Genomic DNA, 57671 nt, shown 5'->3' with positions numbered 1-57671 from the left:
CTGCAATGGCAGCAGCTTGAGATTGACGCCTACCGACAAGCCTTAATGCAGCAGTCGGTGTCAATTATGCGCAAGCGAATTGAGTCTTTAGGTATTACTGAAGCGGCTATACAGCGGCAGGGCAAAGATCATATTCGCATAGAGCTTCCTGGCATTAAAGACCCCGAGCAAGCCAAAGAAATAATAGGCACAACGGCTACTTTGGATATTTACGCAAAGGCTAGCCCTGGGGTACCCCAAAAGGTATTTACCGACCAACAAGGTAATGCTATTTCGGTACAAGCCCCTAGTGTGTTTGGCGGTAACAACATTAAAAGTGCGTCTGCGGGTACCGACGAAATGGGGATGCCATTGGTCAACCTTATATTAGATCAGCAAGGCGGCGACAAAATGTCTCGTTTTTCTAAAGCGAATATTGGGCATGCCATGGTCACGGTGTTTTCGCAGTACAGCAAAGACAAAACCGGACAGCTAAATAAGCAAAGTGAAGTGATTAACGTGGCCACCGTTTTATCACAGTTAGGTAATAGGTTTAGCATTACAAATATGAGCAGCCCACAAGCCGCGCAGCAATTAGCCACGCTGATTAGAGCCGGTTCACTTAATGCACCTTTAAGCATTGTTCAGCAGCGCACTATTAACCCTACCTTAGGCGAAGAAAACGTTGCCAACGGTTTTGCCGCTTTAGCCCTTGGCGTAAGCCTTACCATGCTATTTATGGCAATGTGGTATCGCACATTAGGCATGCTGGCGAATGTGTCTTTGCTGATTAATTTGGTGTGTTTACTGGGCTTAATGGCATGGTTGCCGGGCATAGTATTAACCCTACCCGGTATAGCCGGTTTAGTGCTTACCGTAGGCATGGCAGTAGACACTAACGTGCTGATATTTGAACGTATAAAAGAGGAGGTGAATAAAAATAGGCAAGCCCTACACGCTATTGAAGCCGGCTATAAACGCGCGTTTACCACCATTTTAGACGCTAACCTAACCACCATGATTTGCGCCGTAATATTAATGAGCATGGGCAACGGACCTGTGCGCGGTTTTGCCATGACCCTATGTTTAGGGCTTATTACTAGTTTATTTTCAGGGGTATTTGTGGCGCGCTTACTCACCCAATTATTGCCAGCTCGCGTTCTTGTTAAACATAAGGAGATAGCACAATGAGTACACTTACTTCACTTAGAATCAAAGGCTGTTATTTTGCCGCGTTGGTGGTGTGTTTTGCAATTATTGGTTTGTTCGCAAAAGGGCTAAATTTAGGGCTCGATTTCACTGGTGGCTACCTAACTGAATTTACAACATCTGCGCCCATATCGCAGCAAAGCATGCAGCAAAACTTAGTGGCAATGGGATTTGTAGATGCTAAAATTAACAGTGCCGACAACCAGCAACGCTGGACCTTGCGTTTACAAGACAAACCCGACCAAGCAATGGGGGCAGAGCAGCTAAATACATTGGCACACGGACTACAAACAGATGTTGATTTACTCGACTCGGTATATATAGGCAGCCAGGTAGGTACGAACTTGCTAGAGCAAGGCGGTTTAGCCTTGTTGGTGGCGGCAATTGCGATTTTACTATATGTGTCTATGCGTTTTGAGTGGCGTCTTGCCTTAGGGGCACTGTGCGCTTTGGTGCACGACGTGTTAATTGTGCTTGGGATCTTTGCTTGGCTAGGTTTGTCTTTTGACTTAGCGGTAATGGCGGCTATTTTAGCCATTATAGGGTATTCCTTAAACGACTCCATTGTTATTGGCGATCGTATCCGCGAACTGCTTAATATGCGACAACATACGTCCTTAAACGACACCATAAACCTAGCGGTAAAATCGACATTTACGCGCACACTTATTACCTCAGGCACTACGCTGGTGACAATAAGTGCCATTTGGATATTGGCGGGTAAACCTTTGGCTGGCTTTTCTATTGCGCTATTTATTGGCGTGGTGGTGGGGTCATTATCGTCTATTACCCTAAGCGCTACGTTGCCAACTATTTTCGGCTTAGATGCTTACTATTATCAGCGCCAAAAGGAGGTTTTAGAGCAACATCAGTAGGGTCGGCATGGGCTTAACAAGTATCCCAATTAGCAGTATTGGTTGGGATACTGTTTTATTGCGCCGCTGGTACTTTAAAATCGTCCATTACTCAATATGAAACAATCGAGTTACATCAATCTCAAATGGGGTTTAACTTGATTGAGATTTCATGTTGAACGTCCGTTATGGAAGTCGAGGAGACAGCAACCTGAAGGGTCATTGCGCAAAAAATGAAATTAAATAACCCTTTATTTAGGGAATCGCGATAATGTCAAAGGCTCTTTATTTGGCGATGTCTTACGATAGTGTCACTCATTTTGCAGCAATGCTTTAAAACCATAATACCAACTTTGAAGTGCTACTGTTCCGTGAGATTCATCATCAAAGTATTTTTTATATATTTTGAAATTATTAGATTCGATGTTTTTGATGTTTTCAAAAAACTGATAACCCATATGATAATGAAGGGTTTCGGAAAGTTATCATTACTGAAGAGTGAAAAGTTATTAAAACAACAGTCGTAGCGATTAGCGGTGCATCGGGAGCAGGTAAAACAGCAATTACTGAAAAACTCGCTAGTAATTTTAATTGCCCATATTTGATTTTTGATGATTACATTGATAAAAATTCATATCCTAGAGATATGAAATCATGGTTTGACCGCGGATGCGATGTCTCAAAGATTCAAACACCAAAATTCGTTAGTCAATTAGTGAAACTAATCTCAAATAGCGATGTACCTTACATCTTTGTTGAAGAACCGTTTGGCAGAGAGCGCAATTCTATTAGCCCATTGATTGACTGCGTCGTTGTTTTAGATACTCCCTTAGACATATGCCTTGCAAGGATAATAAAACGACATCTGACCTGTGCGTCGGACGATGTAGTGCTCACTATAAAAAATTATTTGGGTAAATACGAAGACCATATGAGACAAATCTATATAGCTACTGTGAAGCAAGTTAAGAATAACGCAGATTTTATAATTCATGATGTTGCCTCAATAAATGAAGTAGCATATCAAATAGCGAGTTGGCTAGAAGCTAACGTTAATAAGACTTAGTGGCTGCACTCTAAGCCCGTTTTGGCATGGCAAATGCAATAAGCTTGAAGTCTTTTTTAAATGTCATCCGCCTAGAACGAGAACGAAACATAAATAGGAAAATATTCTGGGTTTTATTGAGCTTTTCGGGTATGTTCCCGCTATTATTTTTCCGGCTGCAACAATTATTCAGTTAGTTCACCTTTTTAAAACTAAAACATTCGAAGGTGTCTCAATCTATGTATGGGCTGCTTTTGCCATAGGAAATATATCTCTATATATTTACACCGAAAAGTATTCAGAGATACAGTCTATTGTCGGGTTACTTTTCACTTCAATTTTGCAGGTAGGTATTATTGCTTTAGCTATCAAATATAAAGTAGAAGATTCAAACAAGATAAGTTAACTTTGATTTGACTGGCCACTTACCAAGTACTTAACATACTGGGGTTCAGAGGGAGGTTTTAAAACGTTAATAAAAGGCTTCTCATATAAGTTTAATTGACTAGATTGTGCTTTTCTCGACAGCCCGCAATGGAAGTTTACCAGTAGCCAAGGCGTCAACAAAGTCGGCGTTATACAAGTTGTATAACGCCGACTTTGTATAACGAACTAAAATAACGGTGAACGCTCAGCCTCAGCATACTTAGATATCAATATTTTCAGACAATTCCAGCGCATCATCCACTTCAACCCCAAGATACCTTACTGTGCTCTCAATCTTTGAATGCCCTAGCAATAACTGGCAGGCTCGTAAGTTTTTAGTCTTTTTATAAATCAACGATGGTTTGGTTCTTCGAATTGTATGAGTGCCGTATTGAGTTGGATCTAAACCAATTGACGTTATCCATTCATCCACTATTCGGCTATATTGCCGTGTGGTTAAGTGGTCAGTTGTTGATACTCGGGATTTGAAAAGAAAATCTTCACTACTAAATTGGTGCTCTGCGATAAGGTTCTCAAGTGACTCCCTAGTATTTTTGGTGATTTCAAACTGCACTGGGCGCTGTGTCTTCTTTTGAATAACCATGGCCCTTGATTGAACAGGCTTACCATAAGCAACATCTCGCACTTTCAGTGAAAGTAAATCAGACCCACGTAACTTGCTGTCTATACCCAAATTAAACATGGCCAAATTGCGAGGATTGTTGGCAAGTTCAAGTCTGATTCTGATCGCCCATATTTGCTGCAGTGTGAGTGGTCTCTTTTGGCCTACTAACTTATTTTTGTTCCAAGGTTCTTTCTTTTTAACAACAGTTAATGCGTACATATTTGTTTGCCTCTGCTCGGTAGTTTGAGCTGAACAGACGCAATAATCATTCCACTCAATTACTAATTTTGAGACTAAAAGTAACAAACACAACAAATGATAAGCTATAATGTTTGAAGTAGACGTTTATCGCGATCAGAATGAGGTTCTATAAATGGTATATCAAGAGCATATCGAAGTTGTGGCAGGCAAAAGAAGTGGAAAAGCTTGTATTAAAAATACACGTATTACTGTTTACGATGTATTGGGTTGGCTTGCAACCGGCATGTCGCCCCAAGAGATAGTTGAAGACTACCCTGAACTCACACTTGAGAATATCAAGGCTTGCTTGGCGTATGCTGCCCATCGGGAGCACCATGTAGTCACCGTTGCTGCATGAAATTACTTTTAGACCAAAACCTTTCGCATCGTCTTGTAAAGCAACTCGAAGAGCACTTTCCTGATAGCAATCAAGTTAGTTTGCTTGATATGGGACAATCCGATGACAAAGCTATATGGAACTATGCCAAAGCAAATGGATACAGCATAGTTATCCTTGATGCAGACTTTAATGAATACAGCCTTATTCTAGGTGGGCCACCTTTGATCATATGGTTAAGGTGTGGAAATCAGCCCAAGAGAATCATTCTTGAAAAACTACTTCAAAACAAAACGGTGATAGAAAATGCGCTAGCAACCGGTGACGTTTGGTGTATAGAAATTTACTAATTCCAGCTCCAATCATTGTGCCTATTATCATGCTTGCCGACCGTCCGCAATGGAAGTAGAGCCGACCATCAAAACTAAGCATACGAAAGTCATGTAATGGCACAAAGAAGTAATACGAATTGCCTAAATCCAACCATCTCCATTCATTTTGAATGTAGAAAAAATAAGCCTTTTCCAACCTTAAAATGCAAATAACCGTATTATTTTGCCTTTTACTCTTAGAGTGTATTGATGACGCTCATTTATTATTAAGCTGCACTAATACTTGTTCTCGAAACTCCCGAGCCAGTTTAACATTACTCACCGCGATCAGGCTTGCCACTTGCAAAGGTGATTGAAGGCTGAGAGCTCATCTTATGCATTTGGCTTTTGTTGCTTTAACATTGAAACAATCAAATAAAGCCACCATCTGCCCCAAAAGTGTTGCGTTTATACCCATATTATAATTGTCCTTCCATTAACCATATGTTCTTTGTTACTGACTAACCAAGTCTTCTTCAACTGCTGAAACCGCTTTTTTAGCAATTGGATAAAGTCGAATATATTGATCAAAGGCAAAAGCATTCTGCCCAATCCAATAGCGTAATTGTTCGTTTATTCCTGGTGCATTTCTAATTCCCTCTAGCATGCTTGCAGTATCGAATTCGGCTAATTTTTCTACGCAATCACGTTTTTGTATTTCTAGGGTACCGCCAACTAATTTATGGCACTTATTCCACATTAAACGGGCGGCATCAGGTGAAAAATAACCTCGCACAGTTTCTCGATATTTAGGGGGTGTTAAGGTCACAATATCATAACCACTCATCTGGACATAAAAATCGCTCACATGCCCCCGAGTAGTCTCATTACTGGGCAACCCTAGGCGTTCCATCTCTTGGTACATTGATACTTTCAGAGGGGTTCCCCAAACTTGCGACGCATGGAAAAAATCTACCAATAAGTCAGCACAAAGTTCAATACATGGTTTATCAGCCTCTAAAAATGCCAAAGCCCGCTTTCAGCTTTGTTTCTAAAAAAATCTCACAACTGATATATCCCCAAAAGACGTATCAATATGCCGACCTTTTTGTTGCCAGGCTCTTATTAATACTAATGTCTTTTGGTTGCTAGATGTCCAGGAGAAACCAGCGCCAGCGGCCTGTTGTTTGTCATCACCCGATTGCTTTAAGCCTTTGTTGCCACTGAGATTTCGGATGTATCCTTCGCCAACTCTATATTCTGCAAAAAAATTAAAATTGTTAGGTAAATTCACCGATAAAAATGGGCCTATATTTAACGAGGCTGAGAAGGAGTTAAGTTCAGTGACTGGCGTTAGCTGTTGGCTTAAATATTCAGGCTGAAAAATGATAGATTCATCGTTTTCTAACGATAGATGTTTTAACGACCAGCCACCTAAAATACTCAACGACCAATCAAAGTTTTGGCTGAGCCGCGGACGATTTAAAAAGAAATGCTCAAACAGCGATTCAGCCTCACCAAATGTGTATAAATTATGTAATCCAAAAAGCTCTATCTTGGTAGACTTCGTAAACTGGGAAAATTGCCTGTCAAAGCCGGTACCCGATAGGTTTTCAGCGTCTATTTGTAGGCCCTCTAAGGTTTGATAGTTGAAGGTAATTCTTGAGTGCTTCCATTTTCGGTAAGAAACCAAAAAATTTTGAGTTTTTGTCTCAAGCTCGTTGTCAAAAACGTCAAGCGCGTAGCCTATCTCAATGTCATTAATATCAACAAATACGCCGAGGCGTTCGTTGTTCACCGGTCTTAAGTTGAAAACGCTTTTTTGTTTGAGTCCATTACTGTCATTTAAGGTTAAAGAATGACTAGTATCAGGTTTGGACAGTGTCACTCGAATAGACCTAAGGTCTAACTCGAAGGAAAAGGACTTTGCTGAGTAAGAGAGCAGCAGAGCAATGAATACCATTTTGATAGGCATAAAAGTAATTCAGTGACTAAAACAGGTCACAACGATATATGGACTTGTAGTTTTAAACATCACGATTTGATAACGTTTTAAAAAAATTTGTGATACTTGACACTTAAATTAGCTACCTAACGCTTAGCATTTATTGTTGTGTAAGTTTTCGCTATTACTAGTGCTTGAATGCAGAGCACGGTAATTACCTACCTAAATATGTTGAGCGTGACTTTAAAGAGTTTCAGACAAACATAGCTCACCTATCACCGACAACAATACCAGGGTACCGCCACTTGAGGCTGCAGGCTACTCGATAGTGTTAATTAACCTTATGCTCCTAACTTTAAATTTTTTACTGTTTGCCTTTAATGTTTAATGCGCATAATCTAACTTTTCAGATAATTACCTGTGAGGACTATATGCATTCGACCATCCTCTCTTTTACCTGCGTCTTAGCGCTATTGTCATTATCACTTATCGCACCTTTACTGAAGGCAAATGAGCGTATGCGTTTTTCTGACGCTATAACACCTGTGCCTTATCAAATAGACAACGATGGGTACACGCTTTATGCAGCGCCATTAGGTGACGAAGGCATGATTAATATCATACTCACGCCTACGATGACAGCTTGGGACCCTAAAGTTGTCAGCGATCCCGAGCTAATCAGACAATTGAGTATCATTGTAAAGCCTACCCTTTTTTTTAGGGGCGAATGCGCACCCGCAGGTACAATTCATGTGGGTTTAACTCAAATTGACACAACAGAGTTACAGCGATTTGAAGCAAGCTCAGCTATTGCCGATTTTCCCTATCAGGCTCCGCTTACTATCGTCCGTGAGGAGATAGAATACCAATGCCCCGACATGCAAAATATTACCGTGAAAACGATTGGTGATAACCTCAGAGATAATATTCAGGGATGGCAGGCATCGTTAAGATCAGATAACAACTGGCAATTGCAAGCTTATAACCCTTCTATTAGCGCATCAGGCTCAGTATCCGTATCGTTTCGATCACATCAAACTGGCATTCGAGTTCAACCCATTGAGTACAACATAGGAGCTGACTACGCAGGGCTGTGCGTTGATGAAGTATCGGTGACATTATCAGTATTCCCCAGTGCTGATAATGGCAACAGCACACCTAGCTTAGCGAACTACGAATGGGTAAGCGGTAATTTCACGTCCAAGCTAATGCAACACTGCCCTGATTTGAAAAAAATCAACTACAGCTTAGAGCCCATGCCGGATGAATATAATTGTGCAGAAAATTGCGATATTTACGCCTCGATAGACTCACGCTGGTCTCTTGAAACAGGCCAAACCATAAACTACAGCAGCCCAAGCGGCTTAAAATATGACACCTTAGAAAGCTATACAAAAATCATTGAAGCGCTGCAAGTTGATGAGCCTAAAGTCATAATTGGTAGAGTGCTCTTCAAATCGTTTTATTATCGATATCTCAGTCATTATTCAAGTTCTTGCCGCCTTTATATTGAAGACCCAGTGCCCTTTCAATATGTAACCACCACTACCACATCTGATGGCTATGGCAACGAAATCGGCAGCAATACAGAAGTCTCAGATAACGTCACCTATGTTGAACGCGCCTATGCTGAAAAATATGACCAATACTACGGGGCATCTAACGCCAAAGGATTAATGGATATTTTTGGATCTGTTATGTCGGGTAAATCGCCAAATGCCAGCAATATGGCATACGCGGTTATGCGAGAAGATGAAGAGATTATTCGGCATTTAAGAGAAGGCTGCACCTCAGAGCCTGTGCAAAAGGTCTATGCGAATCTTTATAAGCTTGCTCATCGATAATATGCCCCACTGTATCTATTCTCCAATTAAAAGATGCATGGCATATAGGTGAATATCGATTCGACCCAACGGTCAACAATCCGGCTATGTTGTCGAGTTGATAAATGATCACATGCTTTCACTCTCGATTTTAACAAATGATCACTTAACTTCAATTGGTAGTGTTGGATTAACTGAGAGACAGATCCACGTGTGTTTTTCGTAATTTCAAACAGTATCGGTTACCCGGCCTTTTGTTGAACTGCCATCGGTTTGGATTGCAGACTTAGTCCATGGGCAATGTCGCGCAGCCTCACAGAGACATGATCGCAAACTCTTAACTTACTGTCGATCGCCAGGTTAAATAGCGCTAAATTTCTTATATTACCCGTTATTAAATCAAGCATAACAATTGCCGCCGCTACGAGCGACACCCGATAAGCATTACGGCGAAGACTTTAGCGTTCAACGCGACTTCGATTTTGCGGGTATAAGCTCAATTTATTGCAAGAGTAATGAGCGCTATTACTGTATAGTAATTAAACATACCAACGTTCCATAGCGCACGTATGCTTGCTTTATTCACTTAGCGCTTAACCGGTTTTTAGGAAAGATAATTACGCTTAAGTCAATTACCTTAAAGCCGATAACTTAGAAGCGACAAACGGTATTATATTTGAGCAGGAGCCTTATAAAGTCATGGCTGATCCCAACAAAGACGAAAACTCGTCTAGTCAATTTGATGATAGTAAGCATAGTATAGAAAGGTTTCTAAGTGCGATTTTCGATAATGCTGGAGACCCGTTATTTATCAAGGATGACAAGCTTAGACTTCTGCTAGTCAATAACGCTTTTTGTACTATGTTTGGCTTACCCAGAAGCGAAATCATTGGCCAAACCCTTGCGACGCACGTTGAGCCAAGTGAAATGGCGCATTTTATGGCTAATGATATACAGGTCCTTGAAGACGGTATAGAAAGCATAAGCGAAGAGTCACTTACCACGGCTGACATGCAAACTAAAATGATTCTGACAAAGAAGAATCGATTTATAGACCCCACAGGCAAACGCTTTTTAGTGGGGGTTGTACATGATATCACCCAACGTAAATACACTGAAATGCGTGAAAAGTCGCGCTCCCAAGTACTAGAAAAAATTACCAGCGGCGAACCATTGAAAGCGATACTAAATGCCATTGTTAGCGGGGTGGAGCACGAGAACCCAGCTATGCTATGCAGCATTTTATTGCTAGACGAAGCGGGTAAAACCTTGTCGCTTGGCACAGCATCGAGTCTTCCTGATTTTTATAACGAAGCGATTGACGGAGTCAAAATTGGGCCTGAGATAGGCTCATGTGGAACCGCCGCGTTCATTAATGAGCGGGTTATCGTAGAAGATATTCAAACACACCCATATTGGGCGGCTTATACAGAACTCGCAAAAGAAGCAAACATAGGCTCTTGCTGGTCGCAACCTATACGCTCTTCAGAAGGCGTGGTACTTGGTACATTTGCTATCTACCACCACGACAAACACTCTCCAACACAAACAGATCTGACGCTGATTGAACAAACGGCTAGTTTGGCCAGTATTGCCATTGAAAAAAAACGAGCCGAAGAGAAACTGACCCGCGCAGCCAGTGTGTTCACACATGCCAATGAAGGCATTATGATCACCGATGCCTCAGCTAAAATCATTGAAGTTAACGACAGTTTCTGTCGCGTTACCGGATATAGTCCTGAAGAGGTGCTGGGACAAAATCCAAGTATGCTGCAATCTGGAAAAGAGTCGCCAGAATTTTTTACTAAAATGTGGCAGACAATACTTAAGAAAGGTCACTGGCATGGCGAGATATGGAACCGTCGAAAAAATGGTGAGGTTTATCCCGAGATGCTCACTATTAGCGCGGTAAAAAATGCGGCAGGTGATACCGAGCACTATGTTTCGTTGTCAACTGATATAACCGCAAACAAAGCAAATTTAAAACAACTAGAACGTATTGCCCATTACGATTTATTGACTAATTTACCCAATCGAGTTTTGTTAGCAGAACGCTTAAACCAAGCCATAGAGCACTGTAAAATAAACAAACGCTCGCTAGCTGTTGCGTTTATGGATCTAGATGGCTTTAAGATAGTGAATGATTCTTACGGCCATAGCGTAGGAGACGATTTGCTCATTGCAGTATCAAAACGCATGAAACGAGCCCTACGCAAAGGCGATACATTGGCACGTATTGGCGGTGATGAATTTATAGCCATAATGGTCGATTTGGATGAATTTGATGAAAGTGAATTTGTGTTTGAGCGCTTACTGAAAGCCGCTGCAGATCCGGTTGTCGTCAAAGAAGCTTCAATGCAGGTTTCAGCCAGTATCGGTGTTACACGGTACCCGCAAGACAGTGCAGATGCCGAGCAACTTATTCGTCATGCCGACCAAGCTATGTATATGGCCAAGCAAGCGGGTAAAAACCGTTACCATTTATTTGATACCGCGCAAAATAAGGCGATTAATACTCAGCATAAAAGCATTGAGAATATTCGCACAGCCTTAGAGCGAGATGAGTTTGTACTGCATTATCAACCCAAAGTGAATATGCGCACCGGTGAAGTAATTGGTACAGAGGCCTTAATTCGTTGGCAGCATCCAAGCGGTACTTTAGTGCCACCGCTAGAGTTTTTGCCTGTGATAGAGGGCCATTCGATTAGTTTGGAGCTAGGAGAATGGGTCATAGATACAGCGTTGAGCCAAATTGCAAACTGGCAGAGCATGGGGGTTAGTTTACCCACAAGTGTTAATATTAGCGCCTACCAAATACAACAAGACAACTTTACGAATCGCTTGGCGACCTTATTGGCTGCTCACCCTGATGTAAGCCCAAGCAGTTTAGAGTTAGAAATACTCGAAACCAGTGCTTTACACGACATCGGTCAAGTGTCTGCAACCATGAGTGCATGCCACAAGCTTGGAGTGTTATTCGCATTAGATGACTTTGGCACGGGTTATTCATCATTAACCTACCTTAAGCGACTGCCGGCACACTTAATTAAAATTGATCAAAGTTTTGTGCGTGACATGTTAGAAGACACCGACGATTTAGCAATAGTTGAAGGCGTAGTGGGTTTGGCAAGAGCATTTCAACGTGAAGTGATCGCGGAGGGAGTAGAAACAAGCGCGCACGGTTTGGCATTATTAAAATTGGGTTGTGAGTTGGCGCAAGGGTATGGGATCGCAAAACCAATGTTAGCAAATGATATCCCAGACTGGATAGCTAACTGGAAGGCCGACGATTCTTGGCAAGTATAAGGGCAAGTATTTGAAAACTTAAAAACGACTGCTAAAGACTTTTCGTTTTTCGCAATTCAAGCCCTAATGTTTTCGCATTTTTGAGAATTACGCCAGAAGGCGAAGACGCGCACAGAGTCCTATCTAAATTAGGCTTTAGATTACCCCACGCTTCAGATTTTTGCTGCTAGCGTATACTAAAAGTAACAATGACATAGTAGCGCTTAAAAGTAGAGGTATGATGCACAATTAGCCCCACCTCTGTTTTGCTTGTAAGTTTGTATCAGTAAACGTGATGGTTCTTCGCTTTTTTTTAAGTATCCTATATATCGTAATCTTTTTTTCCGGAAGCCCAAGTTTATGCTCTCTATCTCCTCTCGTTATTCTCTTACCCGCTTAGAGCGCAAAATGCGCAATGCCAATAGTTTTGCTGAATGGAAAGAAGCTGCACTTGAGCATGACGTAAAGTCAGGTTTCGACGCGTGGAAACATAAAGAAGAATCGAAAAGCTATGATTACGTCAATATTCGCAACAGAATCTCAGCAATTAGAGAACTCAGACGTAAACAGGATGACATTGGTCTATTGTTTGCGCTTAATGAGGGGATCCACGGCAATCAAGGTGGTATGGGTAAGTCAATTCTGTACGAACGAGCGAAATTTGGCACCAAACATTTAATCGAAGAGTACGTTGATGAAATAGTTGATGCGCTTGAACACATATCCACCATTCCCGAGTCGGATGGAATTACCAAAGAAGACAAAATCGATTTTTTTGAACGTGCTAGTCACTGTTTTGGGCGTTCAGCTTTAATGTTAAGTGGTGCAGGCTCTCTAGGGCATTTTCACCGAGGCGTAATTAAAACCTTATTTGAACACGACCTTTTACCAACCGTGATATCTGGTTCGAGCGCTGGTGCAGTTTCGGCCGCTATTCTTGGAACCTACACTGACGACGAGTTGCCCACGGTATTGTTGAGCGACAAGGCGCTAGACCCATTACAAGAGAAGATTGACAATCGTCCTAAAAGACTTATCCGCAAACAAGTTGACCCGGCATCCTTAGAAATATTGTTAGAGGAACTTATTCCCAATATCACATTTCAGGAAGCGTACGAAAAGACAGGGCGAATGATTAGCATCACCATTGCGCCCTTTGAAGAGCACCAAACCTCAAGGTTAATGAATGCGGTAACATCCCCCAATGTTTTTGTGCGAACAGCGGTAATGGCCTCCTGTGCGGTGCCTGGCGTTTATCCACCGGTGATGTTGATGGCCAAAAATGTATATGGTGAGGCGCAGCCGTATTTACCTGAACGGCGTTGGGTAGACGGTGCAGTTACAGACGATTTGCCGGCGAAAAGACTCGCCAGACTCTACGGCGTAAATCATTACATTGTTAGTCAGGCTAATCCCCTCTCACTCGCTATGATGAAAGGCGAGCAGTACATGCCAGTTACCAACGGGGTGAAAAAGGTGTTGCGAGTATCTACCCATGAAATGTTAAAAAGTGGTGAGAACTTCAGCCGGCGCTATCTTCGTAAAATCCCAGATGCAGGTAAAACGATGAAAATATTTTATTCGGTGATGGCTCAAGAATACAAAGGCGATATAAATATCGCTCCCAGTTTTAGTTTTGTGGACCCTCAAAAGCTTCTTGGGCAACTCACTTCTGCTGAAATTAAAGAATTGATTATTGAAGGTGAACGGTCAACTTGGCCAAAATTGGAGCAAATAAGAACATGTTCTAAAATTGGACATAAACTAGATCAAATACTCGATCATCATAGCGATCATAATATTAAACGTTTATATAAAAAGCGCCGTTGAGTAAAACTAAGCACTAAAGCGAGGTTAACACCCGACTTTTCCTAAGGAAATTAAGTTAAAATAACCATCACGTTTTATGCCGGCAATTTCGGCTTTGGCGCCTTACATCAACACTTAACCTGTTGTTTTTAAATCAGTTACCCCTTGGTTTTGGCCGAGGATATTTTAAATTTACTATTGGGTTTGGAAGATTCCGCTCTTCAGCGGAATGACGTGGGTCATATTGAGAAAAGAGGTGATTCAATGTCGGTAAATGGCACTAAACACTCATTGGCTATCTTCTGCTCGACTCACCTTAGTTGCCGTGAAAGTTTCGTTAAGTCTCAATGAACGGCCTAAGATGCCACACACCATAATCATGAGATTATCTTTAGCAGGTAGCATTAGAGTTAGAATTTGCTCAATGGCTTCTCGCCCCTAGCTCCAAAATTGTAGGCCTTCAAAATATGATTGTTTGTAATCCAATTAAATATTCTAATTTAATCATCAGAGCTATATCCCGCGACCACATCAAACAGTTCAGCATCAATCGACTCTTGACGCTGGTGATGATACTCATGTTGCAAATTCGTAAGCATTTCTTCTATGTTTTTTTCAGCTCTTTGCATGGCAATTAAGCGGCTGGCGTTCTCACTTGCCAAAGATTCAGCGGCGCTTTGGTAGAGCGACACAAATAAATACTCGCGAATTAGTGCCCGCAGGGTTAAAGCACTGGTTCCCAAAGTCTCTGGCAGGCTCGGCCCGTGCCATTTTTGTGCCTGCAGGGTCTTCTGCCACGATAAATCCATGGGCAACACTGAGCGCGTAAATGGTTCATATTGACCCGCCTGTTCACTGGGTTTTTGATGAAACAAATACAAAGGGCTTTGTAAATCGGCATCCCACAACTGCTCCGTTGCGATAAGTAAGTCGCGAATAAGCGGGCTAACCCCCTCTACCGAGCTCGGCACACTCAAGCAGGCCTCTAAATCCAAGCCCTTATCCTGCAAGCGATCGTACATTCGCTCTCCTACTACCCAAACTTTTTGCGCTGCGCTAATACTCGAAAGCTGCTCACTCACATATTCGGCAAGACTGTCATTAAAGCGCCCTACTAAGCCTTGGTCAGAACCAAATACAATGACTACTGCGGTCTTTTTTGCGCCGCTTTTTTCAAAAAAAAGTGGAGCCAGGCCCACATCCTTTAAGCAGGCTGAAAAGCCCTGTTGAACCGTTTCGTAGTAGTTATTTAAAGCCAGCACGGCATTTTCATATTGCGTAATATTTGACGCCGACATCGCCTTCATTGTGCGCACCACAGCCTGTAGGTCGTTTGCACCGTCTACACGGTTTCGTAAGGATTCTAGGCTATCGGTCATAAGTCGCCTCGCAGATAAGGGATGCTTGCATAGTTAGCATGTGTTTGAACATGGCTAGCATTTTCACCTTGCATGGTGGTTGCATCAGCGTTCTGCACCACGTGCATCGACTGTGTCGGCATTTAGCGCGCTGTAAAGCGATTGTTCTGCAAGACCCATGTCGGCTAGCGGAACCTGATCAAACTTGCCATCACCTAAAGCCTGTAATAAAGCAATTTGTGCATCAATTGGCACCGGCGCATGTTCGCCCTGTTGCAAACAGGCTCGAATACGTTTTCCATGCTCAAGCTGCGCCTGTGTGGTGGTATCGAGCCGCGTGCCAAAACGCGCAAAGCTCTCAAGCTCTTCAAACTGGGCATAGGCTAGCTTTAACTTACCCGCCACCTTTCGATAATCTTTACGTTGGGCTTTTCCGCCCACGCGCGAGACTGAGCGCCCCACATCAACCGCAGGTAAAACGCCTAATTCAAAAAGTTTTGGCGATAAATAAACCTGTCCGTCGGTAATCGAAATCAAATTAGTCGGAATGTAGGCCGCCATGTTCTGCGCTTCTGTCTCGATAATCGGTAGCGCGGTTAATGAGCCGCCTCCTAAAGCGTCACTTAAATGAGTGGCGCGCTCTAATAAGCGTGAATGAATATAAAAAATATCTCCCGGAAAGGCCTCACGACCTGGTGGACGGCGCAGCAACAGAGATATTTCGCGGTAGGCCCGCGCATGATTGGTTAAATCGTCGTACACAATCAATACATCTTTGCCCTGATACATAAAGTATTCAGCAATACTCGTGGCAGCATAGGGCGCAATATACGTTAGCCCAGGCGGATCGTTACCTTCGGTTACCACCACCGTGGTGTATGCCATCGCGCCATGTGCTTCTAGTTCAGCTATCACTTTAGCCACTGCCGAAGCACGCTGACCAATGGCGCAATAAATGCACTGCACATTTTGATCGCGTTGATTGATTATCGTATCGATGGCAATCGTGGTTTTACCCGTTTGACGATCACCTAAAATCAACTCCCTTTGACCGCGTCCAATGGGCACCATGGCATCAACCACTTTAATGCCAGTTTGCAGCGGTTCACTCACGGGTGTTCTATCCATGATGGCAGCAGCGGCTCGCTCAATGGGCATTCGCTCGGCGCAGTTTATGGGGCCTTTATCATCCATTGCTTCACCAAGAGGATTAATGACTCGACCAATTAATTCCTCTCCCACCGGCACATCCATGACACGGCCCGTGCGCTTTGCTTCATCGCCTGTCTGTAAATCCCAATAGTTACCCAGTAATACTACGCTTACTTCCTCAGGGTTCAGGTCAAATGCAATACCAAAGAGGCCATTAGGAAAAGCAACTAGCTCCTCAAAACCCACCGCTGGTAAACCGGTAACCTTAGCCACACCCGTCGCCACACTTTTAACACGGCCCACTTCGCTACTATCAAGTTTGGCTTCATAAGCATGGGTGCCGCTGCGCACTGAGCCTAATGCGTGCTCTACCGCCTGATCAATCGATATGTCAACTTCGTTACCTGCGCTTTCACTTGATGACGGCATGTTTTGCTCCTTCACTGTTTAGCGCTTGATGCCGCTTTACGGTATGGCTGACAATCTCAGAAATACTGCCTTCTAGCTTGCTTAAATAATCATCTATGTTCCAACTGAGCTTATGACCGCTGCCAATCATTTCAATACCGCTTAATAATTCAGGCGCAAGTTCAAATTGAATAGTCAGCGCCGCAGATAACTCAGTTTCAATTGTTTGTTGGAGTAATTGTTTGTTTTGTTCACTTAATGGCGAAGCGCTGCGAAGCAACAGTTCGCTTTGCTTATCGCTCAAAAACTGCTGACGCTGCGGCTCAGTCATTTGCGCTAGCTGTTGTGTGAACACATGGATAATTTGTGTTTGTAGCTCTTCACCAGATAAATCTTTTAGGGCTTTACGCGCAACGTCAAATACCGCTTGCTGAGTGCGCTGATTAATATCGGTGCCAAGCTTGCTTTGCTCTTTTTTTAACGCGCTGATCCACTTTGTGCGCTGTTCAGATACATCATTCGCCGCGTGTTTCAGTAGCTGCTGTTTAAGCTGTTCAGCCTCTGTTTTAGCACTTTCTAGCAATACTTCACGCTCCGCTGCAAACGCAACATTTTTAGCGCTCAATTCAGCTTGCTGCTCTTGCATTTGCTGCTGACTTTGCTCCGTTTCAGACAACAATTTGGCGATACGTTGCTCCCTAGCATCAATTGTGTTGAGCACAGGCTTATACAAAAAACGCTTTAGCAACCACATTAAAATCAGAAAGTTAGCGATTTGGGCAAACACCGTAAACCAATCGAATAGCACAATTAGCCTCCTACGAGCACTGCGCTTTGGGCAATGGCGTAATTCCAAAATGGATTAGCAAAAATCAAGATCATAGCGACTACAAAACAATAAATCGCCACCGACTCAATCATCGCCAAACCAACAAAAAGGGTACGGGTAATGGTAGAAGATGCATCCGGTTGCTGCGCTAGCGCTGTTAAGGCATTAGCCACCGACTTCCCCTCTCCCAGTGCCGGCCCAATACCGCCGATGGCGATGGTTAAGCCGGCAGTGATAATTGACGTAATTGCGATTAAAGTCATGCTGTCCATATCGTTTCCTTGTAAAACACATTAGTTGAGTAAACAGTTAAGTAAATAGTTAAGTAAAGTCGGTATACCAGAATTAAAGCACGTGCTTATGCCGCCTCTCCTGTCGTCGCGGCAGCAATATAAACGGTGGCCAAAATGCTGAAGATATAAGCTTGCACCACACCGGTAAGCAGATGCAGTACATTCATTAATATTGGAAAAATAAACGGGGTAACCATCAGTAAAATCGCCAAAATCATTGCGCCACTCATGATGTTGCCGAACAAACGAATCGCTAAAGCCAGGGTGCGAGAAATTTCGCTAATGATGTTAAACGGAAGCATGATCGGTGTCGGCTTGATGTAGGAGCCAAGGTACGCACGTAAACCCCGTTTACGAATGCCAAAAAAAGGCACCGCAACAAACACACATAGGGCCAAGGCAATCGTGGTAGACAACGACCCTGTTGGTGGCTCATACCAAGGTAACACACCTAACAAATTTGAGATTAATATGAACAAAAATAGGGTTGCAATAAACGGTAGATACCTAAGCGCCTGTTTGAGTCCCACCTCCTGTATTTGTGATTTAGCCCCTAACACTATAATTTCCAGCACATTTTGCCAACGTGAGGTATGCAGACCGCTGTCTAGGTGTCTAGTAATTAGCCATGCGCCAAAGCTCATCAACAACATCACGCCCCACGTCGTCACAATCGTTAGGTTGAGATTGACGAAAGCCCACTGCCAAAAAACCACCTCATCGCTACTAAGATGCATGCTTTGAACTCTTTGCCGGCGAATCTGTATCACTCAAAAGCCAACGAGTTAATATAAATCTAGTTAATGCAAAACCAAATAATGCAAGCATCATTTGCTGCCATTGTCCTGATGTCGCTATCCAGTAAAAGCCTGCCAACGCCATGGATACGCGAACAAAAAAGCTAATAAAAAACCATACGGCTGGATTTTTCGAGTTTAGGCCTCTATGCACGCTCCACCAAAGGCCAAGAAAAAACACAGCACCTAATGCTGCGCCAAAAAGTAGCGAAAGTATCAGCATTTTAGTCATCGTGATTTTCCTTATTTAGATCTGTTGCTTCTTTTGACACCCAATGCCACGCGCTAAAGCAGCCCAGCAGAATGCCAACAATGAGCAAGTTGAGCGTCCAGCTAAATCCCATTTGATAGTGTTTATCGAGCCATAATCCCAAAAACAAGCAGAGTAAAGTAGGCACAGCCACAGACCAACCTACTATCCCCATAGTGCCAAGACCCATCCAAACAGAGCGGCCAGGATGATTTAATGCCTTGAGCTTACGAGTTGCTTTGCTCTGAACATTGTTAACAAAACGACTGTCATTCTTTGATTTCATGCTTTACTCAACTATCAAAATGTTGACACTATGACGATTGCAAAACAGAGCTATAACCTTCAATGCAAACCCTGTGTAAATTCACCGAGACTTCAGTGATTTAAAACCGCGCATAAAGCCGCTTTCCAAACGAGCTAATACCGCCTTGAGCTCTCTATCTTGCTCACTTAGCGACATAAATTCGCTTTGTACTAATTGTTTTAATTGCAGTAAATCGCTGCCTGCATGTGCATTTCGAACCGACACATATATCTTGTGACCTTCTTTTATTGCGATGCCTTCGTCAACCGCTAGGTACCTAGCTGCTTGATTCTGTAGTGTAAAAGTTAAAATGCCAGGCTCGAGGCTCGCAACAAAGTCTCTGCGATTTGGTAGCAGGCCAAAAGCGCCATCTGGCGTCTCAATAACAACACTTTTTATGCCCTCATAGTTTGCAAATATTTTTGAGGGCAAGAGTATCTGCAGTTGCATCAGTTGAAGGGTTTCTTTTTCTGAGTTTGATATGACTTTAGTATCAGCGCTATTCAGCATTGGTCGGCTGCTCTTTAGTCTTGTTTGCCTCATCTACGCGCCCAATCATATAAAGAGCACTTTCTGAATAGGTGCTGAACTCATCGTTTAGAATGCGTTCGCAACCGTCTAGGGTATCCTCAAGGCTAACCGTTGCGCCCTGCATGCCACTAAATTGTCCGGTGGTAAAAAACGGCTGGGTTAAAAATCGCTCTAATTGTCTAGCTCGTGACACCACTTTACGGTCGTTTTGAGATAGCTGTTCTAAGCCCAACATAGCGATGATGTCTTTTAAGTCTTCATATTTAGCTAATGTTTGACGAGCCAATTGCGCTAAGTGGTAATGACGCTCGCCAACAATACTGGGCGTTAACATTTTTGAATGTGATTGCAGTGGATCAACTGCTGGAAAAAGTCCTTCGCTAGCGCGCTTTCGCGACAGTGCAATCGATGCCGATAAATGCGAAAAAGTATGCACTGCAGCCGGATCGGTAAAGTCATCAGCAGGCACATATACCGCTTGTATCGAGGTAATAGCGCCTGCCTCGGTGTTTGCAATTCGCTCTTCTAGCTGCGCAAGCTCTGTGCTTAATGTGGGTTGATACCCAAGTCTAGATGGCATCTGGCCCATCAAACCAGAAACTTCAGAGCCAGCCTGAATGAAACGAAAAATGTTGTCTACTAATAGAAGTACGTCGCGTTGTTCGTCGTCTCGAAAATACTCTGCCATGGTCAATGCCGCATGCCCTACCCTAAATCGGCTACCGGGTAATTCGTTCATTTGCCCAAACAGCATTACCATGTCCTTAAGCACTCCGGCCTCTTTCATTTCCCGATGTAACTCTTCTCCTTCGCGACACCTTTCGCCAATCCCACAAAATATACTTACGCCATTGTGATGACCTATCATGTTGTGGATCATTTCCGTTAACAGGACTGTTTTACCCACACCTGCACCGCCAAAAAGCCCTGTTTTTCCGCCTCGCTCTAATGGCACCAATAAGTCGATGACTTTAATGCCAGTGCTAAACACTTCTGTTTTTGTAGAGCGTGAAGACAACAGCGGCGGAACGTTATGCACTGAGCGCCATTCAACATTTTTAGGCTGCGGCAACTGGTCTATCGCATTGCCAAACACATCAAACATGCGAGACAAAATTTCGGGACCAACTGGTGCTGTAAGTGGGCCGCCAGTATCCTGAATAGCCGCTCCTCTGCTAAGGCCGGCCGTTGGTGTTAAAGCAATCGCCCTTACTCGCTTTGCATCTAACTGCGTTTGTACCTCAAGCAATATAGCGGCATTGCCATCATCGCTCTTTTCTAATTTGAGTAAATTTCGAACTGCAGGCAGCTTACCGGTGAACATGACATCCACTACACTGCCGCGCACGGCAATAACCTCACCTTGTGCGACTGTTATTACATCAATATCAGGTTGAGGATTTTGGGAAGTAGTATTACTCGGTTTATTCATTGTCTCACTTTGTAACTGGCACTGATCGGCGATTAATATTTACCGTTCGACATCGACATCAACATCAAGATCAAGATCAAGATCAACATAATATGATCATATAGCACCCTATTAAGATGAGTTTGACGCATGTCAAAAATGCAATAGCAATTAACAGGTTCTATCAGGCTAAAAAAGTGAGTTAAGTCCTTGAGCTTATTTTTGATATTGATCAAAAAAGACCGATAGCTGTTTGCTACTATCCTCAAACATAAAGTGTTCAACGCTTCAAACGTTCAGCAAACTACCTTTATTGAGGTCATATAACATGCGATTACAAACGATCAAAAGGTGTACAGGCACAATAGTCGGGATCACTTGTGCAATGTTCATTGCGGCCTGTAGCAATCAATTTTCAGAATCGATACGAAAAGTGACCTATCCGCCCGATTTTAAATATACACAGCCTGCTGAGCTTCGCTCTGACATGTCAAAATTAGCCCAGCAAATGGTGCTACTTGACAGTGCGCTAAGTGATTTTTATGAACCAAATGAAAGTGGCGTAGAATTGCAGCGTGAACGAGTAATAATTGCATTAAAAGGTATGGAAAGAACTGCATCAAAGCTCAAGGAAGGATCGCCTGGTGGAAATCATCCAAAGCTACAAGAACAAATGCAAAGTTTTGCGGCTAAAGTTGATCAGGCAAGAAACGCAGCATCATTGCAAAACCCAAACTACTATTATGCAGGCAAAGTCGCAGGGGGATGCACAAACTGCCATTCCATAAATAGGTAAGCCTTAGCCACAAGCGACCATTTATTTACCAAAATAAGGCATAGCAAACGAGAGTGTGATGCAAGCAAATGCAAAATAACTAAGGGAAAAATCATCGAACGTTTACTCAACTTGTTGCCACTATGGGGTGGTCATAATAGTTCTTGCAATCCCGCTTTGTTGACTATGCGTAAATAACGATGTTTGAATGCAATCAAATTCTCTTGTTCAAGCTGTCTAAATACTCTACTTACCGTTTCGATCACCATACCGGTATGATTTGCAATATCGGTGCGCGACATGGTGAGGGTAAAAGCTTCATGACTCAAGTCGCAAGATTTAAGGCGCTGTGCATAATTAAGTAAAAATGCCGCCACTCTTTGCTTGCTTGAGAACTCTCTGCGCGCCAACTGCCTTTCTTCTTCAAGCACTAATGCTGTGCTCATTTGTTGCAGCAAATCGGTTCTAAAAACGTCTGAGTTTTGAAGCAGTTTGTAGATATCCGCTTCTTTATAAAATACGACGCTACTGGTTTCTAAAAAAACCACGCTACACTTGTAGCTATGCTGACTGAATCCATCAAGCCCAATGAGGTCGCCAGGCAGTAAGAAGTTTCCTACATACTGTTCGCCGTCGCTTGAATGAATCACCGATTTAGCCGAGCCCGACCGCAACATATAGATGCCATCAAAACGGTCCCCCGCCCGATACAATGCATCTTTCTTTTGAAATATTTTGTGCGAACAAAAGTTAACGGTGGGTTCGCACTGAACATGCCTATTCAAACTCGTTAGAGCAGTATGTATCTGTTGCTTATTCTCTTGCTTTCTCTCGATTACAGCATGATTCATATTTGTCTCCTTGCAAACAACTAAGGCATTTACCAGTCATTTCTAGCCATCTTATAGCAAGCCCTATCTACTGAATATTCGGAGTTGTACTTAAGCAATTGTGGCTACTACTTATTCGAAATCACAGAAATACAATAGCTTATTTGACCCGCGTCAAATTTTGAAACGAAGCTTGATGTAGGCTTAATTTATCATTCTACGAAACTCAATAAAGACTAGGAGAAATAGTATGAATAAAGTCAATATATGCATTATTGCTAGCTTAATAGCGCTCTTGATGGGATGTGGAAAAGGTGCAGACTCACCAACTGGATTTAGCCTTCCTGAAGGCAATGTTGATGCAGGCAAACTGGTTTTTATAAAACATCAATGTATGGCCTGTCACACTTTAGATGGTATGGACGACAGCACCATTGACAGTCCACTCACAACAAAAATAAGGTTGGGTGGCGCTTCACCCAAGATAACGACATACGCCGAACTTGTTACCAGTATCATCAATCCTTCACATCGCATATCAAAAGGCCCAAAGTGGGAAACTACTAACGAAGATACCGGTGAATCACTTATGCAAAACTATAATGATGTTATGACGGTAACGGAGCTCATAGATATTGTTGCATTTTTGCAACCTGAATATCGCGTAACGCCTATGCCTTACACACCTTATTCACACTATTACATACCATAGTAAGCAAACAGAATGTTAACGAAATATAACACGCTGACTTTGCATCTACTGGAGCTATACCAGCATGCCGCGCTTGTCAATTAAGTGCTTGTTCGAGCAACTATTGCATCAATTAATGTCCATATAAATATGAGGTAAACCATGAGCAACTATAAAAAGATTTTTGTCGCTATCGACATTCACGCAGAATATGAAAATATCATTCAAAAAGCGCTTGATATAGCCACATCACCAGATGACGTCAGTTTAGTTACCATCACCTTATCGTCATATTACGTTCAACCATACTTATATGGCATGGCTGAAAGCTATATAGACGATGCTTCTATCGTAAAAAGCGCCACTAAAAAGCTAAAAGAAATCGCTAAGAAGCACGGGATAAATAGCAAAAAGGTTTATGTAAAATGTGGCGTGCCTGCAGACGAGATCCAAACTATTGCTAATCAACATCATGCCGATCTGATTGTCATTGGCACACACGGTCGCAGTGGTATTAAATTACTTTTGGGCTCAACAGCAACTGCCGTGCTGCATGGCGTTAAGCAAGATGTGTTAGCCGTTAGAATGCATGATAAATAAGCCCTTGAATCAAGGAATAATGCACTATTGGGCATGCACAAAGGCCTTTGCATATTGATACAACTTCAACTTTCTGTTTAAAGGCAAGCATGAAATTTAAAGACTATTACAAGATATTAGGTGTTAAAGACAATGCCGACATTAAAGAAATTAAAAAGGCATATCGAAAGCTAGCGCTTAAATTTCACCCTGACGTCAGCGCCCAAGATAACGCTGAAGAACAGTTTAAAGAAGTCGCTGAAGCATATGAAATATTAAAGGATGACGCAAAACGCGCTGAGTACGACAATATCAAAAAAAATGGCGGTAAAGCAGATCCATTTGGCGCTTCATCCGACTGGACATCTCAATCGCATGCCGATGCTAATCAATATTCTGAAGCTGATTTTTCTGACTTTTTTAACCAAGCATTTGGTGGCAGTGGCGGCCGCAGCCGCTCTCGAAGCGCATATGGTAATGACAGCGATTTGTTCAAAGGCCAAGATATCGAAATGGAGGTGCCGCTCTTTTTAGAAGATTCAGCAGCAGGCATCAGCAAAAATATCGAATTTATAATGCCTGTGTTGAGTTCTGGCCAAGTACAGCAAATTAAAAAATCACTAAAAGTTAAGATCCCGCAAGGTACAAAAGACGGTGAGCGAATACGACTCAAGGGCCAAGGATCGCCAGGCAGTGGCGACCAACTAAACGGTGACTTGTACCTGCATATTCGCTTAGTGCCGCACCCTTTTTTCGATGTGCAGGGCAGTAATATACTGTTGACGGTTCCGCTTATGCCATGGGAGGCGGCGCTTGGTACAAAACTCTCAGTGCCTACGCTTTATGGAAAAATTCAGTTAAACATTCCGCCCAATAGCCGCAGTGGTCAGAAGCTTCGAATAAAAGGCAAAGGATTAAAAGATAAATTAAGCCAAGGCGACATGTTCGCCATTCTAAATATTGACATCCCGCCAACTACCAGTGAAGAATCGAAAACCCTTTGGGAGCAGTTATCAAAGGCCGAATCTTATAATCCAAGAAAAGATTGGAGCGAAATGTGACAAACAATATCTCGTATACAGTGACCTCAAAAGAGCTTTGCCATAATCAAGGTATAAGCCATGAAACGATTGTTGAAATTATTGAATACGGTATCGCCAAACCATTAGATGCTGAGCAGTATGACGAGTGGACATTCGATTTAGATTCTGCTTATTGGATAAAAAAAGCGCTTAAAATTAATCGAGAGCTACACATAGACTGGGTAGCCACTAGTATGGTTATTTCACTCATAAGAAAAAACAACATGCTAGAACAAAAAAATGCACAACTTCAGCAGCTATTAGACCGACTGCTCTAAAACTAGGGGTAGTTTGAAGCTAAAAACAGAGCCTGCAGGTGGATGTTTTGCGTAGTGAATAGACCCACCATGGTCCTCAATAATGCTTTTAGAAATAGACAGCCCTATACCCATCCCCTGCTGTTTGGTTGAAGAAAACGCGGTGAACAACTTCTCATTCATGCTGCTGTCGAGTCCACAGCCGGTGTCGATTACCGAAATTACAACTTGATTATCATCGGTCTGCTTGCAAGTGACTGTGATCAAATTGCCATGAGACAAATCAATCGATTGCATCGCTTCCATTCCGTTACGTAACAAATTCAGCAGCACTTGCTGTATCTGTACGCGATCCACATATACCTTTGCATTCGATTTACAAAAGCTTGCTTTAATTATGATATCTCGAACACGTGCTTCAGATTCTGCAAGTTTAATCACTTCACTTATGATTGCGCGGCACTCTATGTGCTCTTTATTTCTATCTCCTTGTCTTGTCATCGTTTGCATGCGTTCGAGTACAGCACCAGCACGTCGAGCATGTAGGCTTAGTTTTTCGAAAATGTCGGGCAGTTTTTCAAATTTACCGCTATTGCAAAAACTTTTGCCCGATTGCGAGAACAACGAAATGGCCGTCAGCGGCTGATTAACCTCATGGGCGATGCCTGCCGCCATTTCACCAAGAGAGTTGAGTCTATCTGCATGCGCCATTTGTTCAATATGCTTGCGGCTTTGATCTTGGCTCAAGCGTTGGGCGGTGATGTCGCGAATCAAACCAACAAACATTCTGCCATCTTGATGCAGTATTTCATTTACTGATATGTGAATAGGAAAAACGCTACCATCCTTGCGCTTTGCCTCTAATTCTCGTCCGGTGCCGATGATATGCGCGGCACCTGTTTTTATATATGTCGCGACATATCGATCGTGGTCATGTTCAGAGTCATGTCCATCATTACTTGGCATTAATATGTTCACGCTTTGATTTTTCACTTCAGCGGCGCTGTAGCCAAACAATTGCTCGGCTGCACTATTAAAGCTTTTAATTTTGCCCGTTTGGTCAATGGTGATGACCCCCTCAATAACCGACTCGACAATAGCATCTGAAAATGCGTGGCTTCGCTTCACTTCTATTTCAGCCGCTTTTATATTGGTCACATCAGTTACAAAGCCCTCAAGAATGAGCTTTTCGTTTAGCAGTGAGACAACCGCTTCTCCTCTTTCCCAAACTAAATGTGTCTGCTTGTCTTTAGCTATTATTCGATACTCCAACTCGTAGGGTATCTTCTGAAAAACCGCTTGATGCACAGTTTTATGGACCCTGTCATAATCGTCCGGATGAATTATCTTTCCCCACAACACGCTATGCACTTCAAATTCTTGCTTGGTGTACCCGGTTAGCGCTTCACACCCCTCACTAACTAATATACTAGGCCAATCGGCTGTATCGAATGATTGGTAAGCCATACCAGGGAGGTTTTTTAACAAATGCTCGACTTTGTTGCGGTCATCTTTAATCACATTGGCTTTGTTTCTTGCCGAAAGTGCGGTGTAAACAGCAATCGTAATAAACGTGCTTAATAGAGCGCCGAGCACCATTAAAATAGCCATCATTCTATAGTGGGATTGTTCTAAAAATTCTGGATTGGGCTGCATACTAACTTGCCAGATTTGTCCCTCCAATTGAAATGATGCTTGCCGGCTCCAATCATCATTACTAATTGCTGAGCTAGGCGTATCTGAATAGATTTCTTGGTCATTGATAAACAATGTAATTTGGTGGTCACTCAATAAATACGATGGCAAAATACCATTCACATAAGATTCAAAAAGCAACAGGCCGCTAATAAACCCTTCTAGTTTTAAGTCACCAGTTGATTGATTAAATACCGGCACATAGATACCGACACCCGCGCCGCCATGGATAGAATTAAGCGGTGTAGTAACTGCAACACCCTTTGTTTGTTGTGCTTTCATTGCGCCAGAAAGTGCCTCAGGATTAAGCGCCAAATTGAAGTTTTGAACAATTTCGTTGCCGGTAACTGGCGTCACTCTGAGAACATGATATTTGTTGTCGACCCAGCCTAAAGCTTGATAACCACGCTGCGCGTCATACAGCGCCTTACTAATAGACTGCCATTCTTCATCGCTCATATTGGTCGTCAATTGCGGTAATTTGGTAAATTCAGAGAGCGTACTCATGCGCTTTTTTAAATCATCTTCAATTAATAGCGCAATACCATTTGCTGAGTTTTGGGTTAAACGATTGATATGAGCATTGCCCTGCGCCTCTATGGAGGTCAATGTTATGGTAATTAAAGCCGCAGCAAAAGCACCTATGATAAGCGAATACCATAAAATAGTGTGCCGCCGTAAAAATTGAATTAGCGCAGTTGCTTTAGTGGTAGTCATGTTTAATAGAGACTCAAAGTTGTCTAATCTGGTTCGATGCCATGTGATTTTCACAAGACGCATGTTACTCCATGCAGGTGCTTATCCTACATCATTTTTTCGATAAATCCGAAACTGCTTAAAGGTGAATGAAATACCGATGCAATCTTAACTACGTACCAACCACATTTTGCTTGGGTAAGCCCTAATTGTTTAGAATGCTCTATGCTCATACTATAACTGCAGAACAAATTTTCAGTACATGGCTGACAAATAATTAGTCGATTGAAATTTAAGCATTAACAAAGTGAGAACGACGATGAGTGAAGTAATAAATAAAGACCATACCTTGGTGCAGTTAGGAAATTTAGCGATCACTATTCGCCCGATAACACCAGACGACAAAGATATAGAAGCGGCATTTGTGCATGATTTATCGATGCAAACTAAGTACGAACGATTTTTTGAAGGTATTAAAGATCTATCACCCTACATGTTAAAAAAACTTTGTGAAGTGGACGGTGTGAATACCATGGCATTTGTTGCTACTATAAATGTTGACGGTGCTGAAAAAGAGATTGGTGTATGCCGATATGCATTAGATAAAACTCCTTCTGAAAGAGAAATGGCGGTGACTGTAGCCGACAATTACCCTTTTGAGGAGATTGCGTCTCTATTAATAGATAAAATAAGGGCGCACGCTAAGCAAAATAATATAAAGCGTCTAAATGCGATTGAATTGAGCAGTAATTATAGAATGCTGCAGCTCGCTAAGCACTTAGGCATGACCTCAAAAATAGCTCCCACAGACTCGACCTTAGTAGTCTACTCTATCAATGCCTGAATGAGCTATTCTTGGTTTAGTGCCGCTATTTAACAGTTGAGTAAAACGTACTATTCGCGAAAGCCGGTAAGCAAAAACACCGAATACAAACCCTGTGGTTTATCGATTTCGCTTGCCGTTTCAATTCTTATATCGGAAAAGCCAGCATTGCTAACCTCCTGCATAATCCAATCTCGCTCAAAGCCATGATGATGTACACCCGTATCTTGCTCGTGAAAACTGCCGTCTTCTGTATCGATATCTGCGATGGCGATGAAACCGCCTGGCACAAGTAAGTCAAAAAGACGTTTAAATAGTAATGGCACATCTTCAATGTGATGCATCGTCATAGAGGAAATTATTCCATCAAATTGAGTGTCTAGATCTTGATGTTGCAAGTCTAATATTAGTGGCCTGAGTTCACATTCAATTGTATCTTGCTGCAAAACAAGCTGGTTCATCATCGATTCGGATACATCAATTGCCGTGATCTCTTTTACCAAAGGTGCAATTTGTTTTAGAAGCAGTCCGGTACCTGAGCCAAAGTCCATTATTTTCATGCCTGTAGAAAACGTAATTCTTTTTCTAATCGCTTGGGAAATATTGGCAACATTTGTTACTCGCGTTGAATTCTTTTCGTATTCTTTGGCTTTTGTTGCGAAATAATCGTTTAGCATAACGTATCCTTGGGAGTTTATTTTTTTCTCTGGAGTATTCATTTCAAATTTTTATACGAGACTGATGAGCGCAACCCATAAACAGCACCAGTAGACAGTTACAGCCTTCATTAAGTGTTTATGCGCTATCTATAGCACCAATAAGTAAGCCCTTGTTGCTTCAAAAAAGCTTCTGCCTTATCGCCTTGCAAAATAGCTAAGGTAGCCAAAAGCCCAGCCTGAATACACTGTTCACTAGCTACAGTAATTGATCTAGCCGCATTTTCAATAGGGAAACCCGTAACTGGATTAAGAATATGAGAATATCGCTTTGTGCCTTTTTTTAAATATCGGTTTGCGTCGCCCGACGTAGCGAGGCCGCCTTTTGCAATATTAACAACCGCAGTACCATTTTGCTTAGTTGGATTGTCTATTCCAATGCGCCAAAAGGGGGCATCTTGCCGCGGGCGTGTCACCTGAATATCGCCCCCAAAATTTACCAGGACCGATATGTCAGATAAGCTTTCGTTCAAAAGCTGTGCGGTTTTGTTCACTGCGTATTCTTTGCCAATTCCACCTAAATCGAGCTCAAATCCACTGGGCAGGATAATCTGTGATTCAGAATAAATAACCCGCTGCCACCCAATATAGGGGAGTAACTTACCGACCGCCTTCACACTAGGCACATTATCAGAACCGTCAAAACGCCACATCTGCCGTAAAATCCCTGATGTAATGTCAAACATGCCATGGCTTATGTCATAGCAGGTGTTAGCAAAACTGAGCAATTGATACGTTTCATCATCAATAAGGACGGGCTTACCCAAGCTATGGTTAATGCGATGCAGCAAATTGCCTCTGATGTACCGACTGTACTTAGCTTCAATTCGTTTAGTTTCAGCAATCGCTTTCAGAAAATAAGGTTCTATCCGCGTTTTATCGGTGCTATCAAACAAAATTTCACAGGGGCTTGCCATCGCAGAAAAACGGCCACACAAATGGCCGTCTTCAAAATTCAAGGTAGGTTTAGTTTCTATCATCGTTTTGACAAGCTTAAACCGAGTTATTCACTTACTAAAAAGAATAGCTCAATTGCGCAATAACTGCCTTAACAGAAGGATATAAATCTAAGCCCTGTAATACGCCGGGTTCATCAAACCCTGCATTTTTAGGCGTCTGTTGATAATATGCCACGCGCACACCCCATTCATGCCCATTGGATAATCTTTGGCCGTACTTCAGACCCAAAGTAACCGTGCTCATCTCACCTAAGCGATAATCAGCGCTAGCAAACATCGGCAATGCATCACCATCGTTTAAGAAAGGTCGATAAAACTCGGCTGCTTCTTGCTGATAATAACGAAAGTAAGGCTGAACATAAGACGTATCTGAAAAATTAAACCGTAATCGGCTATCGATAGTGTGAGAGTCTATTTCCCAGTCATCCGTAGCGAAGCGATATGACACATCAATCATACCGTTATCCATCGCATATTTAGTTTGCCAATAAAAATTATGTTTGGTGCGCTTATCTGGCCTACTTTCAAACAATAATGACTGTGTAATACCTTCGCCATTTACCGAGCTGAGCATTTTGTAAGGATCATTCAAATAGCCATCGGCGACTGAAAATCCATAGTTAAATTGCATGATCATGCGTTTGTTAATCGTCTGCGTCAGTCCTATCAACACATCTACGGTGGTTTTGTCTTGAGAGTCGCTTTGTCGGGTATTTTGAAAAGCAGTATCAAAGGCGTCGTCACCTTCAAAATCTGAGCGCAATAACATATTTGAGAAAGCCACAGGAGCCCCCCCTACTGGATCTATGCTGTCATATTGATATGACAGGCCCAATGAAAGCGTCCTGTTTTTTCGGTCAAAATCCTTAGCTATAGAGCCGTTTGCGCCAATAGATAAATAGTCGTATTCATTTGACACATTTAAGCCTGCGCTACCTCGTGTATTTGTCCACAATGGCTGTGTCCATTGACCATTTAACTGCACGCGCGTATCTCTAAAGGTATCATCCAAAGGCAGTTCACCGCCTTCAATCGTATATTCACCGTTACCTGAAGGTCTTGTGTATGTTTGCAAACCTGGCTGCGCAACAGCGCCTGATGCCGATGCTCCTGTCAATGAGTCAAATACCAATTTGCCACTGAATATATGCTCGTCACCAAAGTCTTTTGATGCCGCGACGACGCCTTCCAGCAGACTAACGCGATCGGTCTCACCGTAATATAAAATAGCGGTATCAAACTCCCAAGCTTGCTCGCTTTCTTGGCCGATTGCGTCTGTTGTTCCTAGCAAGGCGCATGTTGCAGCGGCCAATACTGAGGTGATTGTCATTTGATTTTTTAATTGCATCCACAACCTCCACCGGCAAAGGCTCTACCGCCACTAGTGGCTTCTTTACTAAAGTAGATATGTTCATCTAAGGCAATGTCTACCGCATCTGCATTTAAGCTCATTTCGTCTCTGGCCAGCAATTCACGCTCCCATGGTTCAACACCTAAGCTTGCGCATCCACCTAGTTGCAAAAGCGCAAAGCAGATAGCAATTTTTGTAAGGTTTCCAGAAAGCTGCTTTTTTAGTTTGGGGCTGTTAGTTTTCTTGTTTTTTATATTCATAATGGTACCTACAGAGAAGTTGAATGTGTCAGTTATTCCGCCAATAGCTGGGTGATTTCGTTTTGATATGCAGCGACTTTTGTCGTAAAAAAGCCTTGATGCGATATGCGCAGCTCACCAGATTTGTCGATGATATAACTGCTTGGCATCCCCACTAGGTTGTACTGTTTGGCAATATTGCCCTTGGGGTCATAAACGATTGCAAATTCAGCAGGCAGTTTTGACAAGAACGCTTTTGCATTTTGGGAATCTTCATCAAGATTAATCGCAATAATCTTTAGGCCTTTATCTGCAAACTTCTGGTGCATTTCGTTCATCCATGGAAAGGATGCTCGGCATGGTTTGCACCAACTGGCCCAAAAATCTATGTAAACCACCTGACCTTTTAAGTCGGCCAAATCAGTATCGCTATCAATTTGAAAGTTAGGTGCTGAGGCTAAGCTCGGAAGAGCTGTAAATAAGGTAAAAATAAAGATTAAAATTCTCATTGACGCTTATCTGTTTTAAAAGAGATAAACAAGGATAAATGCCCTACCTTAAGGTTTCCTTAAGGTAGGGCATTTATCTCTTTTATTTCATGTTATTTTTACATCATGCTGCTTACTAACTATGCGTGTTCAATTAAATTCTAGGGCACGCCTACTAGCAAATACGCACTACATATAAGGTTTTAATCTGTATTTATTGAACGAATTCTATTATTGTGACGCACGACGACATTCGTATTTGAGACTAAGATGTTTAAACTTCTTTTGAGTTTTTTACTTATAACTACATTGACTGCTTGCATGCAATTGAAAACGACCACAGCTGCCACCCCACAAATTAAAATAGCGGCATTCAACGTCAGTATGGATGCCAGCAACTATGTGGGCCGAAACGCAGAGTTAACGACCGACCAAGTGTTAATCGAACAGCTTAAAAAGGGCAATCAACAAATCAAAAATATCGCTGAAATTATCCAGCGAGTGCGCCCCGACATTATTTTATTGAATGAATTTGATTACATACCAGACCCTGCTCAAGGTGTTGAAGTATTTATTGAGCGCTATTTGAATGTGGCGCAAAACGCATCGTTATCAGCCATTGACTACCCGTATTATTACTATGCGCCAGTTAATACGGGCAAACCTAGTCCTTATGATTTAACAGGAGACGGAGAGGCCACCGGCACCCAAGGGGACGCGTGGGGCTTTGGCTTTTTTGAGGGTCATTATGGCATGATGGTGTTATCTCGCTTCCCAATTGATACAGCAAAGGTGCGCACCTTTCAGAACTTTAAGTGGAAGGATATGCCCGATGCACTCCGGCCAATAGTGCCTGAAACAGGCGAAGCGTTTTACAACGACCAAATATGGGAGCAATTTCCACTGTCGTCAAAATCTCATTGGGATATTCCAGTAATAGTAAATGGCACCCCGATTCATTTATTAGCCTCTCATCCTACCCCGCCGGTGTTTGATGGCAGCGAGGATCGCAACGGCACCCGCAATCATGATGAAGTGCGTCTGTGGCTCGACTACATCACGCCAAATAAGGCTGATTATATTTATGATGACAATGGCATGCGCGGAGGATTGGCCGAAAATTCAAGATTTGTGATATTAGGCGATTTGAACGCATCAAGCACCGAAGGTAGTTCTCGTAAAGAGGCGATCACTGGTTTACTGAATAGCCCACTAGTTAACGACCGTGCTATTCCACAAAGCAAAGGTGGTGATTTGCATGTACCTGAAAACCCTATATCTAAATACCATACCGCCGGTTGGGGTATGCGTGCTGACTACGTTTTGCCATCGAATTATGGCTTAGCGGTAGTTGAAAATGGGGTGTATTGGCCTAGCAAAAACGAAGAGACCTACCGTTTAGTCAAAGACAGGGCCTCATCGTCTGATCATTTATTGGTTTGGTCGCTACTAAACATCGAACATTAAGTTTGCCCGATAGGTATCAAGGATCTATTTTGGCAAAGCAAAAGATCAGACAAGGTTGTGGAGCATGCACCCGCTGAACCTCTTTAAGCAAATGCGGTCTGAAATATCCTAAAAGACGTCATTAAAACCTAAGGTCTGTCTATGCTTAAAACAATACAAACATCAGGCACACAACTACCCTATATCATTGCGTTAGTTTGCGTTTTTTTGCCATTTATCTCCGTCCATTTAACTTTGGCGATCTCTATTTTTTTTGACAACTTAGCCCTGTGCATACCCTATTGGCAACAATGCCATTCTATTAGCGCCACCGGACGTCAATATCCAGAATTTTTCTTTTTTAAGGGCCTTTTGATCCCAACTGCGGTATTTATGGCGGCTTATTGGTTGATGCTTAAGCATTGGCTTCAAAGCATCAGCGATGGCCGAATCAAGCCACGTTTGATTACTGCTATGGGTTTGTTTGCTGCGCTGGCGTTAATTGTATATACCGTAACGCTTGGCGCGGTGGGTGAGCCATACGCATTGGCCAGAAGAATTGGTGTTATCTTTTATTTTGCCTTCACGTCTTTTGCTCATTTGATTTTGCTTCGCCATCTTGAGAAATTGGATACCTCATCACTAAACATAGCGATTTATCAAAAACGCTTAACTTGGATCTGTTTGGTGCTAGTGAGCACTGCCATCATAAGCGCACTGCTTGGCTTTTTATGGGACGACGGATGGGATAACTGGGAAAACGCCTACGAATGGTGGTTTTCTGTACTGATGGTCGCAATGTTTTACCAAGTGGGAAAAATGTGGCAAAAAACCGATTATAAAATCACATTGACGCTATCAAAAGCCGCGTCTTAGCTGAATACTCCACTCCCAGCTATTCACACTTTCTCCGTCACCTAAAGGCATTGCAATATCGAGATGCACCACACCGGGATTACTGGCCTTATTTGAATACAGTCTTGCGCCAAAACCGGCACTGGCGAGGATGTCACCGTCCTCGTTTAAACTGGAAAATTCTCCACCACTCGCTCTGCCCACATCGGCAAAAGCAGCAAAGCCAAGTTCAAATAACTGATAGAAGTTGTAGCCTGTGTAAAAACGCGTTTCAAGGCTTGCAGAAAAGCGATTATCGCCATGTTGATATTGCAGCGGATATCCTCTTACGCCGTTGTCATCATCAATCACAATCGGACGATCGCGAAACTGATTTTCAGACGCCGTGCCCGACAAACGCGCATAATAGCCCAGTAAAGGAGATGCGCGGTAGAAGTATTCCAGTTGTCCATCGATGCGCGCGAAGTTTTTTATGTCGGTGTTTAAGATGCTTTGCAAGTCTACGCTGGCAAGTAACAGTGCCTCACCTAGGAAGGCTCCTTTTCGCAGGCGGAACTGAGTATGAGTGCCTATTCCAGCCGCATCGGAATTAAGCTCAACGCCCACCTGCACATAAAATTCCCAACCTAAATTGATATCTTCTGGCTGTCGAATAAAGTAGATATCCTGCATCACATGAATATCGCGCTGAACAAATTCATAGCCTATCCACGGATAGATAAAATCACGCGACTGCGGGACAAAAGCCAAGCTATTTTCATTCAGGCCTAGTGCACTGATAATCGCCAATCTATCAAAAAACTCGCCTTGCTGAGTGACGCTATCGAGCCCTGCAGCAAACTCAATGCGTTCGCGATCAACACCCATAATCAAACGCTGAGTTTGTTCATTATTTGCGTTAATTTGAATACCATATGCAGCACGCAAATTTAATTCATCAACAGATAAGCTATTGCGCGTGTCGCCATTTTGAAAGATGTCTTCAATCCGATTATTACTCTGGACAAAAGCCAAAATACTATAGGTGCTGCCCAAATGATAAAAGGGCTTATCAAAGGCGAAACTGTATAATTCTCCATCGTCATTGTCGGCAAGCGCCAGCGAAACATTCGAATGGCGTACCCAAGGAAATGCCGAACGCATAGCAAATTGATAGCCCGAGCGTTGCTCATCCTGGCGATAACGAAAAGTACTTCGAATACCTAGGCCCAATAGGTTGTCTTCTCTTACGCCAACAATTGTGCTGTTTTCGCCGCCGCTTCGGCTAAACGATAGACTAGGGATAAATGACCAATTATCATAGGTTGTGGCATGCAAATTCACACGCGAGGACGCGCAATTGAACTCAGCCCGAATGTCTGCGTTGGCTATGTATCGCTCGCGACGCAATAGCGCTTCGGCCTCCACAATGTCGGCCGGCGTTACCTCATCGCCTTCATCAAAGGGCAAGCGCTCGGCTATTACAAAGGGCTTGGTGATAACATGCAGCGCGTTGGCCCATTTATGCAAAGTGATAGCGTCAGGCGCGTCTTCATCAAAAATAGGCTGCGTATTAATAGTGATACTGTCAATTTTGAAAATGGCTTCACTGTTGTGCGTACTTTGACAGTTTGCGAGCGAACTGTTTGATAGTGGGTTTCCTGTTTCTTCACCATCTTGTATCTCAGTCGCTAGTGACGCCGATGCCAAGCAGGTATAAAGCAAAATAAATAACATATTATTAAGTGATGCGGTTTTCATCAGGCTACCCATGGATTTGCTTTGTCACCTCATACAATATGTTGAGCAATAATACATGCAAAATCCACAAAAGGCGCAGCATCGCATCAAATTGCAGCTAAGGCATTCATGACTAAACATTACATTTTCTTTTTCGTGGCAGCGGTAGCCTTAGCATGGGCAGGATCGTCTGGCCAAAAATGCCTAGGGTATCGCCCCTTCATTTCCTTTTGAATGGGCACGTAACTCCCTGCCCAAAAGCCCACAATATCCTGAGTAGTTTGCAGCGGCCGTTGTGCAGGCGACAGTAACTCACAGGTAATTGCTAAGCTGCCGTTTAACAGCACAGGATGTTTTTGTAAGCCATACATTTCCTGCATTCTCACTGAGAGAGTTGCCGTGCCCTGCTCTGAATATTCAAGAGCGGCTTTTCTGCCTGTGGGGATCAGCCAATTTTCTGGGAGCAGTTCCTCAAGCAATGACAGCTGTTGGTAATTCAGTAAATTGCTAAGCAATTGATAAAACGGCAAGTTTATTAGCTGTTGCCAGCTTGTTTTATCTTCCAAATACGGTAAGAGCCAGTGGTAGATAGAAGACCTTAGGCCCGCTGCAGAGAGATCCGGTAGTGGGGTTTTATTTGCACTTTTATTGAGAAACGCTCTGGCTAATTCAACACGCACAATCAACTGCTTACTTCTGAAATCTAGAGGGATTGCCGCCAAACCATCTTTTGCCAGTTTAGTTTCTAATAAGCCCTTCCATGTTAACAAAGCCCTGTCTTTTGGAGGTGAGCCAAGTGGAGTGTTACTAACCTGAATGCTCCCAAAATGACGACTCAAGCTCGCACTTATTTTTTGTTTTTGCATGTCCCACACAACATCTTTACGCTCAGTAAACGCATCAGGAAAATGTTTTTGCAATGTCTCTAACGTAATTCCTTGAGCATAGCGAATAAGCGCGTTATCACTTTGCTTATCGGTAATTTGCATGTTGCAAACCACTACCCAATCACAGGCCAATATCGCATGGTTTGAATCGTGGCTTTGTGCGTGATGCTGGCTGCTACCTAGACTAGCACCACTGCCGTTTGCAAGTAAAAATCGACCTTTTGCGGTTTGCTTAGCAATCCACTGTCCAAATCCTAGTCCTAGCAATAAACCGATGTCCTCTAAGGGCCAAGGCTGCAGCTCAATGCCAAGCTTCGCGTGCCATTGGCGAACTAAGGGCCAAATACTGTGCTTACTTTGGTTTTTGAGCAACATCAAGCGCTCATAAAGCTCTACCGACCCACTGTTGGGTAGGGGATCTTTGCTCTCTAACAAGGCCGCAATTGCACACGCTAAGCTTTGCTGCGCTACCCCGAGTTTTTCACTTGCAAACAACATAGCAGCTACGTGAACGTTGCCGCCCAATCGATTCACATCTCGGCCTAGTTTCGTGGCTTTATTGCCATTGTCTAACAGGCCAGCGAGCCGTAATGTATTTTGGGCCTGTTGCACTTGCGCTGGCGTTGGGCAATCAATTAGGATCAGGTCTTCGATTGCACTTCCCCAAATCGACGCCTCTAAAACGAAACCAGAAAGATCGGTTTGCAGGATCTCTGGAGCCGACTGGCGAGCAAGCCGGTGATGCTGCTCCTTTGGCCATAATCGATAGCAGGTTCCGGGCATCAAACGGCCGGCTCTACCGGCTCTTTGCGTTGCGGAAGCCTGCGATATTTTTTGCGTGGTCAGCTGGGTGATGCCACGGCGCACATCAAAGATAGCGCGTTTTTCGATGCCGCTATCTACCACGACTTCAATTCCTTCGATAGTTAAACTGGTTTCGGCAATATTGGTCGCGAGCACAATTTTTCGTTTGCCGTGGGGGTCGGGTAAAATTGCGTCTTGCTGTTGCTCTTTTTTAAGCTCCGAAAATAACATATGAATTGCGGCATCCTCGCCTAAAGCAGACGCTAATTCTGCCGCAGTTTTTTTTATTTCAAATGCGCCAGGTAAAAATACCAAAATGTCGTGTTGATGCTGCCTAAACACACTCAACACTAGGTTTTTAATCTGCGTGGTGATAGGCAGCTTTGACACCTTTTCAATATGTTGGATATCCACAGGGAAGGCTCTTCCTGTCGATTCTAATATAGGCACATCAGGCAGTACTTTTTGCAGGGCTTCAATATCAAGCGTGGCAGACATTACCAGTAGTGGTAAATCGTCTCTTAAGGCTTGCTGCACTTCTAAGCATAACGCTAACGAGAAATCCGCATGCACACTACGCTCATGAAACTCGTCAAAGATTACAAGCCCAACACCGGGTAATTCAGGAGACGATTGCAGCATCCGTGTTAAAATACCTTCGGTCACGATTTCGAGTCGGGTTGCCGCGCTTGTTTTATTTTCGCCGCGAACACGATAGCCCACTGTGCGGCCTACCTCCTCCCCTAACTGTTTAGCTAGGTACAATGCAATATTGCGAGCGGCCACTCGGCGCGGCTGCAACATAATGATTTTGCTATTGGCAAAACGAGACATTTTGAGTAAATACAAAGGCAATGCTGTGGATTTGCCAGCCCCAGGAGGCGCAACCACAATAGCGTTACCTGCATCTAAATTTGCGTTAAGTGCAGGGAATATTTGGGTAACGGGTAGCAAAAAGCTCTCAACTCACGACGTGTAAGGTGCCAAAAGACTATAATAGCAAAACCCTTTCCTATATTTCAGAGAAACTAGCGACTTTTAAAGTGCCAGGTCTTTGCCCCGTGCTTTCGACTAGTGTAGGTGCGAATACACGACTCTTAATGTGCTTTGCAGGCCACTTTTAGCAGCCGGCCAGCGAATGGACACATTGTCGAGCATACCGTTTTTACAGTCATTGGCAATGCTTTGAATGAGATGTAACAAAGGGTCTGATTTTACTTTTTGGGCTAACGTGATTAACTTTTCCACACTGGACTTAATGCTGTCGGCTTGCTCGTGCTGCAGAGCTGCTTCGGTATCGTCAATATTCACCTCAATTTCATCTAGCAGTTGTTTAAGACCTGACTGCATAGATTCTATCTGCGTTTGACTTTGTAAGTATGCGACAAGATCAAACCAGATCTTAGGGTTGTTGGGCATTGGAAGCCTTTCCATATCTTCCCGAATCAATTTTGCATCGGCATTCGCCTGAGAGCTTCGCTCTGCCAATTCTTGATGAGCAGCCTTTAATGACTCTTGTGCGCGTACATACTGCTCCTGAACAGTAGCCAATTCGTCGTCAATTGCTTGTTTATGTATATTTTGTTGCTCGGCAAATTGCGCTAATTGCGACTCATTCTTCTCGCTGTATGATTTTAGTTCACCAAGCTCTTGCTCAAGCTCCGCTGCCGTTTGTAAATATGCCAGCTTTTCAGCTTCAAGCTGCGCTGCCGCAGCATGCGCTAAATTCAGTGCTGCCTGCGATGCGGCCAAATCACTCTGCGCAGCATCAAGTTCGAGCTTGATTTGGGAGTGTTGCATTTGTGCTTCGCTGACTTCTTGGTTAGATGTTTTATCCGTTCGGTCTAACTCACTTTGCAACTGCCGCATACGCTCAGCATTTTGCTGCATGTCTTGATGAGCGGCTTTGTAGCATTGTTCAAGATCTTGCTTTTGTTGCTCTAGTGACTGTTGATGCTCCCGCTGTTCAATCAGCTGCTTTTCTAAATAAGCCGAATTTTCTTGGCTATTTAAGGCCTGAGCATGCAAATCATTTAGTTCTGAAGTCATGCTCTTAATTGCTTCATCTTTTACACGCAGTGCCTCTTGCATACTGTCGCACTGTTCTCGTAACTCATTTAGTTTGTGCGCTTGTTGTTGATGTAATTCAGACACCTTATCTACGTCACTGTCTCTGCTAGCAAGCGTTTGCTGGGCTGCATCGCATGCTTGTTTAGTAAGCGCCAATTCATGTGCTAGTTCATCACGCTGCGCCTGCAAGGTTTCGATGTGCTGCGTCGCAGCATCATATTCCGCAATCAAAGCAACGCTGCGTTGTTCGGTGTCAGCAAGCTCAGCAGAACACAAGTCTAAGGTATGTGTAAGGGTTTCAAGACTTTGTGTGCGCTCATGATATTGCTTTTGTAACTGAGCAAACTCAGATTTTGTATACTCTAAGTCTTCTTGCACGCCTTGTAATGCTTGCTTGGTGCTGGCGAGCATTTGTGCGCTGTCAGTCAACTGCTCTTGGCTCTGAACTAATTGTTCTTGGATGCCTTTTTGCTGCTGTTGAGCTTCATCTCGTTTAGCCATCGCTTCGGCAATGGCTACCTCAGCTTTATGAGCAGCGCTTTGGTCGCTCCACATGCATAAAATACAATCAAACACATGGTCTTTATAGATTGGCACGAAGGTCAATTTGCACGGCAGCAAATCCCCGCCAGCACGATGAGTCCAGTCAATTGTTGTCGGTGCTTGTTTCACTTTTAGATCATCAACCACCTGAGCTAAGCTTAGTGCACTTTCCTCGTCTTGGTTGAGCTCAGCACAGTAAGGCGTTTGTCCAAATAAATCCTCTTCATCGTGCACCGCAAAAAATGTACATGCAGCTTGATTCAGTTTCCCAAAGCCTTTGTCTTCTAATATGGCCATAGGCATATCACTGTGCTGCAACAAAGACTCGAATTTATCCCGCTGAAATTGTTCGTCAGAGCGGTCAATTAACCAAAACAAATACTCTTGCTTTTCTTGATTAATGACATCCACGGTTAGTTCACCGGGGTAAATTTTACCGTCTTTACCTTTTAGTTTTACATGAAAGTCTCTCAACCTACCGGTTTTATTGAGCTGTTTCGCAGTAGTGCCAGCCTCGGCCGGGTCGCTGAATAGCTTATAAATATTGCCCTTTTTTAGCTCTTTTTCAGTGTATTGAAGGCGCTCAAGCATGACTCTGTTGGCACTTAGGATTTCATCGTCCGCATTGATTGTGGCGATAGCAACAGGCGCTAACTTCAAAAAGTTACTCATCCGCTCTTGTTCTTGAGCAAGCGCTAAACTGGTTTGCACCAAGCTTGTTTGTTCTTGCTCAAGTAAGGCGCTCAGATGCGATGAATGCTCTTTCTCTTGCTGCAGTTCACTCCCTACTCGCACCAAGGTTTCTTGCTCTTCGATAAGCTCGCGATTAGTTTCAAGGTTACGCTCACGCTCTTGCGCGAGCTTGTTTTGAATTTTTTTGATTTCACTCAAATCTTGCAGTACGCCCACGATACCAATTTCTTTTTGCTGATTTAAACGGTCTGTAGTCGCATAAAACCCTAAGTCTAGCTTCAAGCTTATTGCTTCTCCCTGCACAGTAGTATAATCAAACTCCGTTTCATCGGTGTGATTTGACAAAAACGAGCTGTTCTTATGCAGTTGCATGATCTCAGCAGGAAACGGACTCGCTTCAAACAGGTTTTTACATGAAGCATTTGCCGATAAGCGACTAAATAAGGCATTAAACCGAGTATTTGACCACAATAAGTTACCTTGCTTGTCTATCGCATACGCGGCATGGGGGATGGCGTTTACCATGGCGGTGCGCTGCTGATTTAAGGTATCGATTTTAGTTGCTTGTTTCTCAGCCGCCAAGGCTATTTTTACCAGCACCGTAAAACGAGTGAATTTTTGCTCTTCATCCTCAGTTGCTTGTTCCGATAGTGCTTCTTTGTCGCCGACAATTGAAATCTCCACCGGCACATATATCGCGTTATCAGCAGATGCTGCAAGTTGCATTCTAAAGCTAGCTTTTGCAAGACCCTTCGCTGAGGCCGCACTTATCGCTTTTGTCCATTCTCCAATATCGTGATTATGAATCAGTTTTACAAAGTCAGATACCGAGGCTGATCCTGAAACGGCTTGCCCTTCTTCAATCTGACCTAACTGCAGTAAGTCGTCAAAGAGGCAATCGTGCGTGTAGGTATCTTCGCTCACATCCAATTTAACTAAGCCATACTCACAAGCAGTGAACAGACTGTTCAGATACGCCCCTTTTTTAGAGGTCTCATCAAGCTCACGTTGGAGAGTATTGTTGTTAATAAGCGTGATTACGCGATAGGCTGTTTGGGTATGCGTAAATATCTCACTTGACTGGATAACTAAATGCAAGTTGCTGGCCGTCGCCCGCGCTCTTACCTTAGCCTTATTATCCGTTAGAATGCTTTGCGCCTCAGCGGCGCTAGTTGAGTCAAAACATGCAACAAACTGACTGTTGATTAGTTTTTCGGAAGCTCGACCTAAATAGCTCGCGCCAGCGGTATTGGCATAAATAATTTTACCCGACAAATCCACATGCACAAAGCCTACAGGCAAGACGTTAAGCATGTGTGCTTGATGTTTAGTATCTTGCATGTGCTTGTGTTTGTTTACTCTACACATCACAAACAGCGACACCGCAGCTAACAGCAGTAAGGCAATTGCGCCCAGCAAAATATACAAGCCTGTCGTTATTTGCTGCACATTTTGCTGTTTAACATACTCTCCCCAGGCAAAAGCATGGGTGCTATTAGCAAGTAAGACGCAGATTGCTAAAAAGTGAACATATGAGTGTTTAAGTAGAGTTTGCATATGCATACGGGTTTAGTTCATTCGCAATAGGCTTATAGGATTCTGTAAGGATACGCTTTGTTAGCAAAGGTTGGGCAGTCAAATACAGTGTTTGGTATAAAAGTATATACCTTAAGCCGTTGTGTTGTTGACAGATTTTGTGAGTTTGTCTGCCAAACTTACAAGCCGCTTTTTCAGGTTTCTGGGTTTAGGCAAGCTAATGAAGGAAATCACATGAGTAAGTTTTGAATACTATCTGCAAATTATAGATTTGCTATAAATAAAACATGCTGATGTAGCAGGTTTGAGCTATATCTTAAACTCTCGAAACCTGCGCAACACCCATAACAAGTATCGTTTACAGGCGCATACCAATAACAATCACTACAACAGCCACAACTGCAATATAAGGAAGTGGTGAACGCCAGAAAGACAAAGTAGGCCTCGACACTTGCTGTGGGCTAGCTGCCTGTGGCTGGGAATGATGCTTTGCCTCTTGTTCAAGATAACGCTTATACTGCCAATAACAAAACCCGGTCACCATAACGAAAACGATAATCGCCACTGGCATACTAAAGCCATCGTAAATCCAAGCAGCATAAAAATAGACCGCTACGTAAAGCGCGCCACTCATCAAGAAAAAGTATTTCATGTCGTCTCCAATACTAAAATGGTCAGAGTAAAATTCAAATATCGTTTCGTTAGGGGGTGGAGCATAAACACATTATATCGACCTTGCAACTGAGCTATGGCCGGTAGCATTTTTTACTTGTAAATAGCGAGGCAAAGGCTTCTTTGATGTTATCAATTGAATTATCAATTTTTCCATACGCATGTGGCAGTTGCCCGCGACAAAATAAATTCTTGATCGCCCAAGTGATCAGTCCACCACAAACGGCAACAGTGATACCGGCTGCTGAATATTTTAAAAAATTTCGCTTATTCATTGTCTTAACTTCCACTCAAACAAAACCTGCTACAGACGGCCAGCATATGACACTTTGAATTATTCTACTAACAAAGAATCAAGCGCAATGTATTCCCTGCTGTGCGGCTATTGCAGCTTAACTAAACGCGTTTTTTAGTAGTGTCGTCAATATCCCTTGTTCAATTCACATCTAAACTGTGCTAATTTTTAAACTGTCTTTTTATCTCATGGTTACATATGCGCCGAATCATCTTTATTTCATTATTGTTATTTTCTGTCCAAGCGGCAGCTGTAGATCTTCCTAATTTTGCTTCTGGTCCGCTTATCAATGAATATGGCAAGCATACTGCCGCACCCTCCACTAGCGTTGGCGAATCTTCAAAGTTCAAAATCGCCTTTGATGTTGCAAAGGGCGCTGAAGCTGGTGAAGTCAATCGTCAGTTTGATAGCCTCGCTCGCTTTATAAACATGCATGTTGCTGCCGGCGTGCCGAAAGAAAATATTGAACTTGCCCTCATCGTGCATGGACGTGCATCAATGGACTTGCTTGATAATGTGACTTATCAAAAGGTGCATAGCAAAGACAATCCTAACATTGAGTTACTTAATATTTTAATGAAAAACCAGGTACAAGTTTTACTTTGCGGACAAACCGCTGGCGCATATGAAATAAGACCTGAACAGCTAGTAGAGGGCGTAATAGTGGAGCTGTCTGCAATGACCGCTCATGCTTTGTTGCAGCAACAGGGCTATACTGTCAACCCGTTTTAACTAATGCATATGCTCACGTCTTTGTAAGCCATTTATCAACATTACATAATGGCACCTGCGTCAGCATATTCCGAGCCACTTACTCCAAGTGAAAACAATGCCTGCGGCGCTTCTTTTTAGGTGCTACGCCAGCCGGTGTTAAGCTAAATGACAAATTGGCATTTAGCACACAGTTTGAAGCCAAAGTCTGGGTCTCTGATAAAACCAATCAGGCATAAATTCTAATAAAACTAGAGGTAAATATGTCACAAGTAACACTTATGGTGCTGTATCCACAGCCAAGCGATCCCGTTAAATTTGAACAGGATTACCAAGCTCATTTAGCGCTTTTTCATAGCAAGATGGATATTCCAAGCGATCAGAAACCCTACAAGGTAACCAAAATGATGCCTGGAGCGGATGGTTTAGGACCTTACTATCAAATGTTTAGCTTTGTATTTCCATCTTTAGAAGTCCTACAAGGAACGCTATCAAGTGCGCCAATGCAAATCGTCGCGGCCGACGCCAACCGCATCTCTTCAGGCGGTGCGCCGGTAATGATTATCGGCACTGAGAGCTAATGCGATCCACTAAATTTCCTATTGACGAAGAAACCAAGTTTAACTGGCGTATTTTAAATAAACTTTGGCCATACCTTGCAGAATTCAAAGGCCGAGTTTGGCTCGCACTGAGCTGTTTAGTTGCCGCTAAAATCGCCAGTGTTACCCTGCCCTTTATCCTCAAGCACATTGTCGACAATCTCAACCTTGATACCGCCAAAGAGCAGATCATGGGCGTGATCATCGCACTGATCATCGCATACGGCGCACTGCGTCTAGCCAACGTACTGTTTGGTGAGATCCGTGACACCTTATTTGGTCGTGTTACCGAAAGGGCCATGCGTCGCCTCGGCTTAACTGTATTTCAACATTTACATCGCCTCGATTTAGACTTTCATTTGTCGCGCCAAACCGGCGGGCTTTCACGTGATATGGAGCGCGGCACCAGCGGCATCAGCTTTTTAATGCGCTTTATGATATTCAATATTGGGCCTACGCTGCTCGAAATTTCGATGGTTGTGGGTATTTTGTTGTATAACTACGGGTTTACGTTTGCAACGGTGATTTTGTCATCGGTCGTTATATACGTTTTCTTTTCTATGCGCGCAACCGATTGGCGCACCAAGTTTGTAAAAGAGCTCAACAAAGCAGACAACCAGTCAAATACGCGCGCCATCGACAGTCTGTTAAACTTTGAGACCGTTAAATACTTCAACAACGAACGCTTTGAGGCAGAGCGCTACGATGTTGGACTTGAGGCGTGGGAAATTGCTCGCCGTAAAAATCGTTTATCGTTATTTGCACTAAACGGTGGCCAAGCCTTTATTATTGCCTTTGCCATGACCTCTATGCTTGCGCTAGCCGCTTTTGAAGTGGCCCAAGGCAATATGACCATCGGTGATTTTGTGCTAGTAAACGCGTTTACCATGCAAATCTTTATGCCGCTCAACTTTTTAGGGTTTGTGTATCGCGAAATTCGCGGCTCTCTTACCAACATCGAAAACCTATTTATGCTTTTAGACAGAGCGCCGCAAATTCAAGATACTGAAACTAGCGAAGCGCTTAAAGTACCAAAGGGCGAGGTTCGGTTTGAAAACGTATGCTTCGGCTATAACGAAAAACGCCAGATTTTAAACGGCATCAGCTTTACTATCGCCGCCGGCAGTAAGGTGGCGGTTGTAGGCGAAAGCGGCTCGGGTAAGTCGACTCTTGTAAAGCTGCTATTTAGATTTTATGACTTAGACAAGGGCAGCATTTTAATTGATGGCCAAAATATCGCAGGGGTGACACAAGATTCACTGAGAGCTCATATTGGCATAGTGCCCCAAGACACCGTTTTGTTTAACGATACACTGTATGAAAATATTCGTTATGGCAGGCCTGATGCAAACGAAGACGATATCGCAGCAGCGATTAAGTTGGCTCATTTAGATGCGTTTATTGAAAAGTTACCTGACGGTACCGACACTCAAGTAGGTGAGCGTGGCTTGAAGTTATCGGGCGGAGAAAAGCAGCGCGTTGCCATCGCCAGAGCGATTCTAAAACGCCCGCCAATTATGGTCTTTGATGAAGCAACGTCGTCGCTTGATTCACAATCTGAGCGGAGTATTTTAAGCGCCCTTAAAGAACTCGCCCAAGGCCATACCAGCTTGATGATTGCTCATAGACTCTCAACCATTGTCGATGCAGACCAAATTTTAGTGATGCATCAAGGACAAATTGTAGAAGCAGGCTCACATGAAAGTTTGCTCAGCACCGATGGTCATTATGCAAACTTGTGGCGGGCCCAGCAGAAAAAATCGATATCTTAAGACCCAATACACTTAATGGGTGTTCACTGGCAGCTTAGACCGTCAATTTCACCAAGCTGCATTTTTAGGTCTTTTTCAGATGATCTGAGTGTTGATGGATTGCCATCAAGAGTCGACACCGTGGAAATTACTTCACTAAGTTGTTTACACACAATATTGACAAGATTTTCATCCAGTTTAGCGATAAAGCCCTTACTTAACTGTTCGCTTGAAATGTCTTTTCTTGCCAGCAAAGCGGAACTTGCAGCTAATTTAAATTCGCCAAATAATGCCTGCGCCTGTGCCAATAAATCTTGCCTTTTTGCATCATCAGAGCTACTTAATGCAGCCTGTTCAACATTCAACTTTGTGACTTTTTCGCTGCTGCTATCGAGAGCTGAAAAAATTGGAATAAAGGCTAAAAAGCTGCAGTTAACCTCCATACCGACGCGATTTTCTGGCACCCTGCATAAATCTTGACCGGGCTTTGCATAATCGGTAGTCATTTCCAAACCAGACTGCCAAGCAGCCGTCGCCGCTATGCGATAGAAAGCGATTTTATTCTTTGGATTGTCTTCTTCATTGCCCCTAGCAAAAGTTTCATTAGCAAGATCTTTTAAGGCAACATTAATATTATCGAGCAAGGCTACGCTAGCCATAGAGCCTGCAGCTTGTTGAGCTTGCTCTTTTGCAAAGTAATGATTGGATAGCGCTTGGTTTGCTTCACTAATTTTTAAGGCATTGCAGCCACCAAGCGAAATTAAAACGATAAGCAGCAATAAGCGTTTACTATGGTGTTTCATTATTCTTGTCCCGTTAATAATTCAAGTACGAAGGCTTCAGTTAAGGGCGGAACGTCGATATCTGACATCAGCCGCATGAGTAAAATACGATAAATCGTCAAAAACTCCTTGCTACCAAATTCATTGTGCCTGTTTTGCATAAATTCATTGAGCTGCGCCATCAACGCTCTGATTGTCGACAGTTTTTGTTTGGCAACGGTAACTTTACCAGACGTAGCGCTTATTAATATAGTAATCGCTTCGCTCAACACCTCTCCAAATAAGACCGATTTAAAACCCTGAGATGCCTCAAAATCGGCTGCAGACTCAATCATCATTGTGATAAGTTGACCTGCCAGCACATCGTTTGGGTTCTGAGGGTCTAAATCAAACAAGCGCATAGGGTTTGTGGCAGCCTCTTTGGCAGCGACTTTGGCGATTTTTAACCAATTATCTGCGCTTAATAGCAATTTTTTATCCGCCAGCATGGCATGACTGATTGCAACAATTAGGCCTGAATACTTTCGCTCACCATTGCGCACAATCATAGAGGGAGACTTGCCTATGTGGGTAAAGATAATCTCACCGTACGCTAGCAACTGCGCCTCTGCAAAGACTGACTTTAAAGCACCTTCCTTGCCAACCGCTGGAATAAGGCTATCTATCATATTGCGCATCAGAGCGACGGCGGTTTGCTCCCAGGCTGAGTCATTGTCTGCAAATTTTGCAATATTTTTGCTTAAGGCCGACATAGACATTTTCGCCAAATCAACCCCTAACTGCTGATCAAATGGGTATTCAGCCTCACTAAGTAAGCTAGCCATGTCGGTAAACAAACCTTCGATAAGTTGGCTTTTGGCACTGCCGTCATTTTCAAAAAATAAGGCGGGTTGCCCAGCAACAAGATCCAAGCTGACTTTGTAAAGACTCAATAAGCCTTGCTTAGTAAACTGTTGCGTAATGCCGATATTTTTTGCGTTTATGAATAAAGCTTTAGTAACGGCGCCCAGCGCTTTGTCAGTCGCAAACGCTTTGCCTAAGAATGCACTTTGATGCTCAGCCATTGTATTTAACAAGGCGCTAGCCGCTTCTTCCATCAGTACCTTTTGTAGCATATCAAATTCAATGACATCAATGTCACTGCTCATTGGAAATGCTTCACTCAAGGGCGCAATTGTTGATTCGATAAGGGCAACTATATGTTCTTCATCAGCAATCCAATCGGCATGTTTTGAGATAGTTTCAAAGCCTGCTCGTAAAAACACACCGGTAAGTTGTTCTCGAATCGTATCTTTTGGCCCCAAATTGCCATCGTTTGGTAGCTTATCGGACAGGGTCTTTGCATAAGCTGAAATAAGTTTTGCGCCGTTACCACCGCCAATGATGCCAGTATTGTTACCAACATACTCCAAGGCGATATCTGAGCCAGCAATAGCTATTTTTGCAATTGCACTTAGTGGCTCATTACCGTTACTCCAAGTTTTAACTAAACTTGCCGCTGGCCCCGCGGTACTGGCCATAAACGTGGTGCCGCGCTCAGCCTCAAGCATAGTAGCTGCTATCATCAATGCATCAAGGGAGGCTTTATCCTTTTTAGGGCGAGATATTCCATCATCGGTGCTCAGCCAATACTTAGAATAGGGCGCGTTGTCACCCACAACGTATCCAATGTTTATATCTTTATTGAAAAAATTGTCGATTTGCGCGGGAATATTTAACTGGATTTGTTTCAGCTTTGGAAACAGAACGTCATCGCTGCGAGCAGATTCTTCAAAGGCATTTTTGCCCGTCTGCCCTAAGCGAATAAGTGAATTAATGGCAAAAATGGTGAGTTCTACAGACACGATGATATTGCTCCCTTATTACTTGACCGCCAATATGAGGCGCGCAAACGCAAACCATCGGCGAAATTAGCACAACACGTTTGTGTGCAATAAACGAAAGGTGAATCGCATAGAACAAGATGCAATTTTGAAGCGAGTGGGCTGAGCAAGAAAAGATTGGTATTACCTTTGAAGCGCGGCGCACCATTGATAATAGCGCCGAAGGGTAGTCTTGATTCAAGCCACTGCATAAAATGTCCTTTTTATTGCAACTTACTCGAATACACATCTAACGCGGATGCATAACTTCATCGAACTGGAATATCACTTTTTATTCATTACCCAACGACCATACAATGCTGATGTAAGCTGAGTCAATGCAATTATTGCGGGTTTTTATCTTTCGCAGGAAGCTGAAACAAAAAAAGGCGACTGATTTCAGTCGCCTTTTGAAACAATTTATAAAGCTAAAATTTACAGATACCGCTAGCTTTTAGTTTGCTTTAAATGGTCAGCAACTAAAAATGCCATCTCTAACACTTGATCGGCATTTAATCGAGGGTCGCACTGAGTTTTATAGGCTTGTGCTAAGTCATCATCACTAATTTGATATGCCCCACCGGTGCATTCGGTCACGTGCTGTCCGGTCATTTCTAAGTGAATACCACCAGCATGTGTCCCTTCGGCTGCATGTACATCAAAAAACTGCTTAATTTCTTTTAAAATGGCATCAAAATTACGCGTTTTAAATCCGCTAGATGCTTTAAACGTATTGCCGTGCATCGGATCTGAACTCCACACTACTTTACGGCCTTCTTGTTTCACTCTGCGTAGCAAGCGCGGTAGGTTTTCAGCCAAGTTATCGGCACCCATGCGCGTAATCAAGGTTAAACGCCCTGATTGGTTATCTGGATTAAGCGCGTCAATCAGCTCAATAAGCTCATCTTCTTGCATACTTGGCCCTACTTTTACACCAATAGGATTGTGAATACCTTTAAAAAACTCGACGTGTGCATGGTCGAGCTGACGGGTGCGCTCGCCTATCCAGAGCATGTGTGCAGAACAGTTATATGGCAGGTCGGTCAAGGTGTCGATACGAGTTAAAGACTGCTCATAGTTCAGCAGCAGTGCTTCGTGCGAGGTGTAGAGCGCCGTCTCATGCAGCGCTGCGGTGTTCGCGCTGTTTAAACCAATTACGTCCATAAAGCCCAGAGTATCTTGGATACGAGTGGCTAAGTCTTGATAGCGGTCTTTGAGTGGGTTGCTTTCTAAAAACGCCATGTTCCAGCGGTTTACTTGGTGTAAATCGGCCAAACCGCCCTGCGCGAATGCTCTTAACAGGTTTAATGTGGCTGCACTGCGATGATAAGCATCAAGCATGCGCGTTGGATTAGGCTCTCTGGCTTCAGAGGTAAACTCAAAGCTATTGATAATATCGCCACGATATGAAGGTAAGCTGACGCCGTTGATGGTTTCAAAGTCACCGGAGCGCGGTTTTGCATACTGGCCAGCCATTCTGGCAACCTTGGTGACTGGAGTTTGACCTGCAAAGGTCAACACCACTGCCATTTGTAATATTACCTTGAAAGTATCGCGTATTTTAGGTGCGTTAAACTCATCAAAAGACTCAGCACAATCGCCGCCCTGCAGCAAAAAACCATTGCCTTCGCATACATCGCCTAGCTGTTTAAAAAGTTGGCGCGTTTCGGCAGCAAACACTAAGGGTGGATAGCTGGCTATCTTTGCCTCAGCATCCTTAAGTGCACTTTGATCATTGTAGGTTGGTTGTTGCAGTATTGGCTTTTTGCGCCAGCTATCTATTGTCCATTGACTCACTTGTTTTCCTTACTCACCTTAGTTGTTAGCCAAGTGTTTGGGAATATCCACATACTTGGCCGAATTGAATGAATGCTAATTCAGAAACTTAGCAACGCGCAATAATAACATAATTGTTTTTTGATGATGTGCCTAATCGGGCATAATATATTGCATTTTTGTGGCTTGATCTTGCACCATTTTAAAGCGCTGTCCGTAAAGGCTTTGCATATTTTCAAGGGTCACTACTTGCTCGCGCGCTCCCGCTTGCACTACTTTACCCGCCTGAATTAAGCAGGCATGAGAACAATGCTGCATAGCTTGATTGATGTCATGATGGCTCATCACAACGGTGTTGCCGAGCTGCTGCAGCGCTTTTATCAGAGCAAGCGCATGCATTTGATGTCTAACGTCCATTTGCTGCAAGGGCTCATCGAGCAATACTAAGGCCTCGCCGTTCTTGATAGATGGCCACACTTGCATCAGATTTCGAGCAAGATGAACACGCTGCTTTTCGCCGCCAGAAAGAATATCGAATGACGAATCTAGTAGACTTGATATTTCTAGATGTTCTTCAACGAGCGCTGGAATGCCATTTATTTGCGTAAAAAAACTCAGCATTTCTTGTACGCTAATGCTGAATTCGGTTCGATACGACTGCGTAACTAAGCACCTACGAGCAGCTAATTGAGCTAAACTAACCTCAGACAGCAAACTATCTGCCAGTTTTATTGAGCCCGCATCTGGATTTTCCAAGGCTGCAGCAAGAGTGAGTAAGCTACTTTTCCCGGCACCATTTGACCCAAGCAGAGCCCACCATTGTCCGCATTCGATGTGTAGGTTGACATCAATTAAGCGCTTGCCCAAACAAACTGATTCAAATCTCAGCAAAAGGTATTTCCATCGGTAAATCGTACTGGTGCAGATAATGTTAGAAATATACCATTCAAGCAGATGGGCGCAAACAATGTGATGCTGAAAACTAAGCGTAAAATACAAAATAACGCCACGATGACTGAATGTTTTGCGTATGAAAGCAATGAGTTTGTAAGAAGTTTGAACCCGTCACTGAATATATGTCATTATTTGAGCATAGGCATCTAAAAAAATAAGAACACTATTTATGCAAAAGACAGATATCGGCATCTTATCAATCGACCAAGGCACTACCTCAAGTCGCGCTATCGTTTTTTTGAAAGACGGCACCAACATCGCCAGTGCACAGCAAGAGTTTACTCAATACTACCCAAACAATGGCTGGGTTGAGCACGATCCAGAAGAAATCTGGAGCACGACTTTATCGGTAAGCCAACAAGCTATTCAGATGGCCGCTGAAAAAGGCGTCAGTGTTGCCTGTATTGGTATTACAAATCAGCGTGAAACCACCTTGGTGTGGGATAAAACCACTGGCAAAGCGATTTATAATGCCATCGTGTGGCAAGATCGACGCACAGCTTCAGTCTGCGAGGGCTTAAAAGACCAGCTTGAGATGGTGCGCAGCAAAACAGGTCTTTTGCTGGATCCCTATTTTTCAGCCACAAAAATCAGTTGGATATTAGATGCAGTGCCCGGTGCGCGTCAACGAGCTGAAAAAGGTGAACTGGCCTTTGGTACAGTAGACTCATTTTTAGTCTGGCGACTAACTCAGGGCAAGTCTCATGTAACTGATGCCACCAATGCCTCACGCACTAACCTATACAACATCCATACGGGCAGTTGGGATCCAGAATTGTTAGCACTGTTTAAAGTGCCGATGCAAATGCTTCCTGAGGTTAAAAACTGCGCAGACAATTTTGGTGTGTGCTCAGCCGATTTACTCGGCGCTGAGATTCCCATCACTGGCATTGCAGGAGACCAACAGGCCGCGCTTTTTGGCCAATGTTGTTTTGCCGCTGGAGAGCTTAAGTCGACCTACGGCACCGGCTGTTTTGCGCTGTTAAATACCGGAACCAAAGCCGTTCACTCTGATCATAAACTACTAACTACCATTGGCTATCAACTCAATAACGAAACTACCTATGCCCTTGAAGGCGCGATCTTTACCGCTGGCGCAAACATTCAGTGGCTAAGAGATGGTATACGCGTGATAGAGCATGCAAAACAAACCAAAGCGTTGGCTGAAACCTTGTCTTATGATCACGGGGTATTTATGGTGCCGGGCTTTGCTGGTTTAGGCGCGCCGCATTGGGCCCCAAATGCTCGAGCCACTATATTTGGCATGACCCGCGATACCACCTCGGCTCACTTTGCTCGGGCAGGTCTAGAAGCTGTATGCTATCAAACGCACGACTTACTCAGCGCTATGCGCAACGATGGCATGTCATCAACAAATGTATGGGTAGACGGCGGCATGGTAGCTAACGATTGGTTGTGTCAATTTCTAGCAGACATTTTAGACGTTAATATTCAGCGGCCTAGCATCATGGAATCGACCGCTCTTGGTGCGGCCTACTTGGCAGGTTTACATATAGGTTTATACAAAGACTTAGCGGATATTGCCTCGCACAAGCATGTCGAAAAGCAATTTACACCCAACATCAATCAAGATATTCGCCAGAACCTATTAGTCAAATGGCAAAAAGCAGTAGATGCTACCCTTGCCTTTTCGAACTAAAAAACACCCAAACATATTAATGTTTGGGCATTTCAGAACCTATCTGGAATCAACTTTTTAGCGTAATTCTATCAACCCAGTTTATAATCATCGCACAGAGTATCAAAAAAGCACTAGGGATGAACGCCGCGACTTTATTGGTATTAATGAGGGCATTCAATGACCTGTCTCAGCCAATTTTTTTAAATGTCGATAACGTGGTCTCCCTCCCCTTGCTTCTCATTGTCTAGATTTCAGTACTAAAGCTTTGATTACTCCTTATATTAGAGGCATGCTCGACTCATATTCGCTGCACATTCAAGGAGAAAGAAAAAGCTCATAGCAATGATTGGATAATTTTATGAAAATTTAAAAATCTTACAAACTATGCTTAGATACAGCATACAAAAAACTATGCGATGGTAAATTAGGCTTGTGTCACAAATAGACACAATAGTTAAAAAATATTTTTGAAAAAATTAATATTATGGAGAATATTATGCAAGAAATAAGTATGAATGAAGCTAGTGATGTTAACGGCGGTGTACTCCCTATAGTAATTGGTGTTTTAGCGACCGACGCATTTGCCATCGGTTTTACTGTAGGTGCTATCACTGGATATGCAACTATGCACAGTTTATTTAAGATGAGATAAGGATGCCGAAATGAAAGAAATAGGAATGAATGAAATTGAACATGTTTCAGGCGGTGTTATACCGTTAGTAGCCGGAGCCGTTACCGTTGGTAAAGCACTTGGATATGGCTTTAGCATTGGTGTAGTGGCAGGTTCACTAGCCGCATTTTGGCGACTAAGATAACATAAACGCGGTTGATCTTTAGGATCAATCGCATCCTTTTTTATTGGAGCAAAAAAATGCGAAATAACGTTAATTACGATGTACTTATCTTAAGCTTGTGCGCGCTGTTTCTAATGATGTTTTCATTAGTGCTTTTTTTTCACTTTGAGGGTCCAGTTACCAGCCTCGCATTTGGATGTTTGAGTATTTATTTTGCCTTAGTTGCTTGGCGCAAAATAGCAAAAAGTAATAAGGTGCTTTTTAGTCTTTTAGGCATAATTGCGCTTGCGTTAGCCTTTGAAGTAGGGTTTTCAATGGCGTATCTGGTGGTGATTATTGTTATGTTTATTTGCATAACGCTCCCCCATCACTTTTTATCGCCACATAATAAATTGAGTGAGCATTCAGATTAAATGCGCCACCATCCAGATTTCAATTTTGACCGCTGTATTGATTAAGCTAGATTGCACACTTAAAAATAGCCGGCACTCAAACGCAATTATATAAATGAGTACTTATGCTGAGCGCCCTTTTACCATTACGTAAATAAACAACGGCGCTCCTATGCTCGCAGTAAGCATCGAAATAGGCAGGCTGATCTTGCTAAACTGCGCATTCACAATGGCACAAACGACCATTACTATAGCGCCTAAAATAGCTGCAATGGGCACAACTAGCTGATTATTATTGCCGTGCAAACGCCTAACAAAATGCGGAACCAATAGGCCTAAAAACGCAATCGAGCCCGCCACAGAAACGCTGACCCCAACCAACAGTGAGACTAACAGCAGTGCTTGAGTTTGAAACCTTTTTGTATTCACCCCTGCAAGAGTGGCGCATTGTTCTCCTAAATACAGCTGGTTAAGAGGCTTTAAACGGGTAAATAAGACAAGCAGGCTAACAATGACTATTGGCATACTGAAAGTTAAACTTTGCCAAGTTGTGTTGTTTAAACTGCCCATTAGCCAAAAGGTGAGGCTTTGTAATTGATTAGGACCCGCAACTAAAAACATCCAAGCAATAAGTGCACTACAAAGCGTCGAAATGGCTATCCCGGCTAAGATCACAGAGCTTACCGCCCCGCCCATCCACTTCGCCAACATAAAAATTAACAGACTACTGGCAAAAGCGCCGATAAAGCACAATATGGGTAAAGCATATGCGCTTGATGATAAGGCGTTAATGCCCAATACGGCCCCCGCAGAGGTTCCCGACAGCAAAATAAATGTTGCGGCCAGCAAAGATGCACCGCTGCTAATCCCAATGATCCCTGGGTCGGCCAAGGGGTTTCGTAAGAGCACCTGCAAACAGGCTGAAGCCCCGGCAATGGAGGTTCCAACCATAATTGCGGTGACTAACACGGGCAGCTTCAACTGCATTAATATATGGGATTCTAAGGGAGTGAATGAGAAAGCCGGCGGTATTAAATAAACAGCACTAAGAGTGAGTAAGGCTAAACAATAATAAGCAATAAGCCTGATGTTTTGGCGCAAGTTAGCGCGCCATTTTAAGCAGAAGACCTTCTGATGCTTCTTCAATAAGATCCAGCACCAGCTCAAAACCTTTTAAACCTGCGTAGTAAGGATCTGGGACTTCGTCAAATTCACTGTCGCAGTGAGATAAAAACAGACTTATTTTATGCTGATGTTCTTCAGGACATTTACGCTTTAAGGCCCTGACGTTGTCATGATCCATAGCTACAATCAAATCAAATTGCTCGTAGTCTTGGTCGCCAATTTTGCGGCATTTGAGGGTAGAAAGATCATAACCTCTAGAACTGGCAACCCCTTGAGAACGCTTATCCGGAGGAGTGCCATCGCGATAGCCGCTGGTTCCGGCTGAATCTATGGTAAGTTCTATACCGCTCTGAAGAGCCTTGTGTCTAAACACGCCCTCTGCGGTGGGGGAGCGGCAAATATTACCTAAGCAAACAAACAAAATCGAAGGTCTATTATTACTATCCACATTACGTCCTAGTACTGTTCTTTGCCGAAATTATATGCGATCGACCGCTAGGTTGCATCCGATTTATTGTGTTTAATTGCCTGCTCCGCTGCATCGTGTTCTTGTTCACGTTTTACCAGCAAAAACGTTAAAAACATTTTAGTCGGCAATGACATGATCATGCCCACCGCCACCAAACAGGCACTAATTACAATTCCTGTTACTCCCATATGCTCGATAGTCTCATTAAACATATGCGAATAGATGCCAAGTAATATCAAAGCGATACCGCAGAGCATGACAATTTTGAGAGTTCTGATAATGGTAGCATCTGACATTTCTTTACTTTTCATTTCATTCACTCCTAGGAGAGCGATGTTGGACATGCCAACAACGCTTTTGGCATACGGATGCATATGCGCATTAATTACATGCATTGCTTGATGCTTACAGCATAAGCTCATTTGTAAATACGCTTGTTGATATACATCATTAAACGATGTCATAAGCAAAGCCGATGGCATAAAAAGACCTGTAATGATGCGAATATACTGGTGATCTATAAATATAGACTTTGCCATCTAGAAGTGTGTATTTTTATCGAGGTAGGTTAAGCTTTCCGATTTGTCCGGCCATAGTAGAGTTTGATATTTCTTAATATAGTTTATTATTTTCCACGGGCAATGAAGCTTTAAGAATCTTTACTCAAATGGTCGAAAAGTGCCATGAGCCGACATATCAGCGTCTGATAATACTAACCTAAAATTGAAAGCGGCCATTTAAATTTTTGCATCGTGACTTTCCCCTCTCGAGGGCTTTGCAGCCGTTGAAGCAATTTAAGCGGTTAGTTGTAAAGGCCTCATCAAAAGTGATACAGTAAAACATCAATTTTAATGAGGTGGTATATGAGAACTACGGTTTCAATAGACGA

The 57671-nt window shown here is 43.2% G+C and carries 53 protein-coding genes (1 of these 53 running past the window's edge); 22 read left to right on the top strand and 31 right to left on the bottom strand.

Annotation, left to right across the window (positions count from 1 at the left end; genetic code table 11):
* Positions 1–1170 carry the 3' portion of a protein translocase subunit SecD gene (secD, locus tag AB9H30_RS17135; RefSeq protein ID WP_371195950.1) on the top strand. 645 nt of this gene lie to the left of the window's left edge, so 1170 of the gene's 1815 nt are visible here — the last part of the coding sequence; its start codon lies beyond the left edge, outside the window; its stop codon occupies positions 1168–1170.
* Positions 1167–2063 (top strand): protein translocase subunit SecF, encoded by an 897-nt coding sequence (gene secF, locus AB9H30_RS17130; protein WP_371195949.1) that lies wholly within the window; start codon positions 1167–1169, stop codon positions 2061–2063. The genes secD and secF overlap by 4 nt, the downstream gene beginning before the upstream one ends.
* A gap of 1670 nt (positions 2064–3733) precedes the next feature.
* Here the strand turns inward: secF and AB9H30_RS17125 are convergent.
* On the bottom strand, positions 3734–4357 hold the full coding sequence (locus AB9H30_RS17125; protein WP_371195948.1) for a tyrosine-type recombinase/integrase: 624 nt from the start codon (positions 4355–4357) through the stop codon (positions 3734–3736).
* Positions 4358–4511: 154 nt separating this feature from the next.
* Here AB9H30_RS17125 and AB9H30_RS17120 point away from each other — a divergent pair, with 154 nt between their 5' ends.
* Positions 4512–4736 carry a DUF433 domain-containing protein gene (locus AB9H30_RS17120; RefSeq protein WP_371195947.1) on the top strand — a complete coding sequence of 75 codons (225 nt, stop codon included), beginning with the start codon at positions 4512–4514 and terminating at the stop codon, positions 4734–4736.
* A complete protein-coding gene (locus AB9H30_RS17115) occupies positions 4733–5065 on the top strand; it encodes a DUF5615 family PIN-like protein (RefSeq protein WP_371195946.1) in 333 nt (110 codons plus the stop codon). Before AB9H30_RS17120 ends, AB9H30_RS17115 begins: the two co-directional genes overlap by 4 nt.
* Before the next feature lie 475 nt (positions 5066–5540).
* Here AB9H30_RS17115 and AB9H30_RS17110 read toward each other — a convergent pair whose 3' ends face one another.
* Together AB9H30_RS17110 and AB9H30_RS17105 are read right to left on the bottom strand one after the other, a co-directional pair.
* Positions 5541–6056 (bottom strand): hypothetical protein, encoded by a 516-nt coding sequence (locus tag AB9H30_RS17110; RefSeq protein WP_371195945.1) that lies wholly within the window; start codon positions 6054–6056, stop codon positions 5541–5543.
* A 21-nt stretch (positions 6057–6077) separates the two neighbouring features.
* Positions 6078–6914, bottom strand: coding sequence for a hypothetical protein (locus AB9H30_RS17105; protein ID WP_371195944.1), 837 nt, complete (start codon positions 6912–6914; stop codon positions 6078–6080).
* Positions 6915–7402: 488 nt separating this feature from the next.
* Between AB9H30_RS17105 and AB9H30_RS17100 the strand changes: the two genes are divergently transcribed.
* From AB9H30_RS17100 to AB9H30_RS17090, 3 genes are all read left to right on the top strand, one after another.
* Positions 7403–8815, top strand: a complete 1413-nt coding sequence (locus AB9H30_RS17100) for a hypothetical protein (protein WP_371195943.1) — start codon at positions 7403–7405, stop codon at positions 8813–8815.
* A 678-nt stretch (positions 8816–9493) separates the two neighbouring features.
* Positions 9494–12100, top strand: coding sequence for an EAL domain-containing protein (locus AB9H30_RS17095; RefSeq protein ID WP_371195942.1), 2607 nt, complete (start codon positions 9494–9496; stop codon positions 12098–12100).
* A gap of 339 nt (positions 12101–12439) precedes the next feature.
* Positions 12440–13909: a DUF3336 domain-containing protein gene (locus AB9H30_RS17090; RefSeq protein WP_371195941.1), complete on the top strand. Its 1470-nt coding sequence runs from the start codon at positions 12440–12442 to the stop codon at positions 13907–13909.
* A 479-nt stretch (positions 13910–14388) separates the two neighbouring features.
* Here AB9H30_RS17090 and AB9H30_RS17085 read toward each other — a convergent pair whose 3' ends face one another.
* The 9 genes from AB9H30_RS17085 to atpD form a co-directional block, all read right to left on the bottom strand.
* Positions 14389–15267, bottom strand: a complete 879-nt coding sequence (locus AB9H30_RS17085) for a F0F1 ATP synthase subunit gamma (RefSeq protein ID WP_371195940.1) — start codon at positions 15265–15267, stop codon at positions 14389–14391.
* 84 nt (positions 15268–15351) lie between these two features.
* Entirely contained in the window at positions 15352–16827 is a 1476-nt protein-coding gene (locus tag AB9H30_RS17080; RefSeq protein WP_371195939.1) for an alternate F1F0 ATPase, F1 subunit alpha, read from the bottom strand.
* Entirely contained in the window at positions 16811–17614 is an 804-nt protein-coding gene (locus AB9H30_RS17075; protein WP_371195938.1) for a hypothetical protein, read from the bottom strand. Before AB9H30_RS17075 ends, AB9H30_RS17080 begins: the two co-directional genes overlap by 17 nt.
* Before the next feature lie 2 nt (positions 17615–17616).
* Positions 17617–17907, bottom strand: coding sequence for a F0F1 ATP synthase subunit C (locus tag AB9H30_RS17070; RefSeq protein ID WP_371195937.1), 291 nt, complete (start codon positions 17905–17907; stop codon positions 17617–17619).
* A gap of 86 nt (positions 17908–17993) precedes the next feature.
* Positions 17994–18665, bottom strand: a complete 672-nt coding sequence (locus AB9H30_RS17065) for a F0F1 ATP synthase subunit A (RefSeq protein ID WP_371195936.1) — start codon at positions 18663–18665, stop codon at positions 17994–17996.
* Positions 18655–18957, bottom strand: coding sequence for an ATP synthase subunit I (locus AB9H30_RS17060; RefSeq protein ID WP_371195935.1), 303 nt, complete (start codon positions 18955–18957; stop codon positions 18655–18657). Before AB9H30_RS17060 ends, AB9H30_RS17065 begins: the two co-directional genes overlap by 11 nt.
* Positions 18950–19261, bottom strand: coding sequence for an AtpZ/AtpI family protein (locus AB9H30_RS17055; protein WP_371195934.1), 312 nt, complete (start codon positions 19259–19261; stop codon positions 18950–18952). Before AB9H30_RS17055 ends, AB9H30_RS17060 begins: the two co-directional genes overlap by 8 nt.
* Before the next feature lie 81 nt (positions 19262–19342).
* Positions 19343–19792, bottom strand: a complete 450-nt coding sequence (locus tag AB9H30_RS17050; RefSeq protein ID WP_371195933.1) for a F0F1 ATP synthase subunit epsilon — start codon at positions 19790–19792, stop codon at positions 19343–19345.
* On the bottom strand, positions 19782–21245 hold the full coding sequence (gene atpD, locus AB9H30_RS17045) for a F0F1 ATP synthase subunit beta (RefSeq protein ID WP_371195932.1): 1464 nt from the start codon (positions 21243–21245) through the stop codon (positions 19782–19784). The genes AB9H30_RS17050 and atpD overlap by 11 nt, the downstream gene beginning before the upstream one ends.
* 307 nt (positions 21246–21552) lie before the next feature.
* Between atpD and AB9H30_RS17040 the strand changes: the two genes are divergently transcribed.
* Entirely contained in the window at positions 21553–22020 is a 468-nt protein-coding gene (locus tag AB9H30_RS17040; protein ID WP_371195931.1) for a hypothetical protein, read from the top strand.
* A gap of 131 nt (positions 22021–22151) precedes the next feature.
* Here AB9H30_RS17040 and AB9H30_RS17035 read toward each other — a convergent pair whose 3' ends face one another.
* Positions 22152–22850: a Crp/Fnr family transcriptional regulator gene (locus AB9H30_RS17035; protein WP_371195930.1), complete on the bottom strand. Its 699-nt coding sequence runs from the start codon at positions 22848–22850 to the stop codon at positions 22152–22154.
* Between the two features lie 229 nt (positions 22851–23079).
* Here AB9H30_RS17035 and AB9H30_RS17030 point away from each other — a divergent pair, with 229 nt between their 5' ends.
* From AB9H30_RS17030 to AB9H30_RS17015, 4 genes are all read left to right on the top strand, one after another.
* Positions 23080–23541, top strand: a complete 462-nt coding sequence (locus AB9H30_RS17030) for a c-type cytochrome (RefSeq protein ID WP_371195929.1) — start codon at positions 23080–23082, stop codon at positions 23539–23541.
* A gap of 141 nt (positions 23542–23682) precedes the next feature.
* Positions 23683–24120, top strand: coding sequence for a universal stress protein (locus AB9H30_RS17025; protein ID WP_371195928.1), 438 nt, complete (start codon positions 23683–23685; stop codon positions 24118–24120).
* A gap of 89 nt (positions 24121–24209) precedes the next feature.
* On the top strand, positions 24210–25160 hold the full coding sequence (locus AB9H30_RS17020) for a DnaJ C-terminal domain-containing protein (RefSeq protein WP_371195927.1): 951 nt from the start codon (positions 24210–24212) through the stop codon (positions 25158–25160).
* A complete protein-coding gene (locus AB9H30_RS17015) occupies positions 25157–25459 on the top strand; it encodes a chaperone modulator CbpM (RefSeq protein WP_371195926.1) in 303 nt (100 codons plus the stop codon). The genes AB9H30_RS17020 and AB9H30_RS17015 overlap by 4 nt, the downstream gene beginning before the upstream one ends.
* On the opposite strand, the gene AB9H30_RS17010 is transcribed toward AB9H30_RS17015, so the two are convergent.
* Positions 25442–27904, bottom strand: a complete 2463-nt coding sequence (locus AB9H30_RS17010) for a PAS domain S-box protein (RefSeq protein WP_371195925.1) — start codon at positions 27902–27904, stop codon at positions 25442–25444. The genes AB9H30_RS17015 and AB9H30_RS17010 overlap by 18 nt on opposite strands.
* Before the next feature lie 244 nt (positions 27905–28148).
* Here AB9H30_RS17010 and AB9H30_RS17005 point away from each other — a divergent pair, with 244 nt between their 5' ends.
* The gene (locus AB9H30_RS17005; RefSeq protein ID WP_371195924.1) at positions 28149–28673 is read left to right on the top strand and encodes an N-acetyltransferase family protein; all 525 of its coding nucleotides are present in this window, start codon (positions 28149–28151) and stop codon (positions 28671–28673) included.
* A gap of 50 nt (positions 28674–28723) precedes the next feature.
* Here the strand turns inward: AB9H30_RS17005 and AB9H30_RS17000 are convergent, their stop codons facing one another.
* The 5 genes from AB9H30_RS17000 to AB9H30_RS16980 all read right to left on the bottom strand — a co-directional run bounded on the left by AB9H30_RS17000 (position 28724) and on the right by AB9H30_RS16980 (position 32426).
* Positions 28724–29329, bottom strand: a complete 606-nt coding sequence (locus AB9H30_RS17000; RefSeq protein WP_371195923.1) for a class I SAM-dependent methyltransferase — start codon at positions 29327–29329, stop codon at positions 28724–28726.
* A gap of 125 nt (positions 29330–29454) precedes the next feature.
* Complete coding sequence (locus AB9H30_RS16995) at positions 29455–30348, bottom strand: FAD:protein FMN transferase (protein ID WP_371195922.1); 894 nt, start codon at positions 30346–30348, stop codon at positions 29455–29457.
* Between the two features lie 34 nt (positions 30349–30382).
* Positions 30383–31675 carry a DUF3570 domain-containing protein gene (locus tag AB9H30_RS16990; protein WP_371195921.1) on the bottom strand — a complete coding sequence of 431 codons (1293 nt, stop codon included), beginning with the start codon at positions 31673–31675 and terminating at the stop codon, positions 30383–30385.
* A complete protein-coding gene (locus AB9H30_RS16985) occupies positions 31666–31938 on the bottom strand; it encodes a DUF4266 domain-containing protein (protein ID WP_371195920.1) in 273 nt (90 codons plus the stop codon). The genes AB9H30_RS16990 and AB9H30_RS16985 overlap by 10 nt, the downstream gene beginning before the upstream one ends.
* 32 nt (positions 31939–31970) lie before the next feature.
* Positions 31971–32426, bottom strand: a complete 456-nt coding sequence (locus tag AB9H30_RS16980; protein ID WP_371195919.1) for a TlpA disulfide reductase family protein — start codon at positions 32424–32426, stop codon at positions 31971–31973.
* A 300-nt stretch (positions 32427–32726) separates the two neighbouring features.
* Here AB9H30_RS16980 and AB9H30_RS16975 point away from each other — a divergent pair, with 300 nt between their 5' ends.
* Both AB9H30_RS16975 and AB9H30_RS16970 read left to right on the top strand, forming a co-directional pair.
* Positions 32727–33872, top strand: coding sequence for an endonuclease/exonuclease/phosphatase family protein (locus tag AB9H30_RS16975; protein WP_371195918.1), 1146 nt, complete (start codon positions 32727–32729; stop codon positions 33870–33872).
* Between the two features lie 141 nt (positions 33873–34013).
* The gene (locus AB9H30_RS16970; protein ID WP_371195917.1) at positions 34014–34727 is read left to right on the top strand and encodes a hypothetical protein; all 714 of its coding nucleotides are present in this window, start codon (positions 34014–34016) and stop codon (positions 34725–34727) included.
* Here the strand turns inward: AB9H30_RS16970 and AB9H30_RS16965 are convergent.
* The 5 genes from AB9H30_RS16965 to AB9H30_RS16945 form a co-directional block, all read right to left on the bottom strand.
* Positions 34710–36446: an outer membrane protein assembly factor gene (locus AB9H30_RS16965; RefSeq protein ID WP_371195916.1), complete on the bottom strand. Its 1737-nt coding sequence runs from the start codon at positions 36444–36446 to the stop codon at positions 34710–34712. The two genes, AB9H30_RS16970 and AB9H30_RS16965, sit on opposite strands and share 18 nt — an antisense overlap.
* Before the next feature lie 119 nt (positions 36447–36565).
* Positions 36566–39070: an ATP-dependent helicase HrpB gene (gene hrpB / locus AB9H30_RS16960; protein WP_371195915.1), complete on the bottom strand. Its 2505-nt coding sequence runs from the start codon at positions 39068–39070 to the stop codon at positions 36566–36568.
* 117 nt (positions 39071–39187) lie between these two features.
* Complete coding sequence (locus AB9H30_RS16955) at positions 39188–42985, bottom strand: PAS domain-containing protein (RefSeq protein ID WP_371195914.1); 3798 nt, start codon at positions 42983–42985, stop codon at positions 39188–39190.
* 331 nt (positions 42986–43316) lie between these two features.
* Entirely contained in the window at positions 43317–43610 is a 294-nt protein-coding gene (locus tag AB9H30_RS16950; RefSeq protein WP_371195913.1) for a hypothetical protein, read from the bottom strand.
* A gap of 94 nt (positions 43611–43704) precedes the next feature.
* Positions 43705–43905: a hypothetical protein gene (locus AB9H30_RS16945; protein ID WP_371195912.1), complete on the bottom strand. Its 201-nt coding sequence runs from the start codon at positions 43903–43905 to the stop codon at positions 43705–43707.
* A gap of 218 nt (positions 43906–44123) precedes the next feature.
* Between AB9H30_RS16945 and AB9H30_RS16940 the strand changes: the two genes are divergently transcribed.
* The 3 genes from AB9H30_RS16940 to AB9H30_RS16930 all read left to right on the top strand — a co-directional run bounded on the left by AB9H30_RS16940 (position 44124) and on the right by AB9H30_RS16930 (position 47007).
* A complete protein-coding gene (locus tag AB9H30_RS16940) occupies positions 44124–44657 on the top strand; it encodes a DsrE family protein (protein ID WP_371195911.1) in 534 nt (177 codons plus the stop codon).
* A 242-nt stretch (positions 44658–44899) separates the two neighbouring features.
* Positions 44900–45217, top strand: a complete 318-nt coding sequence (locus AB9H30_RS16935) for an EthD family reductase (protein WP_371195910.1) — start codon at positions 44900–44902, stop codon at positions 45215–45217.
* Positions 45217–47007, top strand: coding sequence for an ABC transporter ATP-binding protein/permease (locus AB9H30_RS16930; protein WP_371195909.1), 1791 nt, complete (start codon positions 45217–45219; stop codon positions 47005–47007). The genes AB9H30_RS16935 and AB9H30_RS16930 overlap by 1 nt, the downstream gene beginning before the upstream one ends.
* 23 nt (positions 47008–47030) lie before the next feature.
* On the opposite strand, the gene AB9H30_RS16925 is transcribed toward AB9H30_RS16930, so the two are convergent.
* The 4 genes from AB9H30_RS16925 to AB9H30_RS16910 all read right to left on the bottom strand — a co-directional run bounded on the left by AB9H30_RS16925 (position 47031) and on the right by AB9H30_RS16910 (position 52297).
* Positions 47031–47789 (bottom strand): hypothetical protein, encoded by a 759-nt coding sequence (locus tag AB9H30_RS16925; protein WP_371195908.1) that lies wholly within the window; start codon positions 47787–47789, stop codon positions 47031–47033.
* Positions 47789–49612 (bottom strand): hypothetical protein, encoded by a 1824-nt coding sequence (locus tag AB9H30_RS16920; RefSeq protein ID WP_371195907.1) that lies wholly within the window; start codon positions 49610–49612, stop codon positions 47789–47791. Before AB9H30_RS16920 ends, AB9H30_RS16925 begins: the two co-directional genes overlap by 1 nt.
* 465 nt (positions 49613–50077) lie before the next feature.
* Positions 50078–51427 carry a class II 3-deoxy-7-phosphoheptulonate synthase gene (locus tag AB9H30_RS16915; RefSeq protein WP_371195906.1) on the bottom strand — a complete coding sequence of 450 codons (1350 nt, stop codon included), beginning with the start codon at positions 51425–51427 and terminating at the stop codon, positions 50078–50080.
* A 132-nt stretch (positions 51428–51559) separates the two neighbouring features.
* Complete coding sequence (locus AB9H30_RS16910) at positions 51560–52297, bottom strand: ABC transporter ATP-binding protein (RefSeq protein ID WP_371195905.1); 738 nt, start codon at positions 52295–52297, stop codon at positions 51560–51562.
* 232 nt (positions 52298–52529) lie between these two features.
* Between AB9H30_RS16910 and glpK the strand changes: the two genes are divergently transcribed.
* The 4 genes from glpK (at position 52530) to AB9H30_RS16890 (ending at position 55209) form a co-directional block, all read left to right on the top strand.
* On the top strand, positions 52530–54020 hold the full coding sequence (gene glpK, locus AB9H30_RS16905; RefSeq protein ID WP_371195904.1) for a glycerol kinase GlpK: 1491 nt from the start codon (positions 52530–52532) through the stop codon (positions 54018–54020).
* A gap of 478 nt (positions 54021–54498) precedes the next feature.
* Entirely contained in the window at positions 54499–54654 is a 156-nt protein-coding gene (locus AB9H30_RS16900) for a class IIb bacteriocin, lactobin A/cerein 7B family (protein WP_371195903.1), read from the top strand.
* A gap of 10 nt (positions 54655–54664) precedes the next feature.
* On the top strand, positions 54665–54817 hold the full coding sequence (locus tag AB9H30_RS16895; protein ID WP_371195902.1) for a hypothetical protein: 153 nt from the start codon (positions 54665–54667) through the stop codon (positions 54815–54817).
* A gap of 56 nt (positions 54818–54873) precedes the next feature.
* On the top strand, positions 54874–55209 hold the full coding sequence (locus AB9H30_RS16890; RefSeq protein ID WP_371195901.1) for a hypothetical protein: 336 nt from the start codon (positions 54874–54876) through the stop codon (positions 55207–55209).
* A 102-nt stretch (positions 55210–55311) separates the two neighbouring features.
* Here the strand turns inward: AB9H30_RS16890 and AB9H30_RS16885 are convergent, their stop codons facing one another.
* Genes AB9H30_RS16885 through AB9H30_RS16875 form a run of 3 tightly spaced genes read right to left on the bottom strand, consistent with a single transcriptional unit; the run spans position 55312 to position 57078 of the window.
* The gene (locus tag AB9H30_RS16885) at positions 55312–56289 is read right to left on the bottom strand and encodes a FecCD family ABC transporter permease (RefSeq protein WP_371195900.1); all 978 of its coding nucleotides are present in this window, start codon (positions 56287–56289) and stop codon (positions 55312–55314) included.
* Between the two features lies 1 nt (position 56290).
* Positions 56291–56761 (bottom strand): low molecular weight protein-tyrosine-phosphatase, encoded by a 471-nt coding sequence (locus AB9H30_RS16880; protein WP_371195899.1) that lies wholly within the window; start codon positions 56759–56761, stop codon positions 56291–56293.
* 47 nt (positions 56762–56808) lie between these two features.
* Positions 56809–57078, bottom strand: a complete 270-nt coding sequence (locus AB9H30_RS16875; protein ID WP_371195971.1) for a hypothetical protein — start codon at positions 57076–57078, stop codon at positions 56809–56811.
* Positions 57079–57671: the final 593 nt, after the last annotated feature.

Source organism: Glaciecola sp. SC05 (assembly GCF_041380235.1).
Taxonomy (GTDB): domain Bacteria; phylum Pseudomonadota; class Gammaproteobacteria; order Enterobacterales; family Alteromonadaceae; genus Glaciecola.
The sequence above is the reverse complement of the archived record's forward strand: the minus strand, read 5'-3'. Positions and strand labels throughout refer to the sequence as shown.

Bases quoted from the DNA above. Each gene is read 5' to 3' on its own strand.
- secF (WP_371195949.1), top strand. From the start codon at position 1,167: ATGAGTACACTTACTTCACTTAGAATCAAAGGCTGTTATTTTGCCGCG.
- AB9H30_RS17125 (WP_371195948.1), bottom strand. From the start codon at position 4,357: ATGTACGCATTAACTGTTGTTAAAAAGAAAGAACCTTGGAACAAAAAT.
- AB9H30_RS17120 (WP_371195947.1), top strand. From the start codon at position 4,512: ATGGTATATCAAGAGCATATCGAAGTTGTGGCAGGCAAAAGAAGTGGA.
- AB9H30_RS17115 (WP_371195946.1), top strand. From the start codon at position 4,733: ATGAAATTACTTTTAGACCAAAACCTTTCGCATCGTCTTGTAAAGCAA.
- AB9H30_RS17100 (WP_371195943.1), top strand. From the start codon at position 7,403: ATGCATTCGACCATCCTCTCTTTTACCTGCGTCTTAGCGCTATTGTCA.
- AB9H30_RS17095 (WP_371195942.1), top strand. From the start codon at position 9,494: ATGGCTGATCCCAACAAAGACGAAAACTCGTCTAGTCAATTTGATGAT.
- AB9H30_RS17090 (WP_371195941.1), top strand. From the start codon at position 12,440: ATGCTCTCTATCTCCTCTCGTTATTCTCTTACCCGCTTAGAGCGCAAA.
- AB9H30_RS17085 (WP_371195940.1), bottom strand. From the start codon at position 15,267: ATGACCGATAGCCTAGAATCCTTACGAAACCGTGTAGACGGTGCAAAC.
- AB9H30_RS17080 (WP_371195939.1), bottom strand. From the start codon at position 16,827: ATGCCGTCATCAAGTGAAAGCGCAGGTAACGAAGTTGACATATCGATT.
- AB9H30_RS17070 (WP_371195937.1), bottom strand. From the start codon at position 17,907: ATGGACAGCATGACTTTAATCGCAATTACGTCAATTATCACTGCCGGC.
- AB9H30_RS17065 (WP_371195936.1), bottom strand. From the start codon at position 18,665: ATGCATCTTAGTAGCGATGAGGTGGTTTTTTGGCAGTGGGCTTTCGTC.
- AB9H30_RS17060 (WP_371195935.1), bottom strand. From the start codon at position 18,957: ATGACTAAAATGCTGATACTTTCGCTACTTTTTGGCGCAGCATTAGGT.
- AB9H30_RS17055 (WP_371195934.1), bottom strand. From the start codon at position 19,261: ATGAAATCAAAGAATGACAGTCGTTTTGTTAACAATGTTCAGAGCAAA.
- AB9H30_RS17050 (WP_371195933.1), bottom strand. From the start codon at position 19,792: ATGCTGAATAGCGCTGATACTAAAGTCATATCAAACTCAGAAAAAGAA.
- atpD (WP_371195932.1), bottom strand. From the start codon at position 21,245: ATGAATAAACCGAGTAATACTACTTCCCAAAATCCTCAACCTGATATT.
- AB9H30_RS17040 (WP_371195931.1), top strand. From the start codon at position 21,553: ATGCGATTACAAACGATCAAAAGGTGTACAGGCACAATAGTCGGGATC.
- AB9H30_RS17035 (WP_371195930.1), bottom strand. From the start codon at position 22,850: ATGAATCATGCTGTAATCGAGAGAAAGCAAGAGAATAAGCAACAGATA.
- AB9H30_RS17030 (WP_371195929.1), top strand. From the start codon at position 23,080: ATGAATAAAGTCAATATATGCATTATTGCTAGCTTAATAGCGCTCTTG.
- AB9H30_RS17025 (WP_371195928.1), top strand. From the start codon at position 23,683: ATGAGCAACTATAAAAAGATTTTTGTCGCTATCGACATTCACGCAGAA.
- AB9H30_RS17020 (WP_371195927.1), top strand. From the start codon at position 24,210: ATGAAATTTAAAGACTATTACAAGATATTAGGTGTTAAAGACAATGCC.
- AB9H30_RS17005 (WP_371195924.1), top strand. From the start codon at position 28,149: ATGAGTGAAGTAATAAATAAAGACCATACCTTGGTGCAGTTAGGAAAT.
- AB9H30_RS17000 (WP_371195923.1), bottom strand. From the start codon at position 29,329: ATGCTAAACGATTATTTCGCAACAAAAGCCAAAGAATACGAAAAGAAT.
- AB9H30_RS16995 (WP_371195922.1), bottom strand. From the start codon at position 30,348: ATGATAGAAACTAAACCTACCTTGAATTTTGAAGACGGCCATTTGTGT.
- AB9H30_RS16990 (WP_371195921.1), bottom strand. From the start codon at position 31,675: ATGCAATTAAAAAATCAAATGACAATCACCTCAGTATTGGCCGCTGCA.
- AB9H30_RS16985 (WP_371195920.1), bottom strand. From the start codon at position 31,938: ATGAATATAAAAAACAAGAAAACTAACAGCCCCAAACTAAAAAAGCAG.
- AB9H30_RS16980 (WP_371195919.1), bottom strand. From the start codon at position 32,426: ATGAGAATTTTAATCTTTATTTTTACCTTATTTACAGCTCTTCCGAGC.
- AB9H30_RS16975 (WP_371195918.1), top strand. From the start codon at position 32,727: ATGCAATTGAAAACGACCACAGCTGCCACCCCACAAATTAAAATAGCG.
- AB9H30_RS16970 (WP_371195917.1), top strand. From the start codon at position 34,014: ATGCTTAAAACAATACAAACATCAGGCACACAACTACCCTATATCATT.
- AB9H30_RS16965 (WP_371195916.1), bottom strand. From the start codon at position 36,446: ATGAAAACCGCATCACTTAATAATATGTTATTTATTTTGCTTTATACC.
- AB9H30_RS16955 (WP_371195914.1), bottom strand. From the start codon at position 42,985: ATGCATATGCAAACTCTACTTAAACACTCATATGTTCACTTTTTAGCA.
- AB9H30_RS16950 (WP_371195913.1), bottom strand. From the start codon at position 43,610: ATGAAATACTTTTTCTTGATGAGTGGCGCGCTTTACGTAGCGGTCTAT.
- AB9H30_RS16945 (WP_371195912.1), bottom strand. From the start codon at position 43,905: ATGAATAAGCGAAATTTTTTAAAATATTCAGCAGCCGGTATCACTGTT.
- AB9H30_RS16940 (WP_371195911.1), top strand. From the start codon at position 44,124: ATGCGCCGAATCATCTTTATTTCATTATTGTTATTTTCTGTCCAAGCG.
- AB9H30_RS16935 (WP_371195910.1), top strand. From the start codon at position 44,900: ATGTCACAAGTAACACTTATGGTGCTGTATCCACAGCCAAGCGATCCC.
- AB9H30_RS16930 (WP_371195909.1), top strand. From the start codon at position 45,217: ATGCGATCCACTAAATTTCCTATTGACGAAGAAACCAAGTTTAACTGG.
- AB9H30_RS16925 (WP_371195908.1), bottom strand. From the start codon at position 47,789: ATGAAACACCATAGTAAACGCTTATTGCTGCTTATCGTTTTAATTTCG.
- glpK (WP_371195904.1), top strand. From the start codon at position 52,530: ATGCAAAAGACAGATATCGGCATCTTATCAATCGACCAAGGCACTACC.
- AB9H30_RS16900 (WP_371195903.1), top strand. From the start codon at position 54,499: ATGCAAGAAATAAGTATGAATGAAGCTAGTGATGTTAACGGCGGTGTA.
- AB9H30_RS16895 (WP_371195902.1), top strand. From the start codon at position 54,665: ATGAAAGAAATAGGAATGAATGAAATTGAACATGTTTCAGGCGGTGTT.
- AB9H30_RS16890 (WP_371195901.1), top strand. From the start codon at position 54,874: ATGCGAAATAACGTTAATTACGATGTACTTATCTTAAGCTTGTGCGCG.
- AB9H30_RS16875 (WP_371195971.1), bottom strand. From the start codon at position 57,078: ATGTCAGATGCTACCATTATCAGAACTCTCAAAATTGTCATGCTCTGC.